At 59.1% G+C, this 56741-nt stretch carries 57 protein-coding genes, 2 pseudogenes and 2 riboswitches (2 of these 61 running past the window's edge); of the genes and pseudogenes, 37 read left to right on the forward strand and 22 right to left on the reverse strand.

Annotated features, from left to right (window positions below; translation table 11 throughout):
• From JDW18_RS12430 to JDW18_RS12475, 10 genes are all read right to left on the reverse strand, one after another.
• A protein-coding gene (locus tag JDW18_RS12430) for a phage major capsid protein (RefSeq protein WP_218239769.1) crosses the window boundary here: on the reverse strand, positions 1-16 show its start. Its footprint begins 2399 nt before the window's first position; the window shows 16 of its 2415 coding nt (coding positions 1-16); its start codon is at positions 14-16; its stop codon lies beyond the left edge, outside the window.
• Between the two features lie 3 nt (positions 17-19).
• The gene (locus tag JDW18_RS12435) at positions 20-232 is read right to left on the reverse strand and encodes a hypothetical protein (RefSeq protein ID WP_246609865.1); all 213 of its coding nucleotides are present in this window, start codon (positions 230-232) and stop codon (positions 20-22) included.
• Between the two features lie 109 nt (positions 233-341).
• Positions 342-1205 (reverse strand): hypothetical protein, encoded by an 864-nt coding sequence (locus JDW18_RS12440; RefSeq protein WP_218239771.1) that lies wholly within the window; start codon positions 1203-1205, stop codon positions 342-344.
• Between the two features lie 138 nt (positions 1206-1343).
• On the reverse strand, positions 1344-2300 hold the full coding sequence (locus tag JDW18_RS12445; protein ID WP_246609867.1) for a hypothetical protein: 957 nt from the start codon (positions 2298-2300) through the stop codon (positions 1344-1346).
• A complete protein-coding gene (locus JDW18_RS12450; protein ID WP_246609869.1) occupies positions 2293-3804 on the reverse strand; it encodes a hypothetical protein in 1512 nt (503 codons plus the stop codon). The genes JDW18_RS12445 and JDW18_RS12450 overlap by 8 nt, the downstream gene beginning before the upstream one ends.
• A gap of 2 nt (positions 3805-3806) precedes the next feature.
• Positions 3807-5483: a phage terminase large subunit gene (terL, locus tag JDW18_RS12455; RefSeq protein ID WP_218239772.1), complete on the reverse strand. Its 1677-nt coding sequence runs from the start codon at positions 5481-5483 to the stop codon at positions 3807-3809.
• A 97-nt stretch (positions 5484-5580) separates the two neighbouring features.
• Positions 5581-6078 (reverse strand): DUF1804 family protein, encoded by a 498-nt coding sequence (locus tag JDW18_RS12460; RefSeq protein WP_218239773.1) that lies wholly within the window; start codon positions 6076-6078, stop codon positions 5581-5583.
• A complete protein-coding gene (locus JDW18_RS12465; protein WP_218239774.1) occupies positions 6078-6365 on the reverse strand; it encodes a hypothetical protein in 288 nt (95 codons plus the stop codon). Before JDW18_RS12465 ends, JDW18_RS12460 begins: the two co-directional genes overlap by 1 nt.
• A gap of 5 nt (positions 6366-6370) precedes the next feature.
• Positions 6371-6913: a hypothetical protein gene (locus JDW18_RS12470; RefSeq protein ID WP_218239775.1), complete on the reverse strand. Its 543-nt coding sequence runs from the start codon at positions 6911-6913 to the stop codon at positions 6371-6373.
• On the reverse strand, positions 6910-7554 hold the full coding sequence (locus JDW18_RS12475) for a lysozyme (RefSeq protein ID WP_218239776.1): 645 nt from the start codon (positions 7552-7554) through the stop codon (positions 6910-6912). Before JDW18_RS12475 ends, JDW18_RS12470 begins: the two co-directional genes overlap by 4 nt.
• A 161-nt stretch (positions 7555-7715) precedes the next feature.
• Between JDW18_RS12475 and JDW18_RS12480 the strand changes: the two genes are divergently transcribed.
• Positions 7716-8504: a hypothetical protein gene (locus JDW18_RS12480; RefSeq protein WP_218239777.1), complete on the forward strand. Its 789-nt coding sequence runs from the start codon at positions 7716-7718 to the stop codon at positions 8502-8504.
• A 65-nt stretch (positions 8505-8569) separates the two neighbouring features.
• Here JDW18_RS12480 and JDW18_RS12485 read toward each other — a convergent pair whose 3' ends face one another.
• Positions 8570-9061 carry a YbjQ family protein gene (locus JDW18_RS12485; RefSeq protein ID WP_218239778.1) on the reverse strand — a complete coding sequence of 164 codons (492 nt, stop codon included), beginning with the start codon at positions 9059-9061 and terminating at the stop codon, positions 8570-8572.
• Positions 9062-9222: 161 nt separating this feature from the next.
• Positions 9223-9705, reverse strand: coding sequence for a hypothetical protein (locus JDW18_RS12490; protein WP_218239779.1), 483 nt, complete (start codon positions 9703-9705; stop codon positions 9223-9225).
• Positions 9706-9796: 91 nt separating this feature from the next.
• Between JDW18_RS12490 and JDW18_RS12495 the strand changes: the two genes are divergently transcribed.
• The 14 genes and pseudogenes from JDW18_RS12495 to JDW18_RS12560 all read left to right on the forward strand — a co-directional run bounded on the left by JDW18_RS12495 (position 9797) and on the right by JDW18_RS12560 (position 19887).
• Complete coding sequence (locus tag JDW18_RS12495) at positions 9797-10006, forward strand: DNA-binding protein (RefSeq protein WP_246609871.1); 210 nt, start codon at positions 9797-9799, stop codon at positions 10004-10006.
• A gap of 22 nt (positions 10007-10028) precedes the next feature.
• On the forward strand, positions 10029-10589 hold the full coding sequence (locus JDW18_RS12500; protein ID WP_218239780.1) for a helix-turn-helix domain-containing protein: 561 nt from the start codon (positions 10029-10031) through the stop codon (positions 10587-10589).
• On the forward strand, positions 10586-11170 hold the full coding sequence (locus JDW18_RS12505; RefSeq protein ID WP_218239781.1) for a KilA-N domain-containing protein: 585 nt from the start codon (positions 10586-10588) through the stop codon (positions 11168-11170). The genes JDW18_RS12500 and JDW18_RS12505 overlap by 4 nt, the downstream gene beginning before the upstream one ends.
• Before the next feature lie 11 nt (positions 11171-11181).
• Positions 11182-13353: a Mu transposase C-terminal domain-containing protein gene (locus tag JDW18_RS12510; RefSeq protein ID WP_218239782.1), complete on the forward strand. Its 2172-nt coding sequence runs from the start codon at positions 11182-11184 to the stop codon at positions 13351-13353.
• A 63-nt stretch (positions 13354-13416) separates the two neighbouring features.
• A complete protein-coding gene (locus JDW18_RS12515; RefSeq protein ID WP_218239783.1) occupies positions 13417-14157 on the forward strand; it encodes an AAA family ATPase in 741 nt (246 codons plus the stop codon).
• Positions 14154-14741: a hypothetical protein gene (locus JDW18_RS12520; RefSeq protein ID WP_218239784.1), complete on the forward strand. Its 588-nt coding sequence runs from the start codon at positions 14154-14156 to the stop codon at positions 14739-14741. Before JDW18_RS12515 ends, JDW18_RS12520 begins: the two co-directional genes overlap by 4 nt.
• Entirely contained in the window at positions 14738-15199 is a 462-nt protein-coding gene (locus tag JDW18_RS12525; protein ID WP_218239785.1) for a hypothetical protein, read from the forward strand. The genes JDW18_RS12520 and JDW18_RS12525 overlap by 4 nt, the downstream gene beginning before the upstream one ends.
• A complete protein-coding gene (locus JDW18_RS12530; protein ID WP_218239786.1) occupies positions 15183-15428 on the forward strand; it encodes a hypothetical protein in 246 nt (81 codons plus the stop codon). The genes JDW18_RS12525 and JDW18_RS12530 overlap by 17 nt, the downstream gene beginning before the upstream one ends.
• The gene (locus JDW18_RS12535; RefSeq protein ID WP_218239787.1) at positions 15421-15609 is read left to right on the forward strand and encodes a hypothetical protein; all 189 of its coding nucleotides are present in this window, start codon (positions 15421-15423) and stop codon (positions 15607-15609) included. Before JDW18_RS12530 ends, JDW18_RS12535 begins: the two co-directional genes overlap by 8 nt.
• Positions 15610-15640: 31 nt before the next feature.
• The gene (locus JDW18_RS12540) at positions 15641-16270 is read left to right on the forward strand and encodes a DUF3164 family protein (RefSeq protein ID WP_218239788.1); all 630 of its coding nucleotides are present in this window, start codon (positions 15641-15643) and stop codon (positions 16268-16270) included.
• Between the two features lie 234 nt (positions 16271-16504).
• The gene (locus tag JDW18_RS12545) at positions 16505-16945 is read left to right on the forward strand and encodes a regulatory protein GemA (protein ID WP_218239789.1); all 441 of its coding nucleotides are present in this window, start codon (positions 16505-16507) and stop codon (positions 16943-16945) included.
• 31 nt (positions 16946-16976) lie between these two features.
• Positions 16977-18127, forward strand: a protein-coding gene (locus JDW18_RS12550; protein ID WP_218239616.1) for an IS3 family transposase whose coding sequence is annotated in 2 segments (ribosomal slippage) — positions 16977-17223 and positions 17223-18127 — 1152 coding nt in all. Because the reading frame shifts where the segments join, the coding sequence is not laid out codon by codon here.
• Positions 18128-18278: 151 nt separating this feature from the next.
• Positions 18279-18506: pseudogene (locus JDW18_RS12555) on the forward strand (Mor transcription activator family protein); the annotation flags it as partial.
• Positions 18507-18660: 154 nt separating this feature from the next.
• Positions 18661-19887 (forward strand): IS256 family transposase, encoded by a 1227-nt coding sequence (locus JDW18_RS12560; RefSeq protein WP_218239608.1) that lies wholly within the window; start codon positions 18661-18663, stop codon positions 19885-19887.
• A gap of 144 nt (positions 19888-20031) precedes the next feature.
• On the opposite strand, the gene JDW18_RS12565 is transcribed toward JDW18_RS12560, so the two are convergent.
• The gene (locus tag JDW18_RS12565) at positions 20032-20925 is read right to left on the reverse strand and encodes an HNH endonuclease (protein ID WP_218239790.1); all 894 of its coding nucleotides are present in this window, start codon (positions 20923-20925) and stop codon (positions 20032-20034) included.
• A 202-nt stretch (positions 20926-21127) separates the two neighbouring features.
• Between JDW18_RS12565 and JDW18_RS12570 the strand changes: the two genes are divergently transcribed.
• The 10 genes from JDW18_RS12570 (at position 21128) to JDW18_RS12615 (ending at position 36168) form a co-directional block, all read left to right on the forward strand.
• Positions 21128-21370 (forward strand): hypothetical protein, encoded by a 243-nt coding sequence (locus tag JDW18_RS12570; RefSeq protein WP_218239791.1) that lies wholly within the window; start codon positions 21128-21130, stop codon positions 21368-21370.
• A gap of 1164 nt (positions 21371-22534) precedes the next feature.
• Positions 22535-22797: riboswitch (cobalamin riboswitch) on the forward strand.
• A 208-nt stretch (positions 22798-23005) separates the two neighbouring features.
• Positions 23006-24091 carry a FecCD family ABC transporter permease gene (locus tag JDW18_RS12575; RefSeq protein WP_218239792.1) on the forward strand — a complete coding sequence of 362 codons (1086 nt, stop codon included), beginning with the start codon at positions 23006-23008 and terminating at the stop codon, positions 24089-24091.
• Entirely contained in the window at positions 24055-24876 is an 822-nt protein-coding gene (locus tag JDW18_RS12580) for an ABC transporter ATP-binding protein (protein WP_218239793.1), read from the forward strand. The genes JDW18_RS12575 and JDW18_RS12580 overlap by 37 nt, the downstream gene beginning before the upstream one ends.
• A 49-nt stretch (positions 24877-24925) precedes the next feature.
• A riboswitch (cobalamin riboswitch) is annotated at positions 24926-25189 on the forward strand.
• 251 nt (positions 25190-25440) lie between these two features.
• Entirely contained in the window at positions 25441-27465 is a 2025-nt protein-coding gene (locus JDW18_RS12585; RefSeq protein WP_246609875.1) for a TonB-dependent receptor, read from the forward strand.
• Positions 27466-27485: 20 nt separating this feature from the next.
• Entirely contained in the window at positions 27486-28532 is a 1047-nt protein-coding gene (locus JDW18_RS12590) for an ABC transporter substrate-binding protein (protein WP_246609877.1), read from the forward strand.
• On the forward strand, positions 28529-29353 hold the full coding sequence (locus JDW18_RS12595; protein ID WP_218239796.1) for a (2Fe-2S) ferredoxin domain-containing protein: 825 nt from the start codon (positions 28529-28531) through the stop codon (positions 29351-29353). The genes JDW18_RS12590 and JDW18_RS12595 overlap by 4 nt, the downstream gene beginning before the upstream one ends.
• Positions 29354-29383: 30 nt before the next feature.
• On the forward strand, positions 29384-30430 hold the full coding sequence (gene cobW / locus JDW18_RS12600) for a cobalamin biosynthesis protein CobW (RefSeq protein ID WP_218239797.1): 1047 nt from the start codon (positions 29384-29386) through the stop codon (positions 30428-30430).
• Between the two features lie 64 nt (positions 30431-30494).
• Positions 30495-34319 carry a cobaltochelatase subunit CobN gene (gene cobN / locus JDW18_RS12605; RefSeq protein WP_218239798.1) on the forward strand — a complete coding sequence of 1275 codons (3825 nt, stop codon included), beginning with the start codon at positions 30495-30497 and terminating at the stop codon, positions 34317-34319.
• The gene (locus JDW18_RS12610) at positions 34316-35503 is read left to right on the forward strand and encodes a magnesium chelatase ATPase subunit I (RefSeq protein WP_218239799.1); all 1188 of its coding nucleotides are present in this window, start codon (positions 34316-34318) and stop codon (positions 35501-35503) included. Before cobN ends, JDW18_RS12610 begins: the two co-directional genes overlap by 4 nt.
• Before the next feature lie 131 nt (positions 35504-35634).
• Positions 35635-36168 (forward strand): vWA domain-containing protein, encoded by a 534-nt coding sequence (locus JDW18_RS12615; RefSeq protein ID WP_246610538.1) that lies wholly within the window; start codon positions 35635-35637, stop codon positions 36166-36168.
• Positions 36169-36255: 87 nt separating this feature from the next.
• Here JDW18_RS12615 and JDW18_RS12620 read toward each other — a convergent pair whose 3' ends face one another.
• The gene (locus tag JDW18_RS12620; RefSeq protein WP_246609879.1) at positions 36256-37134 is read right to left on the reverse strand and encodes a tripartite tricarboxylate transporter substrate binding protein; all 879 of its coding nucleotides are present in this window, start codon (positions 37132-37134) and stop codon (positions 36256-36258) included.
• Between the two features lie 213 nt (positions 37135-37347).
• Positions 37348-38085, reverse strand: coding sequence for a 3'(2'),5'-bisphosphate nucleotidase CysQ (gene cysQ, locus JDW18_RS12625; RefSeq protein ID WP_218243887.1), 738 nt, complete (start codon positions 38083-38085; stop codon positions 37348-37350).
• 153 nt (positions 38086-38238) lie between these two features.
• Here cysQ and JDW18_RS22600 point away from each other — a divergent pair.
• The 10 genes and pseudogenes from JDW18_RS22600 to JDW18_RS12670 form a co-directional block, all read left to right on the forward strand.
• Positions 38239-38415: pseudogene (locus JDW18_RS22600) on the forward strand (helix-turn-helix domain-containing protein); the annotation flags it as partial.
• Between the two features lie 840 nt (positions 38416-39255).
• Positions 39256-40152 (forward strand): sulfate adenylyltransferase subunit CysD, encoded by an 897-nt coding sequence (cysD, locus tag JDW18_RS22605; protein ID WP_246610540.1) that lies wholly within the window; start codon positions 39256-39258, stop codon positions 40150-40152.
• A complete protein-coding gene (gene cysN, locus JDW18_RS12635) occupies positions 40152-42065 on the forward strand; it encodes a sulfate adenylyltransferase subunit CysN (RefSeq protein ID WP_218239801.1) in 1914 nt (637 codons plus the stop codon). The genes cysD and cysN overlap by 1 nt, the downstream gene beginning before the upstream one ends.
• A 90-nt stretch (positions 42066-42155) precedes the next feature.
• Positions 42156-43265 (forward strand): DUF1214 domain-containing protein, encoded by a 1110-nt coding sequence (locus JDW18_RS12640; protein WP_218239802.1) that lies wholly within the window; start codon positions 42156-42158, stop codon positions 43263-43265.
• Positions 43262-44449, forward strand: a complete 1188-nt coding sequence (locus JDW18_RS12645) for a sulfotransferase family protein (protein WP_218239803.1) — start codon at positions 43262-43264, stop codon at positions 44447-44449. The genes JDW18_RS12640 and JDW18_RS12645 overlap by 4 nt, the downstream gene beginning before the upstream one ends.
• Before the next feature lie 16 nt (positions 44450-44465).
• Positions 44466-45185, forward strand: coding sequence for a hypothetical protein (locus tag JDW18_RS12650; protein WP_218239804.1), 720 nt, complete (start codon positions 44466-44468; stop codon positions 45183-45185).
• 31 nt (positions 45186-45216) lie between these two features.
• Positions 45217-45672: a nuclear transport factor 2 family protein gene (locus JDW18_RS12655; protein WP_218239805.1), complete on the forward strand. Its 456-nt coding sequence runs from the start codon at positions 45217-45219 to the stop codon at positions 45670-45672.
• A gap of 17 nt (positions 45673-45689) precedes the next feature.
• Positions 45690-46169, forward strand: coding sequence for an SRPBCC domain-containing protein (locus JDW18_RS12660; protein ID WP_218239806.1), 480 nt, complete (start codon positions 45690-45692; stop codon positions 46167-46169).
• 39 nt (positions 46170-46208) lie between these two features.
• Complete coding sequence (locus JDW18_RS12665) at positions 46209-47003, forward strand: SDR family oxidoreductase (RefSeq protein WP_218239807.1); 795 nt, start codon at positions 46209-46211, stop codon at positions 47001-47003.
• Between the two features lie 17 nt (positions 47004-47020).
• On the forward strand, positions 47021-47482 hold the full coding sequence (locus tag JDW18_RS12670) for a nuclear transport factor 2 family protein (RefSeq protein WP_218239808.1): 462 nt from the start codon (positions 47021-47023) through the stop codon (positions 47480-47482).
• A gap of 94 nt (positions 47483-47576) precedes the next feature.
• Here the strand turns inward: JDW18_RS12670 and rng are convergent, their stop codons facing one another.
• From rng to JDW18_RS12705, 7 genes are all read right to left on the reverse strand, one after another.
• The gene (gene rng, locus JDW18_RS12675; protein WP_218239809.1) at positions 47577-49064 is read right to left on the reverse strand and encodes a ribonuclease G; all 1488 of its coding nucleotides are present in this window, start codon (positions 49062-49064) and stop codon (positions 47577-47579) included.
• A gap of 156 nt (positions 49065-49220) precedes the next feature.
• Positions 49221-49835 carry a Maf family protein gene (locus tag JDW18_RS12680; protein WP_218239810.1) on the reverse strand — a complete coding sequence of 205 codons (615 nt, stop codon included), beginning with the start codon at positions 49833-49835 and terminating at the stop codon, positions 49221-49223.
• Positions 49836-49945: 110 nt separating this feature from the next.
• Positions 49946-50413 carry a 23S rRNA (pseudouridine(1915)-N(3))-methyltransferase RlmH gene (gene rlmH / locus JDW18_RS12685; RefSeq protein WP_218239811.1) on the reverse strand — a complete coding sequence of 156 codons (468 nt, stop codon included), beginning with the start codon at positions 50411-50413 and terminating at the stop codon, positions 49946-49948.
• A gap of 19 nt (positions 50414-50432) precedes the next feature.
• Entirely contained in the window at positions 50433-51125 is a 693-nt protein-coding gene (gene rsfS / locus JDW18_RS12690) for a ribosome silencing factor (RefSeq protein ID WP_218239812.1), read from the reverse strand.
• A gap of 231 nt (positions 51126-51356) precedes the next feature.
• Complete coding sequence (hemF, locus tag JDW18_RS12695; protein ID WP_218239813.1) at positions 51357-52310, reverse strand: oxygen-dependent coproporphyrinogen oxidase; 954 nt, start codon at positions 52308-52310, stop codon at positions 51357-51359.
• A complete protein-coding gene (purD, locus tag JDW18_RS12700) occupies positions 52310-53602 on the reverse strand; it encodes a phosphoribosylamine--glycine ligase (RefSeq protein WP_218239814.1) in 1293 nt (430 codons plus the stop codon). The genes hemF and purD overlap by 1 nt, the downstream gene beginning before the upstream one ends.
• Positions 53599-54318, reverse strand: coding sequence for a YebC/PmpR family DNA-binding transcriptional regulator (locus JDW18_RS12705; RefSeq protein ID WP_218239815.1), 720 nt, complete (start codon positions 54316-54318; stop codon positions 53599-53601). The genes purD and JDW18_RS12705 overlap by 4 nt, the downstream gene beginning before the upstream one ends.
• 82 nt (positions 54319-54400) lie before the next feature.
• Here JDW18_RS12705 and JDW18_RS12710 point away from each other — a divergent pair, with 82 nt between their 5' ends.
• Positions 54401-55939, forward strand: a complete 1539-nt coding sequence (locus tag JDW18_RS12710; RefSeq protein ID WP_218239816.1) for a helicase HerA-like C-terminal domain-containing protein — start codon at positions 54401-54403, stop codon at positions 55937-55939.
• Between the two features lie 129 nt (positions 55940-56068).
• Positions 56069-56741 carry the 5' portion of an enoyl-CoA hydratase-related protein gene (locus JDW18_RS12715; RefSeq protein WP_425514803.1) on the forward strand. The gene runs 242 nt beyond the window's last position, so the window shows 673 of its 915 coding nt (coding positions 1-673); it begins with the start codon at positions 56069-56071; its stop codon lies beyond the right edge, outside the window.

The raw sequence follows: 56741 nt of genomic DNA on the forward strand, positions 1-56741 counted from the left end.
TGAGCTTGACCGGCATGGCTTACTTGGCCTGGCCAGTGAACTTCTGACCGTCGCGGGTGACCACGACCACATGGGTGCCGTAATCCTTGAAGGACAGCACCTCTTCAGCGGAAATGGGGACGCGCTTTTCTTTGGGCTTGTCCTTGCCATCACCGAGATCAAGGACGATGCGCTGCACGCGCTTGGCAGCTTCAGCTGCCGTCAGCTGGGTTTCTTTGGTTTCACCAGGCATTGAACACTCCATCGAAGGTAAGCCGCAGGGCACGGCATTGCGATGGAGTGACTGTGCCGATCAGGGCACAAATGAAAAAGGCCCGCGTATGCTGGCCTTAAAGCTATTGCTAATTAGCTGCGTCTTTTACAGCGCCCAACGCCTTAGACACACTCTCCTGGCTGTCTTTCAGAGCACGAAGGTGCTTCTTCAAAGCAACGCCAACCATACCTTGGTCCCAATTTACGATGTCCTCTTCCTCCAAGGAAATTAGAGGGTCAACGACCGAATCATCCCACTGCGAAAATGAGATCACAACTTTCACAGCATCATTTTCCATCCGCGAATATCGCACCAGAACACCCAGGTCATGATCAAACTCACAAAAACCAAAATAGTCTCCCCGGTAATTGGAGTCATTTCCATCCTCATCGGGCAATCTGAAAGCCATAGCGAATTGACTGCGCCAATATTCTTTATGCTCAGCAGCAATCAACCGAAACATCCTTGTTTCAATCATTGACTCAATCGCTTTTGCTCTTAGTAAATGACGAGCTGTGGTCGACCAAACGGCTCCCTCTGCTTTTGGACGGCATCCATTCTGACTGAATGCTTTGTAAGCCCACTCATATGTGCTCTTGACTTGGGCAGCCAATATTCCATCTTGCTCCAACTGACGATCTTGACGGTAAGTCCGAAAAGCTTGAAAAGTACTGATAGCAATCGCGACAAATGCCAAAGCTGCGAAAAGCGCGTTGACCCCTCCAAACAAATCTCCCACTTGTCCAAGCTTTGCTAGGAAATGGCACTCACCCTCGGAAACACTGCACATCACTCCAACAGCGTATGGCGCTCCATATATGGCCCAAAGGAACCATATACAAAGAACGAAAAAACCCAAAACTACACCGCCAACCAGTACCGAGTGCATCCGCAAAAAAGACTTCACAGGCTTCAAACACTCATCAGAATTCTGAATCTCACCAGACTGCATAAACGCTCCCTATCTTGTGACAAGGATTCTAGGCACCTACGTTAGCGTTTAAAGCATCTTTAAATCGCTCACCATGGCGATAGAAGCAGGTTCCCCACGGGGTAGCCGCAGCCAACTTGTTTAAAGGCGTACAACGCCTCATTCCACCCGCCGCCCTGCTTTCTTCGCAGCCTGATCCAGCGCAGCCTTGCGTCCATCCAGCTGCAGCTCGCGTTCGGTGAAGGGCTTAGCACCAGGCGTCATCACTTTCAAGCTCTTCATCCAGGGGATAGAAATGCACCCGCAGTGGATGATCTGCTCGACCGGAGCCTTGGGGTCATGCGGGCATTGCATCATGTCAAAGCCACCCCCAGGGTTGGGCACCTTGAAGGGCTTGGCTGCCTCAACCACCTGGCCGTCGATGATGTCGTGATTCCAGCGGCTGTGGATCTTGCCGCTGCGCCGCCATTGCTTCCCCAAGCCTGGCACCAATGGCTCAGCCTGCAGCAAGCGCTCATTGGCTGCCACCGCAAAGGCGCGGCTGACCTCGGTGAGCACGATGGTGGCCGCCCGCCTGGGCGATTCAGCACCCAGAATCTTTTGCACGGCCTGGATGGCTTGGTACGGAGTCTGCGCACCAATGGTGGTCTGGCCCAACTGCTGGCCAATCTTGCGGGCGGCCTCACTACCCACATCCTTCAGGCGCAGCGTGCCAAATGCCTTCATTTGCTTAAGCACACCCACGTCGAGCTGAGCCAGTTGCATCTCTACCCTGTGACCAATGATGGCCAGAGGCTTGTCAATAAAGTCTTCGCCTTGGGTCCATGCCTCCTGCATACGCAGCTCGAACAATGCACCGGCATTGCTGGTGGCTCCCAGCAGCACATCCTCAATCTGACCCAACAGGCGCGATAGCTGCAGTTGTTGCCAGTCGGCAGGCAAGCCTGCCAGCGTGACCAGTATCTGATCTCGGGCCTGTTTAAGCATCTGCAGCACTTGCGTCTGACCGGCCAGCAGCAGCTTGGCTCGTTCGCGCAGGCGGTTGGCCAGCTCCACCTCAAACGCTTTATCCGGCTTCTGATCTGGCTCCAGCTCGTCTTTGCCCTTTTTAGCCATGGCTTTGGCCCGTTGCTGCAGCCTGGGCCTCCGCCTTTGCCGCAACCAGGTCAGCAGGCAAATTGGTAAAAACGTCCGCAGCGGCGCGTTTGGCCTGGCGCGCCTCAGCCTCTTCGCGTGCAGCCTCAAGTTCCGCCTTGGCGTCAAAGTCCTGACCAAAGCGCTGAGCCACGTCAGCAACGATCTTGAGAGCCGTTTCCTCGGTCATAAGGCCCGCATCAATCATCTGCACGACAGACGAGACCAACTGCTGCATGGCGGCGGCAAACTTGGTGATATCCCGGTTGAGCAGCTCTGGGAAGACTGCCGTCACCTGCCACTTGTCTTGCGACCAGTCTGGTGTTTCGCCTTTGGTGCGCGCCTGGCACAGCAGCACATGGCGGCCAATTTCTTCCAGCATGATCCTCAGGAAGGCCTGGCGCATGCTGTACATCTTGAAAGTGGGCTCGCCCATTTCAGCCCCCACAGCCCGGTTTACATCGCCAGCTCCACCGAACCAGTGCTCTGGCATGGTGCTGCCCCCCAGCACATGGTTTCTCAGTAAACGGGCACTCTGGCTGGTATCAGCCGCCTGCAGACTGGGGCTCTTGGCCTCCAGCTTCACACTGTCGTTATGGACAAAGGTGCTGTTGGGACCCGGTGGCACAAATGTCTTCTCGTAGGCTTTGACAGCGTTGTCGTCTGCACCCTTCAGTTCCACATCCCAGACGAAGGAACGCAGATAGCCGATGCGGTCCAGCTCATTGAACAGAAACTCGTCATAGGCATCCAGCCAGTCCATCTGGCCCAGCAAGTCAGAGCGCCCCCGGCTGCCGTTCGGAAACTTATTGAGCTGGTACAGCAGGCACTCACCATCTGTAAATTCTTCAGCGCGAATGCGGCAGGTGTTCTCGCTGAACAGTTCGGAGTCCTCCCCCAGCACAATGACGCGGTATTTATATTGACGCCCCCGGTTGTCGCGCTTAGTGACCACGCCAATGGGCTGCTCAGGGTTGCCAGGGTCATTGACCACCGTGGCTATCTGGCGCGGGTCCAGGTAGCCTAGGCGCACAAAGCCGTCACCCTCGCGCACATTGGCGATATAGCACTGCTCGCCCAGCAGGCCCAGCGCTCGCACCCTGCCTTGCAGCTTGAGCGGCCAGTTGTTGATGGGGTCAGACCAGAACTGGTTGATCAGCTTCTGGTGCTCCTCATCCTTGCATTGCAGGGATACGCCCTCCGCCAGCAAATAGGCCAGCGGCAACTCGGTCAGGCGGTTGGCCAGCAGATTGCTCTGCCACAGATACTCAGCCAGCTTCTGCATGCGATCTTGAGCCATGGGCGCAAGATCGCGCTCATTGATGCTTTCCAGCCCACCACTGAGCCTGCGCCAGCCTTCCTCCCCATTGCTTTGGGCGCTGACAGCTTCGCGCACAGGTTGCGGCTGCGACGGCACCTCAGATGGTTCTGCCGTTTCGATCTGGCCATAGCCAAAGGCATTTTTGATGCGTTGAGTCCACGACATGGCTAATGGGCCTTTCTAAACATTCGCGCCGCCTGGCGCGCATAGCGCTCACGGGCGCTTTGTGCCTGGTGGTTATTGGTGTTACCGCCCTGCGCTGCAGCTGCAATGCCGCCCGTCACGCACAGCATGTACAGCATCTGCACCATGTCGGGACCGTCATCGTGGTCAGCCTTTGGGAAGTGGCGGAATTGGTCGACCAGCGTGGTCTGGCTGCTGTGCAGGCGGATCAGGCCGTTGTGCATATGAGGCTGCAGGCTCTCAATGCGCAGCAGCTTGTCAGTGGTGGGGATTAGCGCTCGTGCCGGTACCGGCACACCCAGCTTGGCGCTGCGCTTGACCAGTTCGGTGCGCAGAAATTCCTGGAACTGCACCGACTCGAAGCCCCAGACGATGCAGCAGTACTCCCGCTGCAGCTCGATGATGTCGCTGATGATCTTGTCGGGGACGCGCTTTTTGATCTTGGCCTCGACCACGTCCATCACGCCGGTCTCGCGGTTGTAGCCGCCAATGCCGATGGCACTGGGGTCACGGCTATTACCTGCACGGCCTAGGCTGGGGTCACAAGCTCCGTAGAAGATCCACTCCGCCAGGCGGTTCACCCAGAACTGGATGCTCTTGGCAAACGGCGCATCCTCTCCCGCCACCGGGTCGTTCTGCTGCTCGCTGTCGAAGGCATCGTGGCCTTCACGGGCACGGCGAATCATCAGTTTGACCAGGGGGCGCAGCGCTGGCCAGGACACTTGTGCGCCCAGCTCCATCTCTGCCTGGTGCTCTTTATATAGAGCCATGGCAGCAGCTTCGCCCTGCTGGGGCGTCTCGGCATTGAGTAGCAAGCCTTCAAACTGCTCCCACAGGTCCATGCGCTGCGGCCACTGAATGATGGCTTTAAAGACCTTGCGATTCCACAGCGGGTTCTTTAAAAAGCGGGCCAGCACACTGTCGTAGTGCAGCACGGTGCCAACCAGGATGGCATCCATGGAGTCGTCAGGCGGCCCCAGCGAGAGCACGCTCTTCGTCACAAACAACTGCAGCTTGTCGCGCTGGGCCGGGGTGTTGACGTTCTCGTCGTTCTCGATATCGTCGCAAATCGCCAGATCAGGACGGTGTGCACCGTGGCGGCGGCCCCGGATCTTCTTGCTGGAGCCAAACGCCTCCACCTTGCGGCCATGGGCTGTCACGATCACGCCCGCACGCCACACCCGTCCCTGGCCACTGGCCTCGGGGAAGTCACTGGCAATGCGCGGGTTGGCCTCCAGCTCGGCTTTGATGGCTTCCAGCATCTCGGCTGCCTGCTCGAAGGCGTCCATGACGATGATGGCGTACCACTTGGCTCCAATGACCAGGCACCAGCTCACAAAGCTCATGCTGATCTTGGTGGACTTGGCCTCGCCACGCGGGGCCGCAATAGCATCGCGCTGGCCTGCAGGCGTGTTGATGATCTCCGGCAAGCGCTTGTACAGGTACTTGTGCAGCTCGCTGGGCTCGGCACGGCCATAGTGCGGGAAGTAATTGCGGTCCCAGTACTCGAAGCCATTGACCGGGTCACACACCTTGCGGCGGCGCTCGGCAATGGCAGCAGGGTTGGTGTCCCAGCCGTCCAGGTTGGCGTCAATCTGCTTGCGCAGGTCATCGGCCAGAGACGTCAAACCCGCCAGAAAGTCTTTGCTGCTCTTAGCCATGGAGCATGCTCCCCACGCCGATGATCAGCACCAGTGCCTTGCCCCAATGGCCCTCAACCATCAGCCAGAGCGCTAAAAAAGTGATTGCAAACATGGCCTACCGCCCCTTCGACAGCTCTTCGCCAAAGGGCTCCAGCATCTCCACCAGGGCAGTCAAATGCTGCGGGAAGCGTTGCTGGGCAAAGGCGGCAAAACGCTGAATGATGTCCAGCTGCACGGCCTGGCGGTCCAGCTCGGGGTTCAGGCGCTTGAAGCTGGACATGGTCTTGTTGAAGCTGTCGCTCATGCTGGCCAGCGTCTCAGCCCGCTCACGCGGCCCCATCTTCTTGTCATCTCGCAGCAGGTTCATGGTCGCCTGGTGCTGTATGAGGTAATCCTCCAGCAGCTTGGCCGAGAGGTTTTTGAAGTTCTCGTCGCCCATGGCCACCGCAGCGCGGGCCGTCTCCCAGTCATCGCCCTGGTCTGCGGCTTCCTGCTTCCAGCGGTTGGCCGTGCTACGGGGCACGCCCAGCTTTTTACAGGCAGCTTCCATGGCCATGCGCTGAAACACATACAGGCCACGTAGCTGGGTGCGTTTTTCTTTTCCGTGTGCCATCAGTTCCCCAGGCCACCGCCACGAAAATAGGTTCTGATGCCTTCCACAACCAAGGCCGTGCCCACAGCCACAGCACCACCAGACAGAGCACCAGCGACAGCGGCCTTCTTCTCAACCTCACGCAAGCGCTCGTCCAGGCCGTTGTAGTGCTCCTCCATGCGCTGCTCCATCCGATCCATACGGCGGTTTTGCAGGTCTTGCCCATCCTTGAGGGACTGGACCATGCCGTGGATCTGACCGAGCAGCAGCAGCTCTTGTTGGCGTCCGTTGTTGTTTTCTTCGCTCATGACGTTTAGGGGTTGTTGGCAAACAGAACGGCCCGGCAGGACGCATAGGCCGCATTGATCGTTTCTGCCTCGGCTATCACTTCTCCAAGGCGGCGGGAATTGCTTTCAGGAAGTAGCCCGTAGGCTTGGGTTGTGTCTGCTGCACCAGCAGTGGTGGGGGTGGCCTGGTCACCTGCGGAGCCACCACTACCTGCCCCACAGGTGGTGGTGCTGGCGACGATGCGCACCCGTACAGGGCGCTGCTCAAGCTCACCAGTAAGGCGAGCGATTTCTTGGACGGCCTGGTCATCGGCTTTTTCCTGCTGTTGATAAACCTGATCGAGCTGCGCCTGGGCCGCGTTGCGCTCAAGGGTCAGTCGCGCCAGTTCTGCTGTGGCTGTTCGGTTTTGCGCAGCCACGCTTGCCTGCAGCTGCTGCAGCTCATTGGCAACTACCTGGGCTTTCTGCTGGAAATGCTTGATGCCGAACAACGCCATGACCAATGCAAATAGAAGCACTAACAGCAGCGCCAGCATCCAGTTGATAAGAGAGTCGCGAGGGTCCTTCATGGCTGAGCCTTCCAGATGCCGGTGGCAAAGTCATAGTTGGCGCGCAACAGCGCCACGCCCTTCAGGCAGGTGGTACGCTCGTTTAAACGGCGGTTGTAGAGGCCCTGAACAAAGCGGTATTCCCACTCCCCTTTGGCATTGCGCCTGCCTGTTTTGACATAGCTCCAGACAGGTGTACCGCTGGGCGCATGGGCCAAGGCATCGCAGGCCTCCTCATAGCGTTTGGCGTTGAGCAGGCCCATGGCGCGGCTTGCGCATGTCGACGGCTCGCCGTTGTTATGCCCGTGGCTAGAGAAGGCATCCAGAATGAGCTGAACTACCGGCACCTTGATGCAGTCCAGCACCTTGGCCTGGCCTTTGGCCAAGACCTGGCTGCCCACCGTCATGCATTGCGCATCAGACCAGAAATCGCCCAGCACTACCGGCACAGGGCTGGCATGCTTGGTCAGGCCCACGCAGGCCGTTGGCAAACCAGCTGCCAGCGAGTCTGCATAGACCACATTCTTGAATTGCGGCGTGCCATCGCGCTTGGCAGGGCCGTCCTCATAACCTGAGATATAGGAGACATAGGCACCGCCTCCCAGCACCAGCGGGATGCCAAAGCGCAGAACCGTCTTACCGAAGGAAAGTGTGTTTGCCATAGCCCCGACTTTGGTGGGGCAGGCAGAAACAAAAAAGGCCCGCTTATGCTGGCCTGAGAGAGGGGAAATGGGTAATTACGGTATCACGTGACGATCAGCATCGTCAATTCACTTCTATGATTCAACCCTTCTCAAGCCCATAGCTCACTCACTTTTCAAGAATGACAATAGAAACCTATCGAAAATATCGACGCATCCTAAAAAACACCGAGTACAAAGGGAAGCTAGTCCCCTATGACTGGGGTCGCTTACCGCCAAAGCTCTACTTTGCTTGGATGCCTTATAGCCAGATGTTTGACGAATTCTCTCGCGAACTTGCAAACTCCTTGAATGCGCTAACAGGCTACACACATCAGTTGGCTGCATGGCGCGACCTGTTAGAGCCAATGAATCAACAGCAAAAAATAGACGTAGCTGTTGAATTCGTTACCCCTTTGGCAACAGTAGCACTCAATATGCCTTATGCAATCAAGTCTCGTTTTATTTTCGCTGCAGCACACCTATCTCACCAAGCAAATAAAACTAAGCAAACAGGTACTTGGAAAGATGACCTTCCTATGGATGGAGAAATTTGGTTTGATTCTGCAGATTTTTATGGCAAGCCCTGGAAGCGATACAACGCATTAAAACGAAAAATTGAACGTATAGGAGCTAAAGATTACACCCAAGCCACCAATGACTTCAGAAATTCATACAACCACAGATTTTCACCAAGAATTGTTATTGGTGTATCAAATTTTGTAAATCGAAAAGTTGATAAGACTACCAGCCAAGTGTCATACGGTTTCGGATACTCACCCGCTCTGACACTTTCGATAATTGTTGAAGCTCTAGAGAAGCAGTGCGATCTGATGTATCAAGCATTCCTTGCATTCCAAGAATTGGTGAGAGAACAAGAAGCTGAGATCATTACTAAAAATACAGAATATCTCGCAATCATTGAAAAATAATCAGCCAGTTTTTCAAAATTTATTTAATAAAATTAATATTTTCCCAGCAGACATGATTTTTACCATCAACGATTAATCTGAGTCAATTTAACCGCAGTGCCGGTGGCCACCACAAACACCATTGACTTCCCTCCCCCTGAAAACTCATTGAAATCAAGTTTCACTCCAACAATGCCATCAGCCCCCAGCGCAAAGGCTTCCGCTCGCAGCTCGGCCATGGCCTGCCTTCTTGCCTCGCGCAACACCTTTTGGGTTGAGCCACTTCGGCCACCCACCACATCCGTGACGCTCGCATAAAAATCTTTGAGAAGATTCATGCCAAATGCACATTCTGCGGAAACGACATCAATAGCTTTTGCAATCGTGAAGCCAGGCAGCATGGGGGTTGTTGTCACAGGCATCTGAGCCGCTGCTTGCGCATGAAACTCGACAGGAATGGCATGTGCAGGGATACCAGACCAGTCACCTGAAGTTCTGGCCCTCACGACGCGCATTTTTAAAGCAGCTGCATCATCGAATCTTGAATAAATCAGCCCACATGCTGGGCACGTATCCAAGGGTTCTCCTGTGGCATTCAAATTCAGATGACCGCACTTCGGACAAGATCGCTCCATCGCTCCCCCCTCAATAACTCAGTTCAGTGCTGCCCAGCTCATCTATTTCCTCTCAGTATGTCCGGGGTGTCGCAGGACTTGTATACAACGAGATGAGCTAGAGGCTAAATATCCTCAATTTTCTTCTTGTCTTTGCTGGCAGCGCCGACAGGTGGCAACCGAAATGCCGCCTCGCCTGAGTGCAAGCCGCGCACAAAGTCATCGGACAGCGATTCGCCAGCCAGCGCCGCTTCCACATCTTTGATCTGTTGCACAAAGGCTGCCTGCAATTGTTCTGCATGGGGCTGATTACGCATCAGCGTCTGCACCATCACCTCCAGCGACGCAATCTTGCCCATCAAGTAATCGTCACGGCCCTGCGCCGTCATGGGCTGTGCCGCGCGACCCGTCAGCACGTATTCCACATTGATCTTCAGATCGGGACGCTTCGCCGCCAGAGCGTATAGCTCGACCTCCGGAAAGTTTTCCCGCTTCTTTCGGCCCGCCCAAGATTGAGCAGACAGACCAAGCGCTGAGGCGATTTCCTTGTCTTGAGTCGTATGCAGTTGCTGCTTTAGTCGCAGCGTGGCTTCTTCAAAAAAATTCACGGGCACTCCTTGACGAATCAACGAACGTGAATTAGATTAACGTACATTGATTAAATTCACATATGTTAATTTCAACGAAAGGAGCCACAACGTGACCCCCATCCAAGCCAAGGCCCAAGAGCTCAAGGCGCATTTCGCCGATCAAGGCATTCCCGTGTCGCAGTGGGCCGATCAAAACGGCTACCGCCGCTCTGACGTCTACCGCGTGCTTAACGGTTTCACCGCATGTAAGCGCGGGCTACCTCACGAAATTGCCGTGAAGCTGGGCCTTAAGCCTGATCCCTCCAAGAACCTCGCTTGAAACCCATCTCCATCAACTGATCGTGAATTTTGCCATGACAACTTGTCTAAACACCTCGCACCACTTCACGCCGACTTTTGACGGCGTAGGGAAGGGAATGAAAGGCAAACCCACTGCTATCGGTGCAATGGGAATGATTGCACTGAAGCAAGCTGTGCTCGCAATTGCTGCATTCGATTTGCAAGTTTTGTCAGCTAAATCTTTGCGACAAAGTCCTCCCTTGATCTCTAAGCAAATGCACCCGGAAGAGATCAAAGCTGCAATGCGCATCGCAGGAACAACACCCGCCATGCTGTGTGATGAGTTGCAAGTTGCAGCGTCCTCCGTTTCCCAAACGATCAGCGGCCATATCAAGAGCAAGCGCATTCAAACGCGCATTGCAGAAATCATCGGCAAGCCCATTGAGTGGATCTGGCCCAACCAAGTAGTACTGCGCCGCTCTCGCGCCCAGATTGAGTCTCAGCGTCAAACCGTTTCCGCCCGCCAGCAGCGCACCACGAGCACCAGCGCCACAGCGATGACCAGAGTGCCTTCGCGCAAGTCTGGCGGGCACCCATCTCACAAAGAAGGTGGTGCTGTATGAGCGCAATCACCATCTTTAGCACCGGTATTCGTCAAGACTCCGAGGGTCGTTTTTGCCTCAACGACCTTCATCGGGCATCAGGCGGCTTTCGAAAGCATGGTCCGGCACTCTGGCTAGCAAACTTGCAAGCCCAACAGCTTGTTGAAGAAATCGCAAAAGACCGGACCGATACAGGAAACCCTGTATCGGTCATCCGAGGCGGCAATCAACAAGGCACATACGCCTGCCGAGAACTCGTCTACGCCTACGCCATGTGGATCAGCGCCAAGTTTCATCTGGCCGTAATTCGGGCTTTTGACGCCATGCAAATGCAGCGTCTTCGCCAAGCTGTGTTGCATCAGCCGCAACCCAACTACATGGGTGAAGCATGGTTTGCCATCCTGCGTCATCAGGCAGGCTGCACCATGCATCGGGCTTTGGCGCGTGCTCTGCAGATTCATGAGTCCACATTGAGCCAAGTGCTCAATGGCTCGGGTTACTACGGCGACGGTCGTTGCTCTACAGACCGCATTGCACGCCGTGTGATGCGGGTTTTCTGTGCCAAGCAGCGCGTCCATCCTCGCCAGTTGAGTCTGGTCTGAGGAGCAGGCTTATGTGGCTCACCTCCAAGCATCTGGCGGGTCTTGATGGCTTGCCTTCTTCTGAAAAAGGTACTCGCTTCTGGCTGCAACGCCATGGCATACCTAGCCGTCCACGCAATGCCAGTGGAGGCGGCCTTGAATACGACTGCTCGAAGCTGCCTGATGCCGCTCGTGCAGCCTTGAGCGCAAGAACGATTACAGAAGCTGGCTCTAAAGCTCTGGCCGTTGTTGACACACCCGCTGTGCGCAGCTTTCTGCCAGTCGCCGCACCTGTAGCCCCTACCACCCATATTCCCAGCCAGGCAGAAAAAGACCTCGCTGACGCTCGCATTCGTCTGGTCCACCTGGTGCAGGATCTGATGCCCATGCATGGCCTGCGCGGCGCATGCACATTGCTGGCCGCTCGCATCATTACTGGCGAGGCAGGCGAAGAGATTCGTAAGACTGCCCGCCAAGCCAACCAACGCGCACGCGGCAATGAGGTCAGTGCTCGCTCATTGGAGCGCTGGTTTGGCATGCACCGCGAGGGTGGTTGGAATGCATTACTGCCCACCGCTCCACAAGCCAAGGCACCTGAAGTTGCAGACGATGTGGCTGCAGTGTTGGGCCTGTTCCATAGCCGCGACCACCGCTTTCGCAAACTGAGCGGCGCGGCGCAGGAGGTCACGCGCATGCTGGGCCGCGACTTCGACGATTGGCACAGCCTGTACCACCGCGCCCGTCGCGTGCTGGACAAGATCGGCCAATCTGCTGAAGCCAGCGTGGCGCTGATCAAGTCCCGCCACACTGGCGCACAGCGCGATGCCAAGCTGCCATTCAAGCGCCGCGACACATCCATGCTGGACTTTGGTGACGTGTTCGTCATCGACGGTCACACCTTTAAAGCCAAGGTTCGTCACCCCGACCACGGCGCACCGTTTGCGCCTGAACTGACAGCTGTGCTGGATGCGGCCACCCGCCTGATCGTCGGCTGGTCGGTCAATCTGTCCGAGAACGTGATTGCGGTGGGCGATGCCCTGCGACACGCAGTAGGTCAGTACGGTGTGCCTGCCATTCTTTACGGCGACAACGGCGCGGGCGAAACAGCCAAGGCGATGGACTGCCCTATTGATGGCATCTGCGCCCGCCTAGGCATTGACCACCGACTGGGCTTGCCAGGCAAGCCCCAGGGCCACGGGATTATTGAGCGTAGCTGGCAGACCCATGCCATCAACGCGGCACGCAAGTTCGGCAGCTTCCAAGGTGGCGATGTGGATGCAGGCTCCTTCCGCAAGGTGGCAGCAGTTCTGGCCAAAGAGCAGCGTGCTATTAGGCGTGCCGAGCAGACCGGCGAGGTGATCCAGCTTTCCCCAAAGGCACCGACTTGGCAGCAGTTCGTAGACGGCATCGAAGTGATGGTCCACGAATACAACACGCAGCACCGCCATCGCGGCCTGCCCAAGCGCGCCGATGGCAAGCACATGACGCCGATGGAAGCGCTGGAGGCCCGTGCTAATCCGTCCGAGCTGGTCATGCTCAATCAGATAGAGCTGCGCACGCTGTTTATGCCTGCGGTGATTCGCACAGCCAAACGTGGTCAGGTGCAGTTCTTCAACCAGTTCTACCAGGCTCCCGAACTGATGCGCCGCGATATCGATGGCCGCGAGGTCAGCGTGCGCTACGACATCCACAACCCGAACTACGTGTTGGTTTACACGCTGGGCGGTGAGTTTGTCTGCGAGGCGCAGTGGGATGCCAACCGCATCGACTACTTCCCCAAGGCCGTCATTCAGATGGCCCGCGAGAAGCGCGTCAGCCAAGCCGTCAAGCGCCGCGAGCTGCAGATCGACACCGCATTGCGCGAACTGGGTCCCACCGTGGACACCGCCCCCCTTTCCCTGCCGGAGCCAAGCACCCCATTCGTGATGGAGCCCTCCACCGTGGAGACAACTGTCTCCGCCATCAACTCTCCCTCCGCGGAAGTGGCTGCGCAAGCAGCTGCTGGCAGGCCTTTCTTTAACGGACCGAGCGATCGCTACGAGTGGCTGATGCGCAACCAGGACCAATGGACCGAAGCCGACAGCACTTGGCTTCGCAAATACACAACTTCAGAGAGCTATGCAGATCTGCGTGATTACTACGAAGGACGGGGCTTGGGATGGAAAGACGAGGGGGAAGCCCCCGCTTTTAAGAGTGCTCTGTGATGGCTGCAACCACCACAGAGCGTGCCAGAGATTTTTAAGAACTACGAGCAGGAGAACTGTACTGTGAAACGAGGCTTTGTCAAAACTGAAAACTTTAAACGCCTGGCTGAAGCCCAGAAGATGGTGGAGCAGCGCGGCGCCCGCGAAGCCAGCCTGGTGCTGGTCCAAGGTCACTACGGCATCGGCAAGTCCGAACTGACGGAGCGCTGGGCTGCGGATAGCGGCTGGGTGTTTGTGCGTGCCAAGAGCACCTGGACCAAGCGCGCCATGCTGGACGAACTGGCAGAGCGCATGGGCCTGGCCAAAACCGGGCGAAACACCGAGGTGCAATCTCGCATCATCGGCAAGCTCGCTGTCGAGATGGTCCCCATGATCATCGATGAGGCCGACTTTCTGGTGGGCTCAACCGCCAGCCTGCTGGAGCTGATCCGCGACATCACCGACCTGACCGGCACCATGTGCTTCTTGGTCGGCATGGAGCACTTCCCTATGAAGGTTGCCCGGTTCGGCCACATTGCCAGCCGTGTGGCCAAGGTAGTGGAGCTGAAACCGATATCGCTGGCGGACGTCAAGGCTACGGTCGCCGCGAAAGCCGAGATCCAGATTGCTGACGAGGTGCTGCCTGAAATGCTGCGCCAAGCAGAGGGCCGCATGCGCCTGCTGCTCAATGCCATCGCCAATATCGAAGCCTGGGCAGATGCCAACGGCTGGGACAAGGTGACCTTGGATCACATCAAGGGCCGTCCGCTTTGCCCTGAATTCACCGGCAAACAACTGGGCCGCAAACATGGAGGTGCTCAATGAAGCCCTTCGGATGGTTCATGCCTGCCACCTTGATTGCTCTGGGTCGCTTCACTGCCCATGCTTCGCTGCCGTTCACGGTCACCGAACTGCAGAAGATTGTTCCTGAGCTGGCCGAGCGCTCTGATGCACGCCTTGCCTGCCAACTGCTGGAGCAGCGCAAGCTGGTGATGGCCTGCACAGAGCAACGCAACACTTGGGAGCTGACCAGTGCAGGCCTTGCAACCTGCAAGGCAGCAATGAATGTCTCCCTGGTCGAGGGCAAATGCAAACCTGCACTCATTCGGGTGAATAAAAGCACTTCACCCTCTGCTGCAGACCAGCTTGCCCCGCGCCTGTGGGCCTTGCTACGCATTCGCAAAGTGCTGACCAGTCTGGATGCCGTGCAAGTGCTGGCTGACGCTGGAGATAACACCACGTACCTTCAGGCCGTCATCAATCGCCTGCTCCGTGCCTGGCGTGAGGCCCGCCCTGATGCCTTGGAAATCAGCAAGAAGCGCGCAAACGGCTCGCTTCGCTACGTGCTCAAGCTGGACATCGGCCCGCAGCCACCTGCACTGGCAAAAGCGAAAAAGGAGGCCGCATGAAGCCCAGCTACATGCAGCAGCCTTGGTTCGCCTTGCTGCAAGAACGTACACAGCGCCCCCGCACGGTGCGTGCAGACCTGGCTCGCCAGCTTGGCATCAGCGCTGCGGCGCTGAGTCAGGTTCTCAACGCGAGCGGTTGCTACGGCAATGGCAAGGCGAGCACAGCTCACATTGCTGAAAAGGTCATCCACACGTTTGGCCGCTATGCATGCCCACACCTGACTGCCGAGGCTGCAGGTGACGACCAGGTCATCACCGCTGAGCAGTGCCGTGCATTTGCGCATCGTGATGCTCCGACCTCAAGCCCCCGCGAAATGCAGCACTGGCAGGCCTGCCGTCAATGCAAGCACCGCGAGGCGAGTGCCCCGCCAGTCCCTCGTGCTCTGCAACCCAGAGGTAGCCGCAAGGTCATCCCCATCACCACGGCGCAGGAGGACAGCAATGCATCACCTCTGTAAAGACGGCCAGCTGCCACTGGTGATCCAGCTGGCACTGCCCATGTCTGAGGCCGACTACCAGCGCCCGCCGCTGGGCTGGATCAAGCGCCGCGCCAAACGACTGATGCGGGCTTACCACATCGACCGCCGCTATGCGATTGCCTGCGCCGCCGACGACTACTCCGATTTCACCCTCATGCACCGCGAACGCCTCTCTCAATTACTCAAAGGAGAACACCTGAATGCCTAAGCCTACTCAGCCTCAACCGCGCCCTCTGCCCACATGGGCCATCGAGCATGCCAGCACAGCGCCCATCTCCTTGCGCGAAAAGCTGGCTCTGACCCTCTTCATCTTCGTACTGCTGATGGCCCTGGGCTTTTTGATTGCAGCCATCACCGGCTACGTGGAAATGCGCTCCGTATTTCCTTGAACCACCACCCATCCTCCATCAGAAAGAACGTATGAATCAGCAAGCCTCACTTCCAGAGATTCCCGCTGGCTATTGGGAAAACGCCAAGGGTGACCTGGTCCCCGAAACCAAGGTCTCCGATATCGACAAGCTGCGCGACCAATTGGTGCGAGACCTTTGCGCCCACGCCGAAGCCAAGAGCAAGGATCTGGCCAAGTTCAAGCTGGACTCCATGGGCGACGTCACAGCTTTTGTGGAAACCAGTGTTGAGCAATACGGGGTCAAGGTTCGCGGCACCAAAGGCAACTTCACGCTCATGACGTTTGACGGCAAGTTGAAGGTGGTGCGCCAGATGCAGGACCAAATCACCTTTGGCGAGCAGCTCCAGGCCGCCAAGTCCTTGATCGACCAATGCGTGACGCGCTGGGCCGAAGGAGCCAATGACAACATCAAAGTTCTTGTCTCCGATGCCTTCCAGGTCGACAAGCAAGGCCTGATCAACACAGGCCGCGTGCTGGGCCTGCGCCGCCTGGACATCAAGGACGAAGACTGGCAGACGGCCATGAAAGCCATCTCGGACAGCATCCAGGTTGCCAGCACCAAACCCTATATCCGCTTCTACAAGCGCGACGAAACTACCGGCGCTTATGACGCTATCAACCTGGACCTGGCTGCCGTATGACGACTACTCGCTTTGCATCTACCGCCGATGTCGCTCACTCCGTCTGTACCAGCGAGGGAGCTCATTCACTGCCATTGGTGCAGACCACCAAGATCGTCGACTTCGCGCTGCGCACGGTCATCGGACTGAACTGCCAGCACGGCAACACCTTGGACATCAATCTTGGCAACGGGCATGTCTTGAGCTGCAGCATCAAGAAGGCCATCGGCCCAACAGACCTTTAAAGGAGGCAACATGACCCGCTTTGTTGCTCACACCTCATCTTTTGCAGTAAAAGATCAGCGCCGTCGCGAGCTGGGCCACATCCATCAGGGTCGCTCGGCTCTGGGCTGGACGGAAGATGACTACCGTTTCCACCTAGTTGAAATCACGGGCATGACCAGCTCTGCAGATCTAGACGTAGCGGGTCGTGCCAAGGTGCTGGCTCACATGGCCAAGTTGGGCTTTCAGCCCAAGTCCAGCAACTTCAAGCCTTTTGGTCAGCCCGAGAAGATCAAATGGCTCTGGAAAAAGCTGGATGAAGCTGGCGGCCTGCGCGACGGTAGTCCTTCCGCCCTGCTCACCTTCGTGAGCCGAACCATCGGCGCTGAGGTGTCGGATGTGAAGTTTCTGCCCACCGCCCAGGCAAGCACGGTCATTGAAGTGAATCGCCCCGGGTTTTCTAGACACTTCTGAGCCTCAATCCCGAGGCCCAATAGGAGGTGCCATGAGTAAGCCTAAATATCCAGACGAATTCAAGATCGAAGCCATCAAGCAGATCACACAACGAGGCCACAAGGTCGCTGACGTGTCACAGCGCCTTGGCGTTAGTCAACATAGCCTGTATCAGTGGCTGAAGACGCATTCAGGGCCTCCCGCAGAGCGACAAGCTCAACTTACGCAGACAGAAGAGTTGCGCAGACTAAAGTCCGAGCTCAAGCGTGTGACCGAGGAGCGTGACATCCTAAAAAAGGCCGCAGCGTACTTTGCCAAGCAGCTCGGGTGAAGTACGCATTTATTCAGAAACATGAGCACGAATACAGCATTCGTAGCATGTGCAAAGTCATGGTGGTACATCCCAGCGGGTATTACGCTTGGAAAGCTGAACCCGTCAGCCCACGGGCTCGGGATGATCTGCGACTGCAAGGTTTGCTCAAACAAGCCTGGCTTGAAAGTGGTGGTGTGTACGGCTACCGCAAGCTCACACTGGACATGCGGGATCTGGGAGAGCGCTGCGGTAAACACCGCGTGGCCCGTTTGCTCAAGCTCCAAGGGCTGCGTTCGCAAACGGGATACCGGCGCCGCCCTGGGATGCGCGGAGGCAAGCCCGCCATAGTTGCCCCTAACCACCTGCAGCGCCGCTTCGCTGTGGATGAGCCCAATCAATCGTGGGTGACCGACATCACGTACATCCGCACTCACGAGGGATGGCTGTACCTGGCAGTGGTGGTTGATCTGTTCTCCCGTCTGGTCGTGGGCTGGTCCATGGGCAGCCGCATCGATACCGACTTGGTACTCGATGCACTACTGATGGCTCTGTGGCGTCGTCGACCTGATCAGGCGGTCATGGTGCATTCGGATCAGGGAAGTCAGTTCACCGGGCATGACTGGCAGGACTTCCTACGAGATCACAACCTAGTCTCCAGCATGAGTCGCCGCGGTAACTGTCATGACAACGCAGTGGCCGAGAGCTTCTTCCAGTTGCTCAAGCGCGAGCGAATTCGTCGCCAGATCTACACGTCGCGCGAGGACGCAAGGGCAGATATCTTCAACTACATCGAGATGTTCTACAACCCAAAAAGGCGTCACGGCACTGCAGGAGATATTTCTCCGATAGAGTTCGAGAAACGCCATTCCCAACGGCTTAAAAGTGTCTAGGGAATCCGGGGCGATTCAAAGCGCTCAAATCCATGCTCGACCGAGCCAAGCATCAGGCACAGGTGAAATGACCCAGACTTTCACCGTCCCCATCGACCTGCTGCCTCCGCTCCTGCAAGAGTTTGAGCGTCTCGTGGGCCTGCAAGCCACCATGGCGCTGGTTCAGAAATGGGGCGGACTGCGGGTGTACTTTCCGACGATAGAGCGAGTCACCGAAGATCATCCTTATGCAGTAGTGATTGGCATAGATGCGCTTTTAAAGCTGGCAGAGGAATATGGTGGTCTGCCTCATTTCCAGCTGCCCAAAGCGGAAAGAGCGCTACAGGCCGTGCGCAATGCACGGATTGCGGCAGAGTATGCGACGAACAAGACAGCGCGGGAGATTGCAGCCGAATATGCGCTCACAGAGGGGCAAGTAGTTCGCATCGTGGCAAGCATGGGAGTGACAGCTCCACCTGATCGCAGAGGGTGTGCAGAATTTTGTGTAAACGGACAATCCACCGCCGGCGCAAGCCGGCCTATCCGTAAGCACAATGAGCACCAAGAAACACGACGTACCCGAAGAACTGCTGTCTGGCCTGCTGGCCAACTACAAGAAACCCGAAGACCTCATCGGCGAGAACGGCCTGCTCAAACAGTTGACCAAGCTGCTGGTGGAGCGAGCCCTGGACGCCGAACTGACCGAGCATCTGGGCCACGAACGCAACGAAGCGGTAGCCAACACCACTGGCAACACCCGCAATGGCAAGAGCAAGAAGACCCTCAAGGGCGATTTCGGCGAGTTGCCCATCGAGGTGCCACGTGACCGCCATGGCAGCTTCGAGCCCCAACTCATCCCCAAGCACCAGACCCGCTGGGCCGGCTTCGACGACAAAATCATCTCGCTGTACGCCCGCGGCATGACGGTGCGCGAGATACAGGCCCACCTAGAGGAGATGTACGGCACCGAGGTCTCGCCCAGCCTGATTTCCTCGGTGACCGACGCCGTGGCCGATGAGGTCAAGACCTGGCAAGCCCGCCCGCTCGATGCAATCTACCCCATCGTCTATCTGGACTGCATCCATGTGAAGGTGCGCGAGGGCGCTGTGCGGGTCAAGGCGGTGTACCTGGCCATCGGCATCACCATGACGGGCGAGAAGGAGGTGCTGGGCCTGTGGCTGGCGCAGACCGAGGGGGCCAAATTCTGGCTGCAGGTCGTGACCGAGCTGCGCAACCGGGGCGTGCATGACATCTTCATCGCCTGCGTCGATGGCCTCAAGGGCTTCCCTGAAGCCATTGAGGCCGTGTTTCCCAGGACAGTGGTTCAGTTGTGCATCGTGCACATGGTGCGCCACAGCCTGAACTACGTCTCGTGGAAGCGTCGCAAAGAAGTGGCCGCAGACCTGAGACGCATCTACACGGCCGCCACCGCCGAGGAGGCCGAGCTGATGCTCGGTGAATTCGAGCAGCGCTGGGATGCCGAGTACCTGCCCATCGGCCAGTCCTGGCGCAGGAACTGGAGCCGCTTGACCCCGTTCTTTGACTACCCGCCGGAAATCCGCAAGGTCATCTACACCACCAATGCCATCGAGTCGGTGAACATGGGCCTGAGGAAGCTGACCAAGAACCGGGGCTCGTTCCCCAGCGACGAGGCGCTGACCAAGCTGTTCTACCTGGCCCTGCGCAACATCAGCCAGAAGTGGACCATGCCCATCCGGGATTGGAAGGCTGCGCTGACCCGCTTTACCATTCAGTTCGGAGACCGCATTTCCATCAATTGAAGTCCGAACCGTTTACACAAAAATTCGGACACGCCCTGATCGCAGGCAGCGAGTACTTTTCTAAACTTCCAGCAATGCAAAAACGCCCAACCATTTCCGGTTGGGCGTTTTACTTTCAGCAAAGCTGCGCCAGTTGTGGAGAGCTCACTCCCCGCTTGACTCCAAGATCGTCCATGCGCATCGTTCTTCATGGTAACGAAGCGAAGCCTCTGCTGGCATGTTTTGCTGGGATTTCGGTGGTCGCAAACGACGACCTTCATAAACTCCGTATTCCGAGCCCTTGAGTTCATCGCAAAGATGAACGGTGTGGGCTTTCGGTTCAATTCTGAACATGTGCAAATCGAACAGCTTGTGTAAATCAGCTCTCAAAAGTAAGCCATTCGTGACATCGTTCGTATGCATCCCACGGTACGGCACGATATGAGCCGCTTCTAGCAGCGACTCCACGTTACAGCCCGTGATGACGCATGCACCGGAGTACTCATCGAGTAAGGCGCGCCGAAACTTGGGCTGCCCCTCTCTTTGCACTAGGACCGCCATAACTCGACGTCGAGCATCCTCGCTTGGATCAAACATTCCCTCGGACGCCACATTTACCCGCGCCGCATCTAATTCGATGGAGTCAGGAAGAGCAATCCGTCTAGGGCGCAATTTTCCTTCTCCGACCTCAGCAAGCTCCCAAACGCCATGTATAGCAGGCTCATACCCTGTGAATCGAACACCGCGCCCTTCGCCAATTCGCACGAGCCTGTCGTACTTATTTCCAGAATCGGTCCTTCTTGTTTTAGTGTTTACTCCATGATTGCCCCGCGAGTTGCAATTAACGGAAAGCACCGACAGATCAGGACCTAGATTCTTTAAAGCAAAGTCGGGAATTCGCTGGACGATGTAATCGCCAACCTCCGTTGAAGAGACTGGTCGCCCCATACCAAGCACAGCATCGAGAACAATTTCCCATGTGGGCTTCAGTCCATAGCGATATAGCCTGGGGGCTTTCGCCTTTGTGATTTCCGATGGCATCGCCAGACCCGCTTTCATTTTTCACCGCACACAATTTTATGCGCCAAGCATAGATCACTACCTCATTGGCTATGCGAACGAGAGCTATGAAGCAAGTTGACGGTCAACTATCAGCCATGAGCTGACATTGCGATAAGTGCAGATTACTGTGACCTATGCGGTTTTTGACTGGGCACATCGCTTCAGCTAAGCTCTAGAAAAACCAAACTAGGGACACAAAATGAGCGACTGGGACTTTCTGCACGACATGCATAACGAGGGCTACTCAGCCGCCGATATTTCAGATGCTGCGGCTGTTGGATATGCGCCTGGCTACGGCCCACAAGATGATGAGGCGGGAATGGACCCAGAGTTAGAGCATCAGCTGAACCTTGCAGCCTTAGACAGCTTAGAAAATCTAATGAAGACTGGACGCCTCACAGAGGCACAGTATCTCGAATGCAAAAAGGCAATCCTCAAGTGAAAGAAGGTGCTTCAGAGCGCCTTTTTTGCTGCATAAGATAAGCAGGATTTATCAGCAGTTGAATGACTGAAGAGGGTCAAGCTGCGACAGCCGCAACCGGCCAATGTGCACTCATCGACCAACCTCAAAGCCGGGGGCATTCCCAACTGGGTTCGAGTCTTGAAGAACTATTCGAGCATCAGATCCAACCAGTCGAGCACCTCGCCATTGGGAAGGTGACAAGACACTTCCTTCGATTCGATCTTTAGAGTCCCACCCATACGAGCACAGTCCGCTCGATCATGATCGATTTCAGTCATCCGAGGTGTTGGGCTTGCACACGCTACGAGAATAAAAACTACGGCTATGGTCATCAGCTTGTTCATAAGCGGTTTTTCCCTCAATGCTGCCTTTAGGCTTTTGGCGGATTCAAGAGTGGAGTGCTGAAAGCTGTCCCGGTACACGGATAGTGGTGATCGTACCCTGAAGCCCTTTGCGTGGCCGGTTGTTGATCTTTAAGTAGCTACATGATGCCTTGTCAACTTCCGCTTGGGGTCGATTTACGACAGTCACGGTGCGTTCACAGCATATGACTGGCGGTAGTGTCTCTGCCGAATACAGCCTTACCGAAGGCAAGTGCTCAGGATTGTGGCCAGCTTGGGGTGAGCACCCCACCTGAGCGAAGGCAGCGAGCCCTTTTTTAAAGCCTCACAGCCGTTCTTTTAAAACGCCCATCCTTCATCAGGTTGGGCGTTTTTCTTTGCAATGCGCCTTTAAATTCTCAATCTTCCACTTCCAACCTCCCACGAAGTCGGAAGTTTTGAGAATTGAGGGCCATCCGACTATGTGTTTGATTTTTATAGATATTCTGAGGTTGGAAGCAAAGCAGCTTCCGACCTCGGAACTTCCGACCTTGAAGCAGCGGCACGACTCCTGGCTACGCAGGCAAACATCCCCCTAAGCGCCCGATTACACAAGGGAAACCGGAAATCCCATGCCCAGCACCGTTTAGTGCGCTAACGGCCCACTCTGGCCGTTTTGTGCCCCTGGTCGGCCCATTCTGTGCCAAAGCCACCGAGTGACTCTGCAGACCCCACATCGCCCGCAAACCCGCGTTATCATTGGGCCAGGGCAGAATGGGTGTCGTGCAGGTTATGTGCCAAAGTGGTCACCTCCCCACTAGTCTGCCCTGCCCCAGCAACAGGTGCCCGATGTCCATTCGGGTTAAACGGGAACAGGGTGCAAAACCCTGGCTGCCCCCGCAACGGTAAGCAGATCAACACCGCTTCTGGGCTTTTGCAATATATGCAAAAAGCCAGCCACTGGCGTTCTACGTGGCCTCGTCATCGAGGTGCGCGGCAGCGCCGGGAAGGTGAAGCAGTGGGCATGGGGCCTCGCGCCCCAAGCCATTTGCCAGCCCGGATACCGGCCTGTTATTTGCAACACCGGCCTGCGGGGAGCAGCGTGATGGCAACAGGCTATGCCGCGCTTTCACCGCACGCGCACCCTCCCGCCTGATCTCATCGCCTGCATGCAAGCCGCCTGCTTTGACAAGATAGCGATGAGATTTCCCACACGGCCTTTGATCTTCCACCCTGCCCTTACACAGCAAGGCGATAGCCCGGCATCTGGCCTGACCAGCGTTCTACGGCTCTCATGACGGCGCCTTCGACTCAAGCCTTCACCCGGCAGCGTCATCAGCTGAAACTGTGGCTGTTTGCACTGACGGCCGTGCTGCTGCTGTCTCTGACGCTGGCCATTACGCTGGGGCCGGTGCGCATTGGGCCCACTCAAGCATGGCAAATCACCGCGCATGAACTGGCGCAGCGCCTGGGCATGGAAACCCAGCCTGCCAGCTGGAGCACGGCCCAGTATCAGATTGTCTGGCGCGTTCGCCTGCCGCGTGTGCTGCTGGCGGCCATGACTGGCGCCGGCCTTGCCCTGGTGGGTGTAGCCATGCAGGCCATGGTTCGCAACCCGCTGGCTGACCCCTACCTGCTGGGCGTTTCATCGGGAGCATCAGTGGGCGCCGTCAGTGTGCTGGCCTTTGGCACACTGGCATTTGCGGGGGAACTGGCCTTACCACTGGGCGCTTTTGGCGGCGCACTGGCAGCCTGCACAGCGGTGTATTTTCTCGCCCATACCAATGGACGATTGCAGGCCTCGCGATTGATTCTGGGTGGCGTCGCCATTGCCTACTGTCTTGGTGGCGTCACCAGCCTGATCATTCTGACAGCCAACCAGCGTGAGCTGGCGAACTCCGTGCTGACCTGGACTCTGGGCAGTCTGGCCGGAACCCGCTGGAAAGAGCTGGGGCTGCCTGCTGCCCTGCTGCTGGCAGGAATTGCGCTGCTGCTGGCGCAGGCGCGTTCGCTCAATGCATTGCTGTCTGGCGAAGAAACTGCAGCCACTCTGGGTGTGGACACCACACGCACCCGGCGCTGGCTGTTTTTGCTCGTCTCGATGGTGACGGGAGTTCTTGTTGCGCTGACAGGCCCCATCGGCTTTGTGGGCCTGATCGTGCCGCATATCACCCGCATGCTGGTGGGCGCCGAGCACCGGCGGGTACTACCTGTCGCAGCGCTGACAGGTGCCATCTTCCTGGTCTGGGTCGATGTGTTTTCCCGCATCAGCTTTGCCCCTGCCGAAGTGCCCGTTGGCGTCATCACGTCGCTGCTGGGCGGGCCCTTCTTTGTCTGGATGCTATGCCGCAAGAGCGCCCGGGAAAGGATCAGCCTGTGAACGGCCAACACTACTTGCTGGAAGCCCGGCAACTGCACTGGCAAGCTGCAGCCACCCATATCGTCAAAGACATCAGTCTGCATATTCAGCGCGGCGAATTGGTCGGCCTGCTGGGGCCCAATGGCAGCGGCAAATCCACCTTGCTGCGCATGATCTACCGCATCCTCAAGCCTTCCAGTGGCACGGTCTGCATGCAAGAGCAAGACGTCTGGCAGCGCAGTGCCCGCGACAATGCCCGCGCCATGGCTGTGCTGGCGCAAGAGAACACCGGTGAGTTTGATCTGCGCGTCTGTGATGTGGTGCTCATGGGGCGCACCCCCCGTCAAAGCGCTTTTTCTCGCGACAGTGAAGAGGACTTGCGCATCGTCACTCAGTCTCTGGCACAGGTGCACGCCCAGGCGCTGACCGAGCGCATGTTCTCCACCCTCTCAGGCGGTGAAAAGCAGCGAGTGCTGATGGCCAGAGCACTGGCGCAGCAAGCCCAATTGCTGGTGCTGGACGAGCCCACCAATCACCTGGATGTACGCCACCAGTTCGAGCTGATGAACCTGATACGCAGCCTGGGCCTGACCACACTGGCTGCACTGCATGAGCTGCCGCTGGCCGCCCATTACTGCGACCGCCTTTATCTGCTCAAGGATGGCGCGCTGGCTGCACAGGGCACGCCCGCCGAGGTGCTGACGCCGCAGATCATTGCCCAGGTCTATGGCGTGCAGGCGCAGGTGCGCATCAACGAGCGCAGCGGCAAGCCTCTGATTGAGTTCATGCCGGACCAATTGCTCTGAATAACGCTTGAAAGCGCCCAAGGACTGCTAAACTCTTGCGGCGCCTTGATGGCGCTTCGTTTCGGAAGGTGCTTGCTCTTAAAACAGCGAGTGAAACGGGAACAAGGTCTGATCTCTCGATCAGGAAGCCTTGGCTGCCCCCGCAACGGTAAGCAGGAACACACAGCTCACGCAAGTCGCAGCAGCGCTTGCAGCCACTGGAGATGATTCGGCCCTCGCTACGCGAGGTTTCGAGTTTTTCGGGAAGGCGAGATGTGCATTCAGCAATGAATGGCCTGTGAGCCCGGAGACCGGCCTGCCGATGACTCAACTCCGCCCCATGGGCGGTTTTCACGACAACTGTCTGCGGGGTGCGGATAGCGGCCATTTGGTGGATGCGGTCATGCCTGTCAAAGGCAGACAGTTCTGCGGCACAGCTATCCCTTCAGGCAGTTTCGACCTCCTGATATGTGCTTTCATCCACAAAACTCTGTTTCTCTTCACTCCTCCCTTCACTCCAAGCATCAGTTGCGCCATCTTGGCAGCACCGCGTTAAAACTGCTGTTGCTCTGCCCGACAGTCAGCATGGCCCAGCAGGCTCTGCCCGAAGTCACGGTGCAGGAAAAACGCCAGCCTGCCCATGAGCTGCAGACCAGCCAGCCAGCCACCTCTGCCTCGCATGTGAACGTACCCGTGCTGGACCTGCCTGCCAGCGTCAGTGGCGTGTCGTCGCAGCAAATCGAAGAGCGCGCCGATTACAGCGTCTCTGACGCTGTCACCCGCACCGTGGGCCTGAGCGCTTCGGGCGCACCGGGCAATGGCGGCCTGTCTTTTTCCAGCCGTGGCTTCAATGGTGTGAACTCCATTGGCGTTGCCGAGGACGGCATTACCCTGGGAGTGGCAGCAGGCACCATCAACTACCCCGGCGACAGCTGGGGCTATGAACGCATAGAAGTGCTGCGTGGCCCCGCATCGCTGATGTATGGCAGCGGCACCATGGGCGCCACGTTGAATGCCATTCGCAAACAGCCCAGCCGGGAGCGTTCCTCCGAAGTGCTGCTAGGCGCTGGCGGCAACGGCAAGGTCTACAGCGGCATTGGCACCACCGGTGCGCTGGGCGAGACCGTGAGCTACCGCATCGACGCCTATGGTGAACGCAGCGACGGAGAACGAGACTTGGGCAAATCCAGCAGCGGCAAGCTGATGAGCGCATTGCGCTGGACGCCGCGCAGCGACGTGACCGTGGACCTGAGTGCCGACATCAGCCGCCAAAAGCCCGAGCGCTACTTTGGCAGCCCCGTGGTTGACGGACAGATCGTCAAGGAACTGCGCCACAAGAATTACAACGTACTGGATGCCATTGACGAGTTCAAGGACCAGCGCTTTCGCGCCAAGGCGCAATGGCAGGCCAGCGATGCATTGACGCTGCGCAACGAAATCTATCACTTCAAGTCTGACCGCCACTGGAGAAATATCGAGGGCTATGACTACAACCCCTCCACAGCGCAGGTGGACCGCTACGACTATCTTGAAATCAGCCACGATGTGCAGCAGACGGGCAACCGCATGGGTCTGGACCTCAAGGCCGGAGCACATCAGATTGCCATGGGCTGGGATATTTCAAACGCCAAGTTCAGCAATATGAGCAACTCCCCCTACACCGGGGAGTCCACTGTCTCTGCCTTCCAGCCACAAAATGGCTACTGGGACAGCCCAGACGCCTTCCTGCCACGCATGAGCTCCAGCATTCGCCAGAACGCGCTGTACCTGGAAGATGCCTGGAAAATCAACGAGCAATGGCTGCTGATGGCTGGTCTGCGCCGCGACTGGTATGACTTCTCGCGCACAGATATCCAGACTGGCGCCGGTTTCGACAAGCCTCTGAACGGCACTTCCTGGCGCCTCGGGCTGACCCACAAATTCAGCGCCCTCAGCAGCGCCTATGTACAGACCAGCACCGGTCATGACCCTGTGACCAGCCTGTTGTCCATTGCCCAGTCGCAATCGGGCTTCAGCCTCAGCAAAGGCCGCCAGGTCGAGGTCGGCTACAAGCAGCAGTTGGCCGATGGCCGTGGCGAATGGACAGTGGCGGCCTACCGCATCGTCAAGGATGACATCATCACCCGCGACCCGGAGCGCCCTTCTCTGTCTGTTCAGGGTGGCCAGCAGTCTTCCCGGGGGCTGGAGCTGACAGGTCTTGTTCACGCCAGCAAGGCGCTGCGCTTTGAAGGCAATCTGTCCTATGTCGATGCGCAGTTTGACCGCCTGCTCGAAGGCAGCAAGGGCATCAACCGCGCTGGTAACCGCCCCAGCAATGTGCCGCGCGTCACCGCCAACCTCTGGGGCCACTACCGCACCGGCCCATGGCAAGCGTCGCTGGGTGTGCGCTATGTTGGCGATCGCTATGCAGACAATGCCAACACCACCCGCCTGCCTTCCTATGTGGTCACAGACGCTGCACTGAGCTGGGATGTCAACCCGCGCACCACGCTGCGTCTGGTGGGGCGCAACCTGACCAACCGCATCTACGCCACCGCAGCCCAAAGCAGCACCCAGTGGCTGCTGGGTCGCGGGCGCAGCGTGGAGCTTTCGGCGCTGATGCGCTTCTGATGGCATTGAGGCCTGTTGCCATGCAAGCCATTTGCTTGAATCGTTGCAGCGCCTCAGTCCTGCTGGCAGCCTCGCTGCTGGCAGGCTGCGGTGAATCCTCTGCCCCACAGGCAAGCCCACCTCAGGCGCGCCAGCACCAGCCGCCGCTGGAGCTGTCTGTCTGCGGCCAGACCGTGCGCTACGACAAGGTGCCGCAGCGCGCCGTCACGCACGATGTGAACATCACCGAGATGTTTCTCTACCTGGGTCTGGGTCAGCGGCTGGTGGGCTACTCGGGCATCCCTTCCAGCAAGGAAATCAGCCCGCAGTTGCGCCCCTGGCTGCAGAGCCTTCCCAACCTCTCTTCACAGGGAATGAACCTGGAAGTCTTGCTGGGTGCAGAGGCCGACTTCGTCTTCGGCGGCTGGAGCTACGGCTTCCGCCCCGGCGCAGTCACCCCTGAAAGGCTGGCCAGCCACGGTATTGCGTCCTATGTGCTGTCCGAATCCTGCATTCGCGTGCAAAAGCGCGAACGTGTGGCGCTCGACGACGGGCTGCAGGATCTGGAAAACATCAGCCGCATCTTCGCCGTCAGCTCACAAGCCCAGCCGCGCATCGACAAGCTGCGCGCATCTCAGGCCCTGCTGCGCCAGCAAATGCAGGGCAATCCGGTACGACCCCGCGTCTTCGTCTATGACAGCGGCCAGGAAATCCCTGTCACCGTCGGCCACTTCGGCATGCCGCAGGCCATGCTGGATGAAGCGGGTGCGAGCAATATCTTTGCCGACCTGAACCAGAACTGGCAGCGCGGCAACTGGGAAGACGTGATCGAGCGCGACCCAGAGTGGATTGTGATCGTCGATTACGGCCAGCCAGATGCGCAAGGCAAGATCGACTTCTTGCTACAGAAAAAAGAGCTGGAAGCGGTTTCTGCTATTAAGAATCGGCGCTTTTTTGTCATGAGCTATGCCGAGGCCACGCCTGGCCCGCGCAATATCGAAGCCACCCAGCGCCTGGCTGCCGCCTTGCACCCCGATCGCAAGATCACGGTCCAGCCCGTGGAGCTTTCTGCAGGAGAGCTGCCATGAATGCGCCCTCTCCCAGCCATCTGCTTGCGGACGCCCGGACACCAGCGGCCGCATCGCTCTCCATCATCTTGCTCAGCCGGGGCGGTGCCTACACCGCGGGCATGACAGAGTTGAACGAACTGGCGTCAAGGCTGCAAACGGCCATGGACGCCGCTGGCAAGTCTGTGCAACTCGTCACTGCCGCTTATGTGGACCGCGCCCAGCCTACGCTGATGGAGGCGCTGGACCTGTGCGCCAATGCGCAGACCATCCTGATCCTGCCCGTGATGGTGCCCGATGAAGCATCGCTGCGCCGCTGGCTGCACAAGCTCATCATGCGCTGGCGGGCTGGTCAGCAATCCGCACAGCAGCCCATGCCGCACATCGTATTTGGCCAGCCGTTGCTACAGTTGCAGGGCCTGACAGAATTGCTGACCCGCACCGTCGATGACGCACTGCGCCAGCCCGATGTACCCGAGGTGCTGGGCGATGACCCGTGGGAGCACGACCCCAAGGGCTGGTCGCAGGTGCCAGACCACCAGCACCATGTGCTGTGGTGCGTGGGTCCGCGCTGCGCGGCCAAGGGGGCGCTGCAAATGTGGCCAGCGCTGACGCGCGCGATACGCGAAACCCCAGCCCTCAAAAACAGCGTACAGCCGCTGCAAACCGGCTGCCAGTTCCCCTGCAACCATGGGCCGCTGATGATCGTCTATCCGGACGGCGTCTGGTACGGCCCCATGAATGCCGAAAGCATCGCCCCCGTGCTGACGCGCCATGTGCAAGACCGCGAGGTGGATGAAGCTCTCCACGTACACGGCCCGCGCTGCCTGCAACCCAACTGATTTCACACGTTCCAACCCGGAGATAGCACCATGCAAACCACCAAGATCCCCGCCACCATCGTCACCGGATTTCTGGGCAGCGGCAAAACCACACTGATGCGCCACATTCTGGAGCAGGCCAAGGGCCTGCGTGTGGCCGTCATCGTCAATGAGTTTGGCGAGCTGGGCATTGATGGCGAAATCCTCAAAACCTGCGCCATTGGCTGCGCGGAAGAAGGTGGCGCCGACGGACAGATCTATGAGCTGGCCAACGGCTGCATGTGCTGCACCGTGCAGGAAGAGTTCTTCCCCGTGATGAAGGCCCTGGCCGAACGCCGCGCCGATATTGATGTGCTGCTGATTGAAACCAGCGGCCTCGCCCTGCCCAAGCCGCTGGTACAGGCCTTTCAGTGGCCCGATATTGCCAATGTGTTCACCGTGGATTCAGTGGTCACCGTGGTGGATACACCCGCCGCCGCCGCTGGCCAGTTTGCCCATGACCCGCATGCCGTCGATGAGCAGCGCCAGGCCGATCCCAACCTGGACCACGACGCCAGCCTGCACGAGCTGTTTGAAGACCAGCTCTCTGCGGCCGACCTGGTGGTGCTGTCCAAGGCCGATCTGGTCACGCCCGAGCAGCTAGCCCAAGTACGCGCCCTTGTGGCCGAAGAAGTGCCCGCCAGCGTGAAGATGATCGAAGCCGTGCAAGGCCAGGTGCCGCTGAATGTGCTGCTGGGCCAGCACCGCGCGGCTGAAGTCAGCATCAACGACAAGCACAGCCACCACGACCACGACGAAGACCATGACCACGATGCCTTCGATTCGCTGCACATCGACCTGGGCGCGGTGGACCGCGACCGCCTGATGCAGACGCTGCAAGGCATCGTCGAGCAGCACGCCGTGCTGCGCGTCAAAGGTTTTGCAGCACTGCCGGGCAAAAAGATGCGCCTGCTGGTGCAAGGCGTGGGCCGCCGCTTTGATGCCTACTTTGACCGCGCCTGGGCCGATGGCGAGACCGCTGCCACGCGCCTGGTCTTCATCGGCAAGCAACTGGATGCCGCTGTGCTGCAGCAGGCATTGAAGACCGCAGAAGTCTAAGTATTTAGTAAAAACCGGCGCTGGCGCACAACTGGCGCGCGCCACCAGCTATTGTTTTTGAACCATGCATTTGCTCAGCACCCGCCCCGGTGGCTTTGTCGAAGACGACAGCATCATCACCCGCCTGGACCAGACGCCCGCCGACATGGTGGTGCTCAGCTCTGCCGATACCACGCTGTCGCTGCTGGCGGATGCCTACCGCTTGTGGCAGCAAACTGAGCCTGACGCGCCCACGCTGCGGCTGGCCAACTTACTGCATCTGCGCCAAAGCGCCTCGCTTGATCTGTATATCGGCGAGGTGCTGCAGCATGCCAGGCTGATCATCGTCGATCACCTGGGGGCAGAGTCCACCTGGCCTTACGGCATAGAGCAATTGCAAAAGCTGGCGCGCCAGCGCAGCCAGCAGCTGGCCATGTTCTCGGGCGACAGCCAAGAGGATCTGGAGCTGCTGTCCAAAGGCAGCATGCCGGTGGAGCAAAGCCGCGCGCTGTGGCAATACCTGCGCGCGGGGGGGCTGGGTAATGCGCGGGAGTTTTTGCGCATGGCGGCGGCCTGGGGCCTCCAACGCGGGCGCGAAGGCGCGCCCGTGCGTGTGCTGCCGCCCGTGGCCGTGCATGTGCCGCAGGGCTGGGCAAAAGACGACGCCAGCCACATCCCCGGGCTGGACGATTTGCAAGCCCGCTGGACGCCCGGCGCGCCCGTGGCCATGCTGGTGTTCTACCGATCCCACCTGCTGGCCGCCAACACCGAAGCCTTTGACGCCGTGGCCGATGCCCTGCTGGCACAAGGCCTGAACCCGTTGCCACTGGCGCTGGAGTCGCTCAAAGATGCACTGTGCCTGCAAACCTTGCGCACGCTGTGTGCGGCGCATGATGTGCAAATCATCCTCAACACCACGGCGTTTGCTGCTTTGGGCGAGCACGCCCGCGCCGATGATGCAGCCGACGCGCTGGCGGGCGATATCCCCGTGCTACAAGTGATTGCCAGCGGCGGCAACCGCGAAGACTGGCTGGCCGACAGCCAGGGCCTGCGACCGCGCGACATTGCCATGCAGGTGGTGCTACCCGAGATGGACGGCCGCATCATGACGCGCGCCATGAGCTTTAAAGGCCTGACCCACCGCTGCGATCTAACGCAAACCGACGTCATCAGCTACCAGGCCGAGCCAGATCGCGTGCAATGGATTGCCGAGCTGGCCCAGCGTTGGTGCCTGCTGCGCAGCAAACCCGCCGCGCAGAAAAAGGTGGCGCTGGTACTGGCCAACTACCCCGGCAGCGAGGCGCGCATGGGCAGCGGCGTGGGGCTGGATACACCCGAATCCGTCATCGCCCTGCTGCACCAGTTGCAGCGTGTTGGTTGGAGCCTGGGCGATGCTGCAGCCCTGCCCGCAACAGGCCTGGCGCTGATGCAGCAGCTGCAACAAGGCATTGCCAACAACCCGCACAAATGGGCGCTGCGCCCCGCCAGCCAGGGCTACAGCCTGCAAAACTACCGCCAGCGGCTGGCCCAGTTGCCGGATGGCATGGCGCAGGCGCTGATCACCCAATGGGGCGAACCCGAGGCCGACCCCATGCTGCGCGACGGCTGGTTCATGATTGCAGGCCTGCAACTGGGTCATGTGTTTGTGGGCATACAACCGGCGCGTGCGCTGGATGGCCGCAACGACTACGCCAGCTACCACGATGCCGAGCTTGTACCGCCCCATAACTACCTGGCGTTTTACTTCTGGCTGCGCGATGTGTTTGGCGTGGATGCCATGGTGCATGTGGGCAAGCACGGCAATCTGGAATGGCTGCCGGGCAAGAGCCTGGCGCTGTCGCAACACTGCTGGCCCGACGCCATTCTCGGCCCCCTGCCCCACGTCTACCCCTTTATCGTCAACGACCCCGGCGAAGGCGCGCAAGCCAAGCGCCGCAGCCAGGCCGTCATCATCGACCACCTGATGCCGCCGCTGGCGCGCGCCGAAAACCACGGCCCCATGCAGGAGCTGGAGCGCCTGGTGGACGAATACTACGAAGCCCTGCTGGTAGACCTGCGCCGCGCCACGCTGCTGCGCCAGCAGATTCTGGACTGCGCCAAGCAGCAAGACTTGCTGCGCGAACTGGGCATTGAGACCGCAAATACGCAGCCCGATGCCGACGAGCAGTTGCTGGAGCGCATCGACGCCTATCTGTGCGAGCTGAAAGAAACCCAGATTCGCGACGGCCTGCACATCTTTGGCCACTCGCCGCAAGATGGGCTGCGCGACAGCACCTTGCTATCGCTTGCGCGTTACCCCGGCAGCGGCAGCCGGGAGCTGGGCTTGCTCAATGCGCTGGCAGCCGACCTGCTGTCGGGCACGGACTGGAACCCTCTGGATATGGATGCTGCAGCCACTTGGACTGGCCCGCGCCCCGCAGCCCTGCAGCAGCTCAGCGAAGAAGTCTGGCGCCATGGCGGCGACACCCGTGAACGGCTGGAGCTGCTGGCCTTGCAAGTAATTACCGAGCCAGCACTGGCGCAAGACTGGCCTGCTACCCAGCAAGTGCTGATCCGCATCCAGCAACAAATTGCCCCGGCATTGGACGCCTGCGGCCCGCAAGAGCTGCTGCAGTTCTCACGCGCACTGCAAGGCCGTTTTGTGCCCGCAGGCCCCAGCGGATCGCCCTCACGCGGGCGCTGCGACACATTGCCTACCGGGCGCAATTTCTACACCGTCGATACGCGTGCCATCCCTACGCAAACCGCATGGGCGCTGGGCCAGCAATCCGCAACGCGACTGCTGGAGCGCTATCTGCAAGAGCATGGCGAATATCCGCAGGCCATTGGCCTGTCCGTCTGGGGCACGGCCACCATGCGCACGGGCGGCGACGATATTGCCCAGGCTTTTGCGCTGATAGGCGTGCGCCCCAAATGGGCCGCAGGCAGCCAACGCGTGACGGACTTCGAAGTCATCCCCGCCGTGGGCCTGCGCCGCCCGCGCGTGGATGTGACGCTGCGCATCAGCGGCTTTTTCCGCGATGCCTTTCCCAACGTGGTGCAGATGTTTGACGCCGCCGTGCGCGCCGTAGCCGAGCAGGACGAAGACGCCGAAGACAACCCCATCCGCGCCCGCGTGCTGCGCGACACGCAGGCTGCGCTGGACAAAGGCTTGAGCCCTGATGCAGCACGCGAGCAAGCGCTGTGGCGAATCTTTGGCGCCCCCACAGGCAGCTACGGCGCCAGCATGCATGAGCTGCTGCGCACCGGCCAGTGGACGGATTCTGGCGACTTTGCCCGCCACTATCTGCACTGGGGCGCCTATGCCTACGGCCAGCATGCCGACGGCGTACCCGCCCGCACTGCGCTGGAGCAACGCCTGCAGGCGCTCGACGTGGTGCTACAAAATCAGGATAGCCGCGAGCATGACCTGCTGGACTCCAGCGAGTACTACCAGCACCAGGGTGGCATGGTGGCCGCTGTGCGCCACCTGGGCGGTGCCGAGCCTGCTGTCTACCACGGCGACCACGGCAATCCGCAGTCAGCCAAAATCCGCTCGCTGGCCGAAGAGATTGGCCGCGTGGTGCGCGCCCGTGTCACCAACCCCAAGTGGATTGCAGGCGCCATGCGCCACGGCTACAAGGGTGCGTTCGAGATGGCCGCCACGGTGGATTATCTGTTTGGCTTTGACGCCACCACACAACTGGTTTCCGACACCCATTACCAGCTGGTGACCGAGGCCTACGTGCAAAACGACGAAGTGCGCAACTTCATGCGCCACAACAACCCGCAGGCGCTCGGCGATATCGTCTCGCGCCTGCTAGAAGCCATTGACCGCGGCATGTGGCAAGAGCCCGGTGATCTGCACCAGAGCTTGCTGACCCATATGCTTGCGCAAGAAGAATTCATGGAAGGGCAAGTCTCGCAATGAACGCCAACACCGCCATGCCGCCCGTCTTTCCGCTGTCAGCTATTGATGGCCAGCCCGCCCTGGTACAGGCCTTGCTGCTGGCCGCTATCGAGCCCCTGCTGGGCGGCGTGCTCATTCAAGGCCCGCGCGGCACGGCCAAATCCACCGCCGCACGCGCACTGGCCGATGTGCTGGCACCCGCGCCCTTTGTCAGCCTGCCGCTGGGTGCATCCATCGAGCATGTGATGGGCAGCCTGGATCTGTCCAAGGCACTCGCAAGTCATGAAGTCGCCTTCGCCCCCGGCCTGATTGCTAAGGCACATGAGGGCGTGCTCTATGTCGACGAAATCAATCTGCTGCCAGACGCCATCGTCGATGTGCTATTGGACGTAGCAGCTTCCGGCATCAACCACATTGAGCGCGACGGCATATCGCACAGCCATGCGGCGCGCTTTGTGCTGATAGGCACCATGAACCCCGAAGAAGGCATGCTGCGCCCGCAATTGCTGGACCGCCTGGGCCTGTGCGTACAACTAAGCAATGCGCAAGACCCGCAGCTGCGCAGCCGCATTGTCAAAGCACGGCTGCAGTTTGATCTGAACCCGCAAGGCTTTGTGCAAGCCCATGCGGCCCAGCAGCAGGAAATCCGCACACGTCTGCAGCAAGCCCGCGCCCGCAGCCGGGACGCCACGCAACTGCCCTGGAGCGATGCGGTGCATGAGGCCGTGGCCCAGCAATGCATCGCCGCCCAGGTCGATGGCCTGCGCGCCGACCTGGTCATGCTGCGCGCCGCCCGCGCCCTGGCAGCCTGGCAAAACAGCCCCACCATTACGCCAGCGCATGTGACTGAGGTTGCGCCGCTGGTGCTGCAGCACCGCTCGGCGGAACCAAGGCAGCCCGCCCCATCCTCGCCAGCCACCAAGCCCGCCCCCTCTTCCAAGCCTCCATCCCAGCCAGACTTCCATCCTTCTGAAGCGAACTCTGCAAGCCAGCGCAAGCACTTGGACCCGCCTGCCAACCAGTCGTCAGCGCCTGCTGCACCGCCGCCTTCGCAGCAAAACCTGAACCAGCCGCCACCTGGCTGGGGTCAGGCGCAGCCCGTCAGCACCACCAGCTTTGATGCCAGCCAGGCCGACGCCATGGCGCAGGCAGCGATGGAAGCGCTTGCCGCAAAAAAAGCCCGGGCCCCCGGTCGCAGCAATTAGTCGCTGCATCGCAGCGCGCCCGCCGGGGGCCCAGCACCGCCGCGCCGCATGGCCTGGCCACAGCAGTTGTTGCCACAAAAACAGACAGCACCCAGATCGACTGGCCCGCCAGCCTGCGCGCGCGCCGAGATCTGCCTCTTGCGGCAGAACATCTGCGCTGGAAGCGGCCGCAGGGCAAAAGCAGGCATCAGCACCTGTTCCTGTTGGACTGCTCTGCCTCCATGGTGGAAAGCGGTGCCTTTGCGAAAGCCAAGGGGCTGCTGCTACAATGGATGCGCTGGGCTTACCTTCGACGCGAAAGCGTGGCCCTGCTCTGCTTTGGCGCCGGCCAAGTTCGCTGGCTGCTGCAGCCTACGCGGGCTCCGCGCTGGAATGATGATTTGATAGAGTCCCTGCTGGGCGGCGGCGGCACGCCTTTGGCCGCTGCGCTGCAAGCGGGCTGGGAAATGGCGGCTCAACATTCAGCTCAGCCGTCTTGCTTATGGGTCATCAGCGATTTTCGCAGTGCCGATGTGTTGCAGCTGGAACTACAGCCCGCCCCACCCCTTGCCCAAATCTGGGTGGACTGTGATGTGGGAGGCACTACGACTCTGACAAACTTCGGCGGCGCATCACGGCTGGCAAGCGCATGGCCTCTGTCGGTGACCTTGTCTTTCAGCATCTGACTCTATTGACGGCTTTTGCACCCAGCCTGTGGCTTTGCAGGTGCAGGTCGGGCGCGTGCCTCGAAGAACGGCCGCTGCCGCAGCAGTTCACCGTACCTGCCCGGAAAGTGAGCAACCTTCCCGAACAGAAGCCCCGCAGCCGCTCACCTGCACACCCTGATAGCGCGTTTCTTCCTCGCGCAGGAAATCACTGAACTGGACTCTATCTTTGAATGCAACCAGGAAACCCTGGGCTGCCAGTTGCTGCGCCAACAAATCCTCATCAAGAACGCCTTGCAATTGAGCGGCCCAAGCGTCGGCAATCTCCAAAGACGTTCCCTGCGGAAGAAAAATGCCCTGCCAGTATTCAAGTTCGGGGCCGGTCACCCCAGCCTCTCTAAAGGTGGGAATGTCTGGAAATTGCGGCAAGCGCGAGCGCGCCGCAACACCCAGAACACGCAGTTTTTTGCTTTCTATATAGGAAGCCACCGGTGCCACGCCCGCCAGCAGCAAGTCCACCTGCTTGCCAAGCAAACCACCAATCGCAGTGGATGCCCCGTTGTAAGGCACATGCACCAGTTCCGCCCCTATGGAATGGCTCAATCTTTCGCCCTGCAGGTGCTGCAAGCTGCCCACGCCTGATGAAGCGAAGCTCAGCCCCTGCGCGCGGCTGCGTGACTCAGCGGCAATCTCGCTGATTTTTTCGATTCCGGAGTCGCTTCGCGCCACCAGCACAATGGGGGCGCTCGAAAGCCTGGCCACAGGCAGCAAGCCCTGCAGCGCGCTTGCGCCAAGTCCGGTGCCATAGATGCGATTGACAAATATTTCCGCCGGCGAAGCCAGCAGCAAGGTATTTCCATCGGGCCGGGCCTGGGCCACATAGCTGGCAGCAATAGCCCCTCCTGCCCCTGCCCGGTTTTCCACATAGACGGGCCGTTTCAGCCTTTCAGAGAGCCTGGCAGCAACAGCACGCGCCAGCGTATCCATTGCACCGCCAGCGCCGAAGCCAACCACGATTTTGACGGGCCTGTGTGCCGCTGAATTTGCGTCAGATGAGGAACATGAAACAGCCCCGAAAAGCAGACCAGCGCAAAGAAGCGCCATGACCAGCCTCATCCACAAAGGGCAGACCGCCATGAGAGGCAGCCAGCCCTTTGCGGACCGGCTGCGCTGGGTAGAAAAAGCCACCGGCACACGCACTCAGCAGAAGTGCTGAGAGCAAGCGTAGAAATGGGGATTACTCATATCTGGCTTGCCATAGCCCAGCACCTCGCCATCCAGCGTGCGGATCTGCCCTCCCGCTGCCGCCAGAACGGCATGGCCTGCCGCAATATCCCACTCCATGGTGCGGCCCAGGCGGGGATAGATATCCGCTTCACCTTCAGCGACCAGACAGATCTTGAGCGATGAGCCCGCACTTTTGAGCGAGCGCACTGAACGCCCCTGCAAGAAATTCTCCAACGCCTGTGCATCGCCATGAGAGCGACTGGCCACCACATCCAGCCCCTCCTGCGGAATGCTACGGCATTCGATGGGCTGGCGTGTGCCCTTGACCTCAAGCCATGCGCCCTGCCCTTGCGCACCTGCATACATACGGTCAAGGGCGGGAGCAAACACCACACCAAGCACTGGCACGCCGTGCTCGATCAAAGCAATATTGACGGTAAATTCGCCGTTGCGCTGAATGAATTCCTTGGTTCCATCCAGAGGATCGACCAGCCAGAAGCGCTGCCCCATTTCGGGCACGTACCCTGCAGCGGCCGCCTCTTCGGAAACCGCTGGAATCTGCGGCCACAGGGCTTTCAATCGCTCCAGAATCCATCGCTCAGCCTTCTCGTCCGCTTCGGTCACAGGTGATGCATCCTGCTTGCCGCGCACCTCGAAGTCGGAGCCATAGATCTCCATGATCACTGCACCCGCCTCACGGGTAATGGCCATGACGTCTTCCAGCACAACGCTCTGATTCACAAAAATCTCCTCTATTTTTCTTGATGTGGTCCGTTTGGTCTATGCACCATTCGGAGGACAGGTGGACAGTAAATGCACTCAGTCATTCGCAAATCAGCGAGTGAATGTTTAACAGGAGTGCGCATGACTGTGAGCAAGAAACTTGGTATCCCGCAAATCAACGAGCAGCGGATTCAAGCCGTGAAATTGCGGCTGCAAGGACAGACCCTCAAGCAAATTGCGCAAGCCACGGGACTGTCTGCACCGACCATCATTTCGGCCCACAAGGCCTGGCTGGAAGGCGGCTGGACTGCCGTGCCTGTTCGCGAACGTGGGCGCAAACCCGGAGAAGGCCGCACCCTGTCTGCCATGCAGGAGCAGGACATCTATGTGCAACTGGTAAGCTCACAGCCTGCGGATCATGGGCTTGACTTTCTGCTCTGGGAGCTGGAAGCCATGCAGCAACTGATCGCTCAACGCCAGCAACTGGAGTTGCCCGAGCGCACCAACGCCCAGTACCTGCAGCGCTGGAACCTCAATGCAGACCGCCCCATCAAGCGCATGCAGCAGGCGGCCAGCTCCGTCAAGCGCTGGTATGCCAGCACCTACCTGGACATCTGCGAACAGGCCAAGAAAGAGAACGCCAGCATTGTCTGGATTGATGACTTCGGCGCGCACAACAACTGCCCCGGCCGCCTGCGCCACGGCATATTGCGCGCCGTCAACAATCGGGGAAAGGTGCTGTGGCAGCCATACGAAGGAAGTCTGCGCGCCACGCATCTGGAAGATTTCTTTGACCGTCTGCAGCGCTCAACCGAATGCAAGATCTTTGCACTGCTGCCCGCCATGCAGTGGCAGCGTGCCGCCACTTTTTCTTCTCTTTCCGGTGATCGCTGCGAGCGCCTGCGCCTGTTTCACCTGCCCGCCGCCACCGAGATGCTGCACCAGTCCAACGAGCTGGCAAGCAGCATTCAGGAAAGCATCCAGAGCAAGGCACCTGCCCCCAAAGCCATCCCCAGACAAACCCCTAAGCCACAGATTCTCGACCCTATGGCGAGCATGGCTCAGCAAATTATTAAACATCAATTCGCGCAAAAGATTGATGGAACAGACTCCTACAGTTCGCAGCACCCAAGACAAAAAACCAAGGAGAAATCAGTGCTGCTGACTCATCTGCAAAGGCTGGAAGCTGAAAGCATTCAGGCCATGCGTGAAGTGGTGGCGGAGGCCGAAAACCCCGTCATGCTCTATTCCATCGGCAAGGACAGTGCAGTCATGCTGCATCTGGCAATGAAGGCGTTTTACCCCGCCAAGCCCCCGTTTCCCCTGCTGCATGTGGACACGACCTGGAAGTTCAAGGAAATGTATCGCTTTCGTGACCAGATGGCCGCGAAACTGGGCATGGATCTGCTGGTCCACATCAACCCCGAAGGCCTGGAGATGGGAATCAGCCCCTTCAAGCACGGCTCGCAGATTCACACCGATGTGATGAAGACCGAGGGCTTGAAACAGGCCCTGGACAAATACGGCTTCGATGCAGCTTTTGGCGGCGCACGTCGCGATGAAGAAAAGTCTCGCGCCAAAGAGCGCATCTTCTCCTTCCGCTCCGACCAGCATCGCTGGGACCCCAAGAACCAGCGCCCCGAGCTCTGGCACCTCTACAACACCCGCAAGAACAAGGGGGAGTCGATTCGCGTGTTTCCTCTGTCCAACTGGACCGAGCTGGACATCTGGCAATACATCTATCTGGAAAACATCCCCATTGTTCCGCTCTATTTTTCCGCCCCTCGCCCCGTCGTGGAGCGCGACGGAACGCTGCTGATGGTGGATGACGAGCGCATGCCTCTGAAGAACGGCGAAGTTCCCATGATGCGCAACGTGCGCTTTCGCACCCTGGGCTGCTACCCACTGACAGGCGCTGTGGAGTCTGACGCCAACACGCTGCCCAAGATCATTCAGGAAATGCTGCTGACACGCACTTCAGAAAGACAGGGCCGGATGATCGACCACGACTCGGCCGCATCCATGGAAAAGAAGAAGCAAGAGGGGTATTTCTGATGTCACATGTCTCCGCACTCATTTCCGAAGATATCGAGAAATATCTGAAGGTTCATGAACAGAAAAGCCTGCTGCGCTTCATCACCTGCGGCAGCGTGGATGACGGCAAAAGCACCTTGATCGGTCGCCTGCTGTACGAATCCAAGATGCTGTTTGAAGACCAGATGGAAGCCCTGGTCGCAGACTCCAAGAAAGTCGGCACGCAAGGCGGCGAGCTGGACTTTGCTCTGCTGGTGGACGGCCTGGCCGCAGAGCGCGAGCAAGGCATCACCATCGACGTGGCCTACCGCTTTTTCTCTACGGACCAGCGCAAATTCATCGTGGCCGATACGCCCGGCCACGAGCAGTACACCCGCAATATGGTCACCGGTGCATCCACGGCCGATGTGGCCGTGGTCATGATCGATGCCCGCAGAGGTGTACTCACGCAATCGAGGCGCCACAGCTATCTGGCTTCGCTGATTGGCATTCGCAAGATCGTGCTGGCAGTCAACAAGATGGACCTGATGGGCTACTCGGAAAAAGTCTACAACGACATCGTTGCCGACTACCGCGAGTTCGCCAAGAAGATCAACCTGGAAGACATTACCGCCATCCCCATGTCGGCCTTGCGTGGTGACAACATCACCGAGCAAAGCGAGCACATGCCCTGGTACCACGGCACGACGCTGATGGGCTATCTGGAAACCGTGGAAATCGACGAAGCCCGTCAGCAAAAGCTGCCGTTTCGCATGCCGGTGCAGTGGGTCAATCGCCCTAATCTGGATTTCCGTGGCTTCGCCGGCTGCATTGCCAGCGGTCAGATCCATCCCGGTGATTCCGTTCGCATTCTGCCCAGTGGCCGCGTCACCAAGGTCGCGCGCATTGTGACGCAGGATGGCGATCTGCAGCAGGCCGTGGCTGGCCAGTCCATCACGCTGACACTGGCCGATGAAGTCGATTGCAGCCGGGGCGATGTGATTGCCGTTGCGGATGCGCCTGCCGACGTCGCCGATCAGTTCCAGGTCACGCTGATCTGGATGCATGAGCAGCCGATGCTGGGCGGCCGCCCCTACCTGATGAAGATGGGCGGGAAGACGATTCCGGTCACCTTCGCCGCGCCCAAATACAAGATCAACGTCAACACGCTGGAGCACCTGGCTGCCAAGGAACTGGCCCTCAATGAGATCGGTGTCTGCAACCTCTCTACCAGCCAGCCCATCGCCTTTGATGCCTATAAGGACAATCGAGAAACTGGCAGCTTCATTCTGATTGACCGCCTGAGCAATGCCACGGTCGGTGCAGGCCTGATCGATTTTTCGCTGCGCCGCTCGCAGAACATTCATATGCAGCATGTGAATGTGAACCAGAAAGATCGTGCGGAGCGTCTGGGCCAGAAGCCCGCGCTGCTGTGGTTCACCGGGCTTTCCGGCGCAGGCAAATCAACCATCGCCAATTTGCTTGAAACGCAGTTGCATGCACGCGGCAGGCACACCTATTTGCTGGACGGAGACAACGTTCGCCACGGCCTGAACCGGGATCTGGGTTTTACCGATGCAGATCGGGTGGAGAACATCCGCCGCGTGGCGGAGGTGGGCAAGCTGTTCGTCGATGCAGGGCTGATTGCCATCACGGCATTCATCTCCCCTTTCCAGGCCGAGCGCGAAATGGCCCGCAAGCTCATCAGCGACGGCGAATTCCTGGAAGTGTTCATTGACACCCCGCTGGCCGTTGCCGAAAAGCGCGACCCCAAAGGCCTCTACAAGAAGGTGCGCAGTGGCGAGTTGAAGAACTTCACCGGCATCGACTCGCCCTTCGAAGTGCCAGAGACCCCGGACATCCATATCTCGACCACCGAGCTGACAGCGCAGCAGGCCGTGGACCGGATTATTTCGGAGCTGGTGGCACGCGAAATCATTGCCGCAGAGAGCTGAACCTGTTCAGCGCGCACTGCGACACCTTCACTTTTCTTTCCCTTGGCAGCGCAGGCCTGGCCCCGCGCTGCCTTTCAAAAGGTTTAGATCATGGACAAGCAAACCATCAATGAGCAACTTCTGACGGGGGAAACCTGGTCGGAATTCTGCGACCACCTCAAGCGCTGCGGTCAGCAAATTCTTCGCCCCGAAACCCCTGCCGACCCTGCCACACGCGCTGAAGGCTACCGCTACCTGACCCGGCTGCTGCGCATCGCGCTGGAAATGCATGTGGAGTTTGCCGACCCGGCGTTCCCCAGCTTTTTCAGGACCTCCCATGAAACCGCCAAGATTGGCGCGGATAACCCGGACAACATCTACGAATATGCGCGCCTGAACGGCGGCATGGAGTACCGCATTTACGGCAACCGGGGCAGTGTTTCCTACCTGAGCTTTTGCACGCAAAAAGGTGGCTACGAAACCGATGGCCGCATGATCGTGACCGGGTTCCTGGATGCCAGCCAGCTGAAAACGGATAAGGACGGCAATTTCGAAATCCTCATCAGCCGCGAACCTCAGCCCGGCAACTGGCTGCCCATGGAAGACGCCTCGGTATCCATTCTGGTGCGCCAGACCTTCATGGACCGCAAGACTGAAGTCCCCGCCAAGCTTTCGATTGAACGCGTTGGAACCCAGGACAAGCCCGGCCCTCTGGACCCCATCGTCTTTGCCCAATCGCTGCAGCGCGCCTCTTCTTTTGTAGAAAACACCGCTGCGCTTTTTGCAAACTGGGCTCAAAGCTATCTTCCTCATAGCAATCAACTGCCTCCGGCCGATCAGGCTTACTGCCAGTCGGTGGGCGGAGACCCCAATATTTTTTACTACCACTCGCACTGGAAGCTGGATGAAGACCAGGCGCTGGTCATTCATGTGGACAAGGTTCCTGAATGCTCATTCTGGAACCTGCAGATCAACAACTACTGGCTGGAGTCTCTGGACTACCGCCACCACCAGATCTGTATCAACAAGCACCAGGCCCAGTATGACGACAAGGGCGGCGTGACGCTGGTTCTGAGCGAGCGTGATCCCGGCGTTGCCAACTGGCTGCAAACCGCTGGCGTTCGAGAAGGAACCATGTGCCTGCGCTGGGTAGGCGCCAAGGACCAATGCCACCCCACCACGCAAGTCGTTTCCATGAACCAGCTGGAGCAGACCGTATGAACGCCCACATCACACCCCAGGCTCTTCAGGTCGAAGAACTGCTGCGGGCAGCGCGTGACCGAGCGCCCGGCCTTGACGACTTCGGTCAGGACAACTATCGCCAGGCCTTGCAGATGCTCTGCACTTCGTTGAATACCGAGGCAAAGCTATCCGCTGCAGGTCTGGTCATGATGCGCGAACGACTGGTTGGCCAGCTCGTCAACCGCCTCATCATGGAGGACTATTTCAAGCGCTTTCCAGAGATTCATCAGATTCAGATCGACGACCCCTTGGTCATCGTTGGCCTGCCACGCACCGGCACGACCATGCTGCAACGCACGCTGGCTGTGGACCCGCGCTTTTATTCCGCGGCCTGGTGGGAAACCCGTTATCCGGCGCCTCTTCTGGGAGAAGGCCCTCAGGATGCTGCAACCCGCATTGAGCTGGCCAAGGCCGAAGTGGCGCAAACCATTGAGGCCATTCCGCAGATCCTGTCCATCCACCCGATGAACGCCACTCTGTGCGATGAGGAATTCATGCTCATGGAGCATTCCTTTCTCTGCGCCATGGATGCCTATGCCGATGTTCCCAGCTACACGGCCTGGCTGGACCAGCAAGACCAGCGCCCCGTCTATACCCAGCTCAAGAAAATGCTGCAGTTTCTGCAATGGCAAAAACAGCAACGGGGCGAGCCTCAGGGCCAGCGCTGGCTGCTCAAGGCGCCCCAGCATCTGCACACGCTTGAAATATTGCTCTCCGTGTTTCCCGGGGCGCAGGTCATCCTTACCCATCGCGAGCCAGCGCAGACCATTCCATCCATGGCCAGCATGGCCCACACTCTGTGGAAGATCTACAGCGACACGCCAGACCCGCTCTCCACAGGCCGGCAGTGGAACACCCGCATGGCCCGCGGCATTCATCACACCATGCACGTTCGCGACGCGCAGGATGCCTCCCGCTTCCTGGACATTCACTTTGCCGACACCGTGAGCCAGCCCATGGAAGTGCTGGAGAAGGTCTACCAGTTCGCGGGCCTGCCATTCACCGAGAAGGCACGCTCCGATGCGCAGCAATGGTTGTCGAGCAATGGCCGTGAAAAGCGCGCAGGCCACGACTACAGCCTGCAAACCTTTGGCCTGAGCGAGCAGCAGATGCAGACCGACTACGCACAGTACCGTGCCCGTCACCTGCAGGATGCACACTGAGCAAGAAGACTGAAGCATGGCAAAAATCATGTTCAGTCTTTGGCGCCCCAAGCCGCAATCCGCAGAGCACTGGCGGGATACGCTGATCGGGCTTCAAGACCTGCTGATGGCTTTGGGCGCCAGCGAGATACGGCTCATGGTCGTCGATCAGGATGTCGAGAAGGCCAGCGCGCAGCGAATGACCGCCAGCCGCAGCCCTCTGGATGGGATGCTCAGCATCACACTGGAAGACCCTGAGAAGCTGCGCCTGGTACTGCGCTTGCTGGAAAAACATGTAGAAAAACTGCACGCATACCAGGTCAGAGAAAGCGTTCCCTGCTCTGAAAAACGAAGCGCACGCAAAGCGCAACTGGGCATCCAGAACGCCATCGGCAAACGCACGCCAGGAATGTGCCAGGTCGCCACATTCAAGCGGCCACCTCGTCTGAGCCTGGATGAATGGACACACCACTGGCGTGAGCACGGATTCAGTGCCTACATCCTGCAGTCCATCTTCGACTGCCGACAGAACATCGTCATCGCGGCACTGACCCCGGGCGCCCCCGAGATCGATGCCATTGTTGAAGAGCACTACCCGGCCACCGCCATTGGCAACCCCGCGGCCTTTTATGGCGCGCCGGGAAATTTCGAGCTGCTGTATGAGCGCGAACAAGCCACGTCCGAATCAGTGTGCCGCTTCATGGACTTCGGCAGTCTGGACTGCATTCTCACCAGCTTCTACCAGGTCAGCGCCTGAAACCCCAATGACAACCACAGGAGACAAACCCATGTTGGACCTTGAAGCCATAGAGCTCATCAAACAACTGAAGGCCCGGTATTTTCGTGCGATTGATACATGCGACCTCAGCGCATTGCAGTCCATCCTGACTGCCGACATCAAGCTGGCCTTCAAAAGCCCAGCTTATGAATTTCACCTCGAGGGGCTGGACAAGGCGCTGGACTTCTACAAAACCTCGTTCACCCCCACCCGCCTGGCCATGCACAACGGCCATACGCCGGAACTTGAAGTCCGGGGCGACGAAGCCACGGGCCTCTGGTACCTGAACTATGTCTTCATCAACCTGGAAGAAAAAACGCATATGCACGGCGGCGCCATCTATGAAGACCGCTATGTCAAACGCGACGGGCGCTGGTGGATTGCAGAGACGGGCTACAAGACTTTGCTCGAAACCATTCAACCGCTGAGCGAACAGATCCAGATCACGTCCAAACCTATCAACTGAGTCAAGGAAGCACGTCAATGACCAAATCCGCCAATCTCGTCACCTCCATCAAGGTGGAAATCAATGCGCCGGCCAGCTTGGTCTGGGAGGTTCTGACCGATCTGGAGAACTACCCGCACTGGAACAGCTTCTGCTTCAGCGCCCGCTGTGGCATGCAGATCAACGACCTGGTTGAAATGCTGACACGCCACCCCGACACGGGGGAAACCTGGCCCGTCAACGAATACCTGGTGGCCTGCGAGCCAGAGCTGCTTCTGTCCTGGGAACAGCGCCCCGTACCGGAAAACAAGGATGCAGCGCGCCGCGATCAGTATGTGGAAGCCATTGATGCCAACCGCTGCACCTACTTCACCACAGACCAGTTTCTCGGCATCAATGCCGACACCATCATGGCCGAGCATGGTGCCTGGGTGAAAAAAGCCTTCGACCAGGTCGCTCGCGACCTCAAGAAACGTGCCGAAGCACTGCAGGCCGAACGCAGTGCCTCGCACGCCTGAGCCGCAAAGCTCAAAACCACAAAAACTCAAGGAGACAGAATGCTTTTAAAAAACAAAGTCATCATCATCTCGGGCATTGGCCCCGGCATGGGCATCAAGCTGGCATTGCGCGCAGCCGAATATCAAGCCAAGGCCGTCGTGCTGGCAGCGCGCACCCAGTCCATGTTGGATGACACCGAAGCCGCGATTCGCGCAGCTGGCCACACCTGCGAGATCCTCAAAGTCGCCACCGACATCTCCAAACCCGAGCAGTGCCAGAAACTGGCAGAGCTGACCATCGAGAAATTCGGTCGCATTGACGCCCTGATCAACTCAGCCTACGCACATGGAACCTGGGGCTCGTCCAGCAATTCATCCATGGACGACTGGCGCAAGGTCATGGAGGTCAACCTCTATGGCTCCATGAACATGACCCAGGCAGTTGTTCCTCAGATGAAAAAGCAAAAAGACGGCAGCATCGTGATGATCAACACCATGGCGACTCGTCGCCCCAATCAGCTGGAGGCGGGCTATGCAGTCTCCAAGGGCGCGCTCAAGACCGCTGTGCAATATCTGGCCGAAGACCTTGGCCCATACGGCATTCGCGTCAACAGCACCTACAACGGCTGGATGTGGGGCGCCCCCGTCAAAGGCTATTTCCAGGCGGAATCCAAACGCCAGGGCGTATCCATGGAATCACTGGTGGACGTCATCGCCCAGCAAATCCCCTTGCGCAACGAAATTCCTGACGACGCAGATTGCGCGGCAGCGGCTCTCTACCTGGCCAGTGACTATGCACGTGTCGTAACCGGTGCGCAGCTGGACGTCAGCGGCGGCCACTATTTGCCTCACTGAACGACGCAGAGGTATCCATGCAAGTTCTTTTTGAGATCGAAGAGATCAAACAGCTCAAGGCCCGCTACTTTCGGGGCATCGACACCGGAAATCTGGAACTGCTGCAAACGGTTCTGACCGAAGACGTACAGATTCGCTTCGACAGCCCCACCTACCAGTACGAAATCAATGGCATCGCGCAGGCCATGGACTTCTACCGCACGGCATTCACCAGCCGGCGCTTTGGCATGCACAACGGGCACACCCCAGAAATCAAGGTCGATGGGAACAAGGCCACAGGCCTCTGGTATCTCAATGACCTGTTTATCAACCTGGATGAGCAGACCATTCTGACCGGAAGCGCCCTCTATGAGGACTGCTACATCAAGGTCGGTGAGCAGTGGCGCATTCAAAAAACCGGCTACAAGCGACTGCTGGAAATGATTGAGCCACTGAGCAGCGGCTGCCGCATCACATCACAGCCCATTATGGCCAGCTGATGGACGCCACCAAGTTGCCATTGCCTGCCATTACCTGTGGCAGCTTCGCTCTGGCAACTTGGTGATCTATAGCTTTCATCAGGTCGCAAACCACTCACAGCAGCACAATGTCGTACTGCTCTTGCGCCATCACCGTTTCGGACTGCAGCGAGATGGGCTTGCCGATGAAGTCCGAGAGGCTGGCCAGGTGCTGGCTTTCCTCATCAAGGAACATCTCCACGACCTTGGGCGAGGCGACGACGCGGAATTCGCGGGGGTTGAACTGGCGGGCTTCACGCAGAATTTCGCGCAGCACTTCATAGCAGATGCTACGTGCCGTTTTGACGTTGCCCTTGCCAGAGCAAGCCGGGCATGGCTCGCACAGCATGTGTGCCAGCGATTCGCGGGTGCGCTTGCGCGTCATCTCTACCAGGCCTAGCTGCGAGAAGCCTCCAGCCATGGTTTTGACCCGGTCACGACCCAGCTGACGGCGGAATTCGGACAGCACCTCGCTTTGATGGTCGTCGCGCACCATGTCGATGAAGTCCACGATGATGATGCCGCCCAGATTGCGCAGGCGCAGCTGGCGCGCAATGGCGTGGGCAGCTTCCAGATTGGTCTTGAAGATGGTGTCGTCGAAATTTCGCGCACCGACATAGCCGCCGGTGTTGACGTCAATCGTTGTCAGTGCTTCGGTCTGATCGACGATCAGATAACCGCCAGACTTCAGATCAACGCGGCGCCCCAGCGCACGGGCGATTTCTTCGTCGATGGAGTACAGATCAAAAATAGGCCGCTCGCCCTTGTACAGCTGCAACTTGGGCACTGCAGCTGGCATGTATTCCTGCCCAAAGGTTTTGAGCAGCGCGAACTGTTCCTTGGAGTCAATGCGAATGCTCTGTGTGTGCTCTCCCACCAGATCACGCAGCACTCGCTGCAGCAGGTTCAGATCCTGGTGCAGCACCGACATGGTGGGCAGCCTCTGCGCCGCATCCTTGATGCGTGCCCAGGTCTTGCGCAGATAGCGGATGTCTTCTGCCAGCTCGGCATCGCTAGAGTCCTCGCCATTGGTACGCAGAATAAAGCCGCCACCGCCGCCCTCCTCCTTGGTGCCCACCAGCTCCTGCAGGCGCGCGCGCAGTGCGTCGCGCTCGTTCTGGGGAATCTTCTGAGAAATGCCGATATGGTCATCCTGCGGCAAAAACACCAGCAGACGACCAGCAATGCTGATCTGCGTGGACAGGCGTGCACCCTTGGTGCCGATGGGGTCCTTGATGACTTGCACCAGCAAGGTCTGACCTTCAAAGACCTGCTTTTCAATCGGCACCTGGGGCTGGTCCTTGCGGGCAAACATGGGGGCTTCACCGCCCTCCTGGCGTTGCCAGACATCGGCCACATGCAAAAACGCAGCGCGCTCCAGTCCGATGTCGATGAATGCAGACTGCATGCCTGGCAGCACTCTGGACACCTTGCCCAGATAGATGTTACCGACCAGCCCACGCTCCAGAGGCCGCTCCATGTGCAATTCCTGCACCGCACCGCTCTCGATAATCGCGACCCGCGTTTCCTGCGGCGACCAGTTGATCAAAATATCTTGCTGCATTGACTGTCGTTCTTTCTTTATAGGTCTTGCAAATCGTCTGCACCCAGTGTGCGACGCGCGCATGGCAGGCGCAAGACAGCCTGCATGCAGAGCAACCCTGAAGGGTTGGAGTTCCGAACCTGCGCTGAGTTCAGAACAAATGGCCTTACCCCGGTTTTAAAGGGCCCAGCCCAGCTGGCGCAGCAACTGCGCCGTTTCATAAACCGGCAAGCCCATGATGGCCGAGTAGCTGCCGCGAATCTCGGAAATATGTGCGGCGGCCAGACCCTGAATGCCATAGGCACCCGCCTTTCCCATGGGCTCACCAGACGCCACATATGCATCAATCTGCGCTTCGCTCATGGGCGCAAAGCGCACAGTGGAAACAGACAGCGCCTGCAGGCGCTGCGCACCACTTTGCAGAGCAATGGCAGTCAGCACCTCATGCTCGGCGCCCGAGAGCAGACGCAGAATGCGCCGCGCGTCGTCTGCATCTGCGGGCTTGCCCAGAATCTGCAGGCCTAGCGCCACCGTAGTGTCAGAGCACAGAATCGGCGCCTGCACCAGGCCACGACGTGCATGACGCGCCACCGCAGCATCGAGCTTGCCTGCGGTTACGCGCTGCACATAGTCACGCGGGGCTTCACCTTCGCGCTCGGCCTCGATGGCTTCGGCATCCTCAGCAATATCGCCAGCAGCGTTGGCCAGCAATAGCTCGTGCGCTACGCCCAGTTGCTCCAGCAGTTGACGACGGCGAGGACTTTGGGATGCGAGGTAGATGAAGGGTGCCATGACTTTGAATAAAAAAGGCCGTGAGCGCTTGTACATCAAGCGCAAACGGCTATCAAAATCATAGTATCACGCGCTGCATGAAATTGCACGCCGCGCTGTCTGCAAGTGTTTCACTCGCGGTGATAAGGATGACCGGCGTTGACCGACCATGCACGGTAGAGCTGCTCAATCAGCAGCACACGCACCATGGCGTGCGGCAGCGTCAGGTCCGAAAGGCGAATGCGCTCGTGCGCAGCAGCCTTGAACTCGGGGTCCAACCCGTCTGGGCCGCCAATGACCAGCGCCACATCGTCGCCTTCCAGCTGCCAGCTTTTGAGTCGCTGGGCCAGATCCTTGGTTCGCAGATTCGTTCCGCGCTCATCCAGTACCACAATGCGCGTGCCGCGAGGAATGGCCGCCTCAATACGCTTGCGCTCGGCAGCGTACAGGGTCTCGACCGTCTTGGAGCCACGCGGCTCGGTCTTGACGGCCTTGAGCTCAACCTTCAGCTCAGGCGGAAAGCGCTTGGCGTAATCGTCGTAGGCCGTCTGCGCCCAGTCAGGCACATGCAGGCCCACGGCCACGATAGTCAGTCTCATGGCAGGATTTCAGCGGCGATCAGGCCTTGGCGCGAGGAGCGCGCTTTGCTGCAGGCTTTGCCGTAGCAGGCTTGGCTGTGCGGGGCGTGCTGGGCTTGACCACCACTGTCTTGACGGTCTTAGCTGCCGCCGTGGTTTTCTTGGCGGCCGGCTTCTTGGCCGCAGGCTTTTTCACGGCAGCAGCCGTTGCAGACTTGGCGGCGGGCTTCTTGGCCGCTGCCTTCTTGGCCGCAGGCTTTTTCTCGACCACGGTGTTTTCAGCAGCAGCCTTTTCCACGGCTTGCTTGGCGGCCAGCTTCTTGGCAGCCAGTTCAGCGGGCTTGGGCTTGGCGGCACCGATCTTCAGGCGCACAGGTGTCTCGCCCCAGATTTCTTCCAGGCGGTAGTACTGCCGAATGGCGGGCTGCATGATGTGGCAGACGGCTGCGCCGCAGTCCACAATGATCCATTCGCCGTTTTGCTCGCCTTCCTGGCGAGGAACGGGGAAACCGGCTTCCTTGACGGCTTCGCGCACGCTGGAAGCCAGCGCCTTGGTCTGGCGATTGGAGGTACCGGAGGCCACGATCACGCGCTCGAACAGCGGCGACAGGGCTTCGGTGTTGAACACCTGGATATCGTGGGCCTTGACGTCTTCGAGGCCATCAACAATGGCTCGCTGGAGTTTGGTGACGTCGCGCTTGGCTGCGGAATCCGATTTGGTGGAGGTGGTCATCAGGCGATGGAATCAGTAAATGATGGGTTCAATATAGCGTGTGCCGCACCACACCCGTATCAGGGTTGGATTGGCTAAAAGCGTCCAGAGCCACAAGGCCCGCGCTTGTCACGCATTGAAAAAGGTTGATGCGCCAATTGATGATTGCGCACCCAGCTATGGAAATTATAGTTTTCTAAAAATTTCCCTGCTGACAGGGCTTTATGCGCTGCCAGCGGGAAAACAGGCTGATTACAGCCAGTCGCGGCGAATCAGGAATTTTTCCAGCAGTTCGCGCTCGGGCGTACCCGCTGCATCTTCGCGCTGATAGCTCCAGTTCGCATGGGGCGGCATGGACAGCAGGATGGACTCGGTGCGGCCACCGGACTGCAGGCCAAAGTGCGTACCGCGGTCCCAGACCAGGTTGAATTCCACATAACGGCCACGGCGGTAGCGCTGGAAATCCACCTGCTGCTGCGAATACTGCGCATTCTGGCGGCGCTGCACGATAGGCAGATAGGCCTTGAGGAAGGCATCGCCCACGGATTGCAGCATGGCAAAGCTCTGCTGCTGACCCAGCTCACTGAAGTCATCAAAGAAGATGCCGCCAATGCCGCGCTGCTCATTGCGGTGCTTGAGGAAGAAATACTCGTCGCACCAGGTCTTGAAGCGTGGATAGAGCTGATCGCCAAACGGCGCCAGCGCATCGCTGCAAGTCTGGTGAAAGTGCACGGCATCCTCTTCAAAGCCGTAGACCGGCGTCAAATCCATGCCGCCGCCAAACCAGCAGGTCTTGGGCTGGCCTTCGTGACCGGCCGAGATCATGCGCACATTCATGTGCACCGTCGGAACCATGGGATTGCGCGGGTGAAACACCAGCGACACGCCCATGGCCTCGAACGGCGCACCCGCCAGTTCAGGTCGGTGCTGCGTGGCCGAAGGCGGCAGTTGTGGCCCGCGCACATGCGAGAAGCCACAGCCTGCGCGCTCGAACACGCGCCCGCCTTCCATGATCTTGGTGATGCCATCGCCCTGCAGCTTTTCGCCCGGCTCTTTATGCCAGGCATCTGCCAGAAAGCGTGCGCCCTCCTCACCCTCGATCGCTTCCAGCGCCTCGGTGATACGGGTCTGCAGTCCCATCAGGTACTCGCGAGCCTCGGACGCGGGCAACTGGTCCGCCACGGAAGATGAGGAAGTCTGGGTCATCAGTCAGCCTTCTTCACAGCACGGAAGCCGATGTCACGGCGGTACTGAGCGCCATCGAAATGGATGCCACGCGCCACGTCATACACCTTCTGCTGCGCCTGCTTGACGCTGTCAGCCAGCACGGTCACGCACAGCACACGGCCACCGCTGGTCACGGGCTGGCCTTCGGCATTGAGCTGCGTGCCAGCGTGGAACACCATGGCATCGTCAGCCGCCGCAGGCAGGCCGGTGATGACATCGCCCTTGCGGGGGTCTTCAGGGTAGCCAGCTGCGGCCATGACCACGCCCAAAGCCGTGCGACGGTCCCACTGCAGCTCCAACTGATCGAGCTTGCTTTCGCAGGCCGCCAGCATCACATCCACCAGATCGCTCTTGAGGCGCATCATGATGGGCTGGGTTTCAGGGTCGCCCATGCGGCAGTTGAATTCCAGCGTCTTGGGGTGACCGGCCTTGTCGATCATCAGGCCCGCATACAGAAAGCCGGTATAGGGGATGCCGTCTTTTTCCATGCCACGGATGGTGGGCAGAATGATTTCGCGCATGGCACGGTGGTGCACATCGGCCGTCACCACGGGGGCGGGCGAATATGCGCCCATGCCGCCAGTGTTGGGGCCTTCGTCGCCGTCTTTCAGGCGCTTGTGATCCTGGCTGGTGGCCAGCGCCAGCACGTTCTTGCCGTCACACAGCACGATGAAGCTGGCTTCTTCGCCGTCGAGGAATTCCTCAATCACCACGCGGGCACCGCCCTCGTTGTGGGTCACGCCGTATTTGTTGTCCACCAGCATGAAGTCCACCGCATCGTGGGCTTCCTGCAGCGACATGGCAACCACCACACCCTTGCCAGCAGCCAGGCCGTCGGCCTTGATGACGATGGGTGCACCCAGACGATCCACATAAGCGTGGGCCGCAACCGGGTCGGTAAAGGTTTCATATTGCGCGGTGGGAATGCCGTGGCGCGCCATGAAATCCTTGGAGAAGGCCTTGGACGACTCCAGCTGCGCAGCAGTCTTGGTCGGGCCAAAAATCTTCATGCCGTGGGCACGGAATTCATCCACCACGCCAGCGGCCAGTGGCGCCTCGGGGCCCACTACGGTCACGGCGATCTTCTCGGCCTGCGCCCATTCGCGCAGTGCCTTCACATCGGTGATGTTGATGTTTTCCAGCTTGCCGCCGGTCAGGGCAGTGCCGCCATTACCAGGGGCCACATAGACCTTGGTCGACTTGGGCGACTCGGCCAACTTCCACGCCAGGGCGTGTTCACGGCCACCGCCGCCAATCACAAGAATTTTCATAGTTCTGCGTTGTGGTAGACGTCTTGCACGTCATCCAGATCTTCAATCATATCGAGCAGCTTTTGCATGCGCGCTGCATCATCGCCTTCAAGAGCGATTGTATTTTCAGGACGCATGGTCACTTCTGCCATGTCCGGAGTCAAACCTGCGGCCTGCAGCGCATCGCGCACGGCTTCAAAGTCGCCGGGCGCCGTCACTACCTCGATACCACCTTCATCGTCGGCGATCACGTCGTCAGCGCCAGCTTCCAGCGCCACTTCCATGACTTTGTCTTCATCCGTGCCGGGGGCAAACATAATCTGGCCCACGTGCTTGAACTGAAAGGCCACCGAGCCCTCGGTGCCCATATTGCCGCCATATTTGCTGAAAGCATGGCGAACATCGGCAACCGTACGGACCCGATTGTCCGTCATTGTGTCCACAATAATTGCCGCACCGCCGATGCCGTAGCCTTCGTAGCGGATTTCTTCGTAGGTCACGCCATCGAGATTGCCCGTGGCCTTGTCGATATTTCGCTTGATATTGTCGGCGGGCATATTGGCCGCCTTGGCCTTATCCACGGCCAGACGCAGACGGGGATTGGCCGTCAGATCGCCGCCACCCTGGCGTGCCGCGACCATGATTTCGCGAATGATGCGGGTCCAGATACGGCCACGTTTTTCATCCTGGCGACCCTTGCGGTGCTGGATGTTGGCCCATTTGCTGTGTCCTGCCACAGGGATTCCTTTGATATTTGATTTAACCTAGCGGCCAAGATTTTACTTTTGACTGCAAGCCCCCCTCAGAGGAAACCCCGAAATGGCTTCACCCCTTTTGATTGCCCAGCACTCTGCCACAGAATGCGCCCTGCTGCCCGGACTCGCCAATCGACATGGCCTGATCACAGGCGCAACAGGTACAGGCAAGACCGTTACCCTGCAAAAACTGGCGGAAAGCTTCTCGCAAATTGGCGTGCCTGTGTTCATGGCCGACGTCAAAGGCGACCTCAGCGGCATCAGCCAGAGCGGCAAGATTGAAGGCAAGCTGGCCGCCTCGCTCAAGGACAGAGGCCTTGAACTGCCCTCCCCGCTGGCCTGCCCGGCCACGCTGTGGGATGTGTTTGGCGAGCAAGGCCACCCTGTGCGCGCCACCATCTCGGACATGGGCCCGCTGCTGCTGGGCCGCATGCTGGGCCTCAATGAAACCCAGATGGGCGTGCTCAATCTGGTGTTCAAGATTGCCGACGACAGCGGCATGCTGCTGCTGGACCTCAAGGATCTGCGCGCCATGCTGCAGTATGTGGGCGACAACGCCAAGCAATTCACCACGCAGTACGGCAACATCAGCTCGGCCAGCGTGGGCGCCATCCAGCGCGGTCTGATGACCATCGAAAGCCAGGGCGGCGACAAATTCTTTGGCGAGCCCATGCTGGACATCAATGATTTGATGCAGACCGATGCCAACGGCATGGGCGTGGTCAACATTCTGGCCGCCGACAAGCTGATGAACGCGCCGCGCCTTTACTCGACTTTTTTGCTCTGGCTTCTGTCCGAGCTGTTCGAGCAATTGCCGGAAATTGGCGACCCCGACAAGCCCAAGCTGGTCTTTTTCTTCGACGAAGCCCACCTGCTGTTCAACGACGCGCCCAAGGTGCTGGTCGAGCGCATCGAGCTGGTCGTGCGTCTGGTGCGCTCCAAGGGCGTGGGCGTGTATTTCGTCACCCAGAACCCGATCGATATTCCAGACTCCGTGCTGGGCCAGCTGGGCAACCGCGTGCAGCACGCACTACGCGCCTTCACCCCGCGTGACCAGAAGGCGGTTTCCTCGGCCGCATCCACCATGCGCCCCAACCCGGGCCTGGATATTGCCGCCGCCATTACCGAGCTGGCCGTGGGCGAGGCACTGATCAGCTTCCTCGACGAAAAAGGCCGCCCCAGCGTGACCGAGCGCGTCTTTGTCATCCCACCCGGCAGCCAGATCGGCCCCATCTCGCCCGAGCAGCGCAAGGCACTCATCAGCGGCTCTCTGGTCGCAGGCGTCTATGAGGCCATGGTGGACCGCGAATCGGCCTTCGAGATGCTGCGCGACCGCGCTGGCAGCGCCACCCCTGCCAAGCCCGGCGAAGCACCCGCCGCTGCCGGTGCGGCGGCAGGTTCTGCCCAGCAAGGCGGAGTGGCCGACTCCATGATGGACGGCCTCAAGGAACTGCTGTTTGGCCGCACCGGCCCACGCGGCGGCCAGCATGATGGTCTGGTGCAGACCATGGCCAAATCCACCATGCGCACCGTGGGCAACAACCTGGGCAAGGAAATTCTGCGCGGCGTGCTCGGCGGCATTCTGGGCAACAAGAAGCGCTAAATTCATAGCACTTCACGCTGAAAGGGCCTGCGCTGCAGGCCTTTTTCAATGCAATTCGGGGAAATTACCGAGCAGCGCAGTCGCGCCGGTGACTTCCTGCAGCCACGGCATCAGGCCACCATCTGCGTCATGCCAAACACCACCTCTCCTTGCGGCACGGCTTCAGACGACGCTTTGCTCACCATGAACCTGAGCTGCTTCAAGCTCGACTTTGCGGACCACATCGCCCATCTGGTGCTCAACCGCCCCGAAGCGCTGAACACGTTGGGGCCGCGTTTCTGGCAGGAGCTCAATCTGGTGCTGGACACCCTGCACCGCAGCGGCCAGGCGCGGGCGCTGGTCATTAGCAGCACGGGCAAGCATTTTTGCGCGGGCATGGCGCTGGAGACCTTTGCCGACCCCGGCTTTGCCCCCAATGACCGCACGCCAGAGGGGCGCGCAGCCATCACCGACATGCTGGCCGACCTGCAAGTGGCCTTCAACAAGCTCGAAGCCCTGCGCATGCCGGTGATCTGCGCCATTCAGGGCGGCTGCGTGGGCGGCGGGCTGGATTTGATCGCCGCCACCTGCATACGCTACGCCAGCGCTGATGCGTTCTTCTGCATTCAGGAAATCAATATTGGCATGACAGCCGACCTGGGCAGCCTGCAGCGCCTGCCCAAACTCATGCCGCTGGGCTTGGTCAAAGAACTGGCCTACACGGGCAGACGCCTGAGCGCGCAGGAAGCCGCCAGCCACGGCCTGATCAACGCCGTGCATGACAGCCATGAAACCGCCGTCATGGCCGCGCTGGCCTGTGCCC

It is taken from the genome of Comamonas fluminis, from assembly GCF_019186805.1.
Taxonomy (GTDB): Bacteria; Pseudomonadota; Gammaproteobacteria; order Burkholderiales; family Burkholderiaceae_C; genus Comamonas; species Comamonas fluminis.

Coding starts and splice junctions, on each gene's coding strand:
- JDW18_RS12435 (WP_246609865.1), bottom strand. CDS start 232: ATGCCTGGTGAAACCAAAGAAACCCAGCTGACGGCAGCTGAAGCTGCC.
- JDW18_RS12440 (WP_218239771.1), bottom strand. CDS start 1,205: ATGCAGTCTGGTGAGATTCAGAATTCTGATGAGTGTTTGAAGCCTGTG.
- JDW18_RS12445 (WP_246609867.1), bottom strand. CDS start 2,300: ATGGCTAAAAAGGGCAAAGACGAGCTGGAGCCAGATCAGAAGCCGGAT.
- JDW18_RS12450 (WP_246609869.1), bottom strand. CDS start 3,804: ATGTCGTGGACTCAACGCATCAAAAATGCCTTTGGCTATGGCCAGATC.
- terL (WP_218239772.1), bottom strand. CDS start 5,483: ATGGCTAAGAGCAGCAAAGACTTTCTGGCGGGTTTGACGTCTCTGGCC.
- JDW18_RS12460 (WP_218239773.1), bottom strand. CDS start 6,078: ATGGCACACGGAAAAGAAAAACGCACCCAGCTACGTGGCCTGTATGTG.
- JDW18_RS12465 (WP_218239774.1), bottom strand. CDS start 6,365: ATGAGCGAAGAAAACAACAACGGACGCCAACAAGAGCTGCTGCTGCTC.
- JDW18_RS12470 (WP_218239775.1), bottom strand. CDS start 6,913: ATGAAGGACCCTCGCGACTCTCTTATCAACTGGATGCTGGCGCTGCTG.
- JDW18_RS12475 (WP_218239776.1), bottom strand. CDS start 7,554: ATGGCAAACACACTTTCCTTCGGTAAGACGGTTCTGCGCTTTGGCATC.
- JDW18_RS12480 (WP_218239777.1), top strand. CDS start 7,716: ATGACAATAGAAACCTATCGAAAATATCGACGCATCCTAAAAAACACC.
- JDW18_RS12505 (WP_218239781.1), top strand. CDS start 10,586: ATGAGCGCAATCACCATCTTTAGCACCGGTATTCGTCAAGACTCCGAG.
- JDW18_RS12510 (WP_218239782.1), top strand. CDS start 11,182: ATGTGGCTCACCTCCAAGCATCTGGCGGGTCTTGATGGCTTGCCTTCT.
- JDW18_RS12520 (WP_218239784.1), top strand. CDS start 14,154: ATGAAGCCCTTCGGATGGTTCATGCCTGCCACCTTGATTGCTCTGGGT.
- JDW18_RS12525 (WP_218239785.1), top strand. CDS start 14,738: ATGAAGCCCAGCTACATGCAGCAGCCTTGGTTCGCCTTGCTGCAAGAA.
- JDW18_RS12530 (WP_218239786.1), top strand. CDS start 15,183: ATGCATCACCTCTGTAAAGACGGCCAGCTGCCACTGGTGATCCAGCTG.
- JDW18_RS12535 (WP_218239787.1), top strand. CDS start 15,421: ATGCCTAAGCCTACTCAGCCTCAACCGCGCCCTCTGCCCACATGGGCC.
- JDW18_RS12540 (WP_218239788.1), top strand. CDS start 15,641: ATGAATCAGCAAGCCTCACTTCCAGAGATTCCCGCTGGCTATTGGGAA.
- JDW18_RS12545 (WP_218239789.1), top strand. CDS start 16,505: ATGACCCGCTTTGTTGCTCACACCTCATCTTTTGCAGTAAAAGATCAG.
- JDW18_RS12560 (WP_218239608.1), top strand. CDS start 18,661: ATGAGCACCAAGAAACACGACGTACCCGAAGAACTGCTGTCTGGCCTG.
- JDW18_RS12565 (WP_218239790.1), bottom strand. CDS start 20,925: ATGAAAGCGGGTCTGGCGATGCCATCGGAAATCACAAAGGCGAAAGCC.
- JDW18_RS12570 (WP_218239791.1), top strand. CDS start 21,128: ATGAGCGACTGGGACTTTCTGCACGACATGCATAACGAGGGCTACTCA.
- JDW18_RS12575 (WP_218239792.1), top strand. CDS start 23,006: ATGACGGCGCCTTCGACTCAAGCCTTCACCCGGCAGCGTCATCAGCTG.
- JDW18_RS12580 (WP_218239793.1), top strand. CDS start 24,055: ATGCCGCAAGAGCGCCCGGGAAAGGATCAGCCTGTGAACGGCCAACAC.
- JDW18_RS12585 (WP_246609875.1), top strand. CDS start 25,441: ATGGCCCAGCAGGCTCTGCCCGAAGTCACGGTGCAGGAAAAACGCCAG.
- JDW18_RS12590 (WP_246609877.1), top strand. CDS start 27,486: ATGCAAGCCATTTGCTTGAATCGTTGCAGCGCCTCAGTCCTGCTGGCA.
- JDW18_RS12595 (WP_218239796.1), top strand. CDS start 28,529: ATGAATGCGCCCTCTCCCAGCCATCTGCTTGCGGACGCCCGGACACCA.
- cobW (WP_218239797.1), top strand. CDS start 29,384: ATGCAAACCACCAAGATCCCCGCCACCATCGTCACCGGATTTCTGGGC.
- cobN (WP_218239798.1), top strand. CDS start 30,495: ATGCATTTGCTCAGCACCCGCCCCGGTGGCTTTGTCGAAGACGACAGC.
- JDW18_RS12610 (WP_218239799.1), top strand. CDS start 34,316: ATGAACGCCAACACCGCCATGCCGCCCGTCTTTCCGCTGTCAGCTATT.
- JDW18_RS12620 (WP_246609879.1), bottom strand. CDS start 37,134: ATGGATACGCTGGCGCGTGCTGTTGCTGCCAGGCTCTCTGAAAGGCTG.
- cysQ (WP_218243887.1), bottom strand. CDS start 38,085: ATGGCCATTACCCGTGAGGCGGGTGCAGTGATCATGGAGATCTATGGC.
- cysN (WP_218239801.1), top strand. CDS start 40,152: ATGTCACATGTCTCCGCACTCATTTCCGAAGATATCGAGAAATATCTG.
- JDW18_RS12640 (WP_218239802.1), top strand. CDS start 42,156: ATGGACAAGCAAACCATCAATGAGCAACTTCTGACGGGGGAAACCTGG.
- JDW18_RS12645 (WP_218239803.1), top strand. CDS start 43,262: ATGAACGCCCACATCACACCCCAGGCTCTTCAGGTCGAAGAACTGCTG.
- JDW18_RS12650 (WP_218239804.1), top strand. CDS start 44,466: ATGGCAAAAATCATGTTCAGTCTTTGGCGCCCCAAGCCGCAATCCGCA.
- JDW18_RS12655 (WP_218239805.1), top strand. CDS start 45,217: ATGTTGGACCTTGAAGCCATAGAGCTCATCAAACAACTGAAGGCCCGG.
- JDW18_RS12660 (WP_218239806.1), top strand. CDS start 45,690: ATGACCAAATCCGCCAATCTCGTCACCTCCATCAAGGTGGAAATCAAT.
- JDW18_RS12665 (WP_218239807.1), top strand. CDS start 46,209: ATGCTTTTAAAAAACAAAGTCATCATCATCTCGGGCATTGGCCCCGGC.
- JDW18_RS12670 (WP_218239808.1), top strand. CDS start 47,021: ATGCAAGTTCTTTTTGAGATCGAAGAGATCAAACAGCTCAAGGCCCGC.
- rng (WP_218239809.1), bottom strand. CDS start 49,064: ATGCAGCAAGATATTTTGATCAACTGGTCGCCGCAGGAAACGCGGGTC.
- JDW18_RS12680 (WP_218239810.1), bottom strand. CDS start 49,835: ATGGCACCCTTCATCTACCTCGCATCCCAAAGTCCTCGCCGTCGTCAA.
- rlmH (WP_218239811.1), bottom strand. CDS start 50,413: ATGAGACTGACTATCGTGGCCGTGGGCCTGCATGTGCCTGACTGGGCG.
- rsfS (WP_218239812.1), bottom strand. CDS start 51,125: ATGACCACCTCCACCAAATCGGATTCCGCAGCCAAGCGCGACGTCACC.
- hemF (WP_218239813.1), bottom strand. CDS start 52,310: ATGACCCAGACTTCCTCATCTTCCGTGGCGGACCAGTTGCCCGCGTCC.
- purD (WP_218239814.1), bottom strand. CDS start 53,602: ATGAAAATTCTTGTGATTGGCGGCGGTGGCCGTGAACACGCCCTGGCG.
- JDW18_RS12710 (WP_218239816.1), top strand. CDS start 54,401: ATGGCTTCACCCCTTTTGATTGCCCAGCACTCTGCCACAGAATGCGCC.